Here is a 55,399-nt window from a genome sequence, read left to right on the forward strand (position 1 = left end):
GGCAGGGAGATGATCGCGATCGAAGGAGGGACCCAGGCCCTGCGTCGCACGGTCCTGGCGACGCTGCGGATCGGGGACGACGCCGCGACGACGATCAGCACCCCGTCGGTGTTCGGTGCGCTCGTGCTCAAGGCGGCCGCGTTCCGGACCGACTCGCGCGACCCGAAGCGGCACCTGCAGGACGCCGCGATCCTGCTCGCGTGCCTGAGCGACCCTTTCGAGGCGCGGGAGGCGTACGCAGGATCGGACCGCTCACGGATGCTGACGTCGGGACGCAGCCTGCCCGACGAGGCGCCGCAGTGGCGACTGCTGGGCGACAGGGCACCAGAGGGGCCAAGCGGCTCTGCGGGTCCTGGTCTCCCCTGACTGAGGGGAGCAGCCGAGGTCGACTGACCCTCAGGCCCCCTCGGAACGCCCCTCGCGCCAGTACCCCATGAACGCGACGGCCTTCCGGTCCACCCCGCAGGTCCCGACCAGGTGCCGCCGGAGCGTCTTGATCGCCCCGGCCTCCCCCGCGAGCCACGCGTAGAGCGCGGCCGACTGCCGCAGCGGCTCGCCGGTGGCGTGGTCCACGGGGACCTCCCACAGGATGCCGGCGTCGATGTCGACGTCCTCCAGCTCCATGCCCTCCGGCAGCGGCGCGTCGTGCGGCATCAGGCGCTTGCACGCGGCCTGGACCGCAGGGACGAGCAGCGAGCCGTGGGCGGCGCCGTCGCGCGGCAGCCAGCGGACCGTCACGCCGGCCGGGGCGTCGACGGGGATCGCGTCGCCGGTGACGGGCACCTCGATCAGGGCCTCGCCGCGGGCGTCGCGGGGCAGCCGCTCGAGGATGCCGGCGATGGCGGGGGCCGCGGTCTCGTCGCCTGCGAGCAGGAGCCGGTCCGCGTGCGCCGGCGGGACGAAGTCGATGCCGCCCGACGGACCGGTGTGCTCACGGTTCGGGCCGAGGATGACCAGGCTGTCGCCGACCTGCGCGCAGCCGGCCCAGGCCGAGGCGGGGCCGCCGTCGCCGTGCAGCACCATGTCGACGTCGAGCTCGCGGACGTCGTGGCGCGCGGTGCGCGCCGTGTAGGTGCGGATGGGGTGCCGCAGCTCGTCGGGCAGGTCGCGCCACTGCAGGTACCAGGACTCGCCCTGGGGGACGGTGTCGTAGCCGCAGGGCAGAGGGAGCAGCAGCTTGATGCGCTGGTCGAACCCGTTGTCGGCGAACTGGTCCAGGTCCTCGCCGGTGAACGTGAACCGGCGGAACGAGGGGCTGAGGTCCACGATCCGCGCCACGCGGACGTCGAAGAAGCGGAACGGCGTGGTGACGGCCGGCGCGGTGGTGGACGCTGTCATGCCGTCACCGTAACCCGAAGGCAAGGCTTACCTCACCCCCTCTGTGACACATCCCACAGGGCGGACACATCGCGGCGATCAGGCGGCGGTGGTGCCGAACAGCAGGCCGAGCAGGTAGGTCGCGGCGGCCGCCCCGAAGCCGATCGCCAGCTGGCGCAGAGCGCGCTTCGCGGGCGACGCCCCGGAGAGGACGCCGACCGTCGCCCCGGTGCCGAGCAGCGCCACGCCCACGAGCGCGCTCGCCAGCCCGACGGCCGGCCAGCCCTCCAGGCCGATCAGGTACGGCAGGACGGGGACGACGGCGCCGCCGGCGAAGAAGCAGAAGCTGGCCCCGGCCGCGCCGACCGCGCTGCCGACGGTCTCGTGCTCGTCGACCTCGGGCGCGGCCTCGTCCTCGGCCGCGACGGCCGATGCGGGTGCCACGCCGTCGAGCACGACGAGGTTCGCGAGGACGGTGTCGGCGCGCTCCCGGGCGTCCTCCGCGCTCATGCCCCGGGCCCGGTAGACGAGCTCGAGCTCGTTGGCGTCCAGGTCGAGGTGCGGGAGCGCCTCGCGCGCCTGCCGGCTGGGCCGGGACGCCTCGAGCAGCTCGCGCTGCGACCGGACCGACACGTACTCGCCGGCGCCCATCGAGAGCGCACCGGCCAGCAGGCCGGCCAGGCCGGTGAACAGGACGGTGGAGGTGGCGACGCCGCTGGCGCCGATGCCGAGCACCAGCGCGAGGTTGCTGACCAGGCCGTCGTTCGCGCCGAACACCGCGGCGCGGAAGGTGCCGGAGATCCGGTTGCGCCCGCGCATCGCGAGGCTGCGGACGACCTCCTCGTGGATCCGCTCGTCCGCCGCCATCGTCGGGGTGGCGTCGACGTCCTCGCCGTAGGCGGAGCGGGCCTCGGCCCGCTGCGCGAGGGCCAGCACGAACACGCCGCCGAACCGGCGGGCGAGCGCACCGAGCGCCCGGGACCGGTAGTCGCCGCGCAGCGGGCGGCCGACCCGGTCGCCGAGCAGGTCGAGCCAGTGCTGCTCGTGGCGCTTCTCGGCGTCGGCGAGCGCGAGCAGGATCGCGCGCTCCTCGCCGTCCCGACGGGAGGCGAGGTCGCGGTAGGCGGCGGCCTCGGCGCGCTCGTCGGCCAGGTAGCGGCGCCACCGGCGGATCTGGCGCGCTGTGGGGCCGGTGGGGCGGGTGGGGCTGTCGACGGGTGGCACGGTCGTCCATCGTGAGGCCCGGAACGGCGCGCGTCACGCGTTCCGGGCCGATTCGGGCGGCCGAATCGAGGTGTCGGGTCGACCGCTGCCGACCCGTGCGGGCGACCGGTCCGCGCGGTCAGTCCTCCCAGGGCGGGGTGTCGTCGAGCTTCGCGTAGTACTTCGCGAGGTGGCTCTTGACCCGGTCGACGTCCTTGGCGGGCAGGTCGATGCCCCCGCGCGAGCCCTGCATCACCGCGGCCGCGGCGAACACGCCTCGGGGCACGGCGATCAGCTTCCCGCCCACGACGTCCGCGATCAGGAGCTTGTAGGCGGTGAAGTTCTGCTTCGCGTCGGCGTCGTACCAGACGTGCGCGTCGCGGTACTTCTCGTTCGGGTCGTCCTCGGCGCCGGCCCAGGCGCGGACCCGCTTCTCGGCGGCGGCGCCGTCCCACTCCCGGTCGCGGTCGGCCAGGGGCAGGTCCTGGAACGCAGTGACGGCCATCTCAACCCTCCGGTTTGGCAAGTGTGGCGTTGGGCAACGGTGCGGCTCAGGACGACGGGGCAGCGGCGCGGAGCTTCTCCAGCAGCGGCGCCGCGGCCTCGTCCAGGAACCGCTGCTGCCCCTCGTCGCCGACCTGCACCAGCGCGATGTCGGTGAAGCCGGCCTCCCAGTACGCGGACACGGCCTCCACGACGGCGTCCAGGTCGGGACCGCAGGGGATCGTCTCGGCGACGTCGTCCGGGCGGACGTACTGGCTGGCGGCGGCGAACGCCTCGGTCGTCGGCAGGTCGGCGTTCACGTGCCAGCCACCGGCGAACCACCGGAACTGCTCGTGCGCGCGCTCCTTCGCCGTCTGCACGTCGGGGTCCCAGGAGATCGGGATCTGCCCGATCTTCCGCGACGGCGACGGGGTGCCCTCGCCGATCTCCTGGGCGGCCTGCGCCCGCGCCTCGTCCCAGCCCGACAGGAGCTCCGCGTCCGGCTCGGTGGTGATCAGGTGGTCGGCGAGCGGGGCGAACCGGGAGATCGACTGCGCGCCCGAGACGGCGACGCCGATCTCGACCGGCTGCTCCGGCCGGTCCCAGAGCTTCGCGGAGTCCGTCCGGAAGTGGACGCCGTCGTAGGTGAGGCGCTCGCCGTCCAGCAGGGCGGTGATGATCTCGACGGCCTCCTCGAGCATGTCGTGCCGCTCGCCGACCGCGGGCCAGCGCTCGCCGACCACGTGCTCGTTGAGGTTCTCGCCCGCACCGAGGCCCAGGGTGAACCGGCCGTCCGACAGCACGCCGAGGGTGGCGGCCTTCTGCGCGACGACCGCCGGGTGGTAGCGGACGATCGGGCAGGTCACGTACGTCATGAGGTCGACGCGGGAGGTCGCCTGCGCCACGGCACCCAGCAGCGACCACGCGTAGGAGGCGTGCCCCTGCTCGTCGACCCACGGGAAGTAGTGGTCGCTCGACACCTCGAAGTCGAAGCCGAGGCGCTCGGCCTGGACCGCGTACCCGACGAGCTGCTTCGGCCCGGACTGCTCGGTCATGAGGGTGTACCCGAATCGCGTCATGATCCGACTCTCCCCCGCCCGCCCCGCCACGGCATCTGGAGCGCCCGCCCGCCGGCGAGACCCCGCCGAGGTAGAGCATCCCGGCCGAGGTAGAGCGGTAGGGCGCTCTACCTCGGCGCGATCGCTCTACCTCGGCGAGCCGGCGGGCGGCGGGGCGTGCGTCAGGCGGTCGGCAGCGCCGCGCGGAGCGCCTCCGTCAGCGGCGTGGTGGGGCGGCCGGTCAGCCGGGACAGGTCGCCGGACGTGCCGGCGAGCAGGCCGTCGCGGGTGTTCTCCTCGAGCGCGACGACGAACCCGACCGTGCCCTCGTCCAGGCCGGCGGCGGTGAGGTCCGCGCGGCGCTGCTCGGACGACACGGCGCGGTAGGTCACGGGCCGGCCCAGCACCTCGGTCGCGGCGGCGGCGAGGTCCTCGAAGCCCCACGCCTCGTCGCCGGACAGCTCGTACACGGCGTCGTCGTGGCCCTCGGTCCGCAGCACGACGGCCGCGGCGGCGGCGAAGTCGTCCCGCGTCGCGCTGGCGACCCGGCCGTCGCCGAACGCGCCGACGATCTCGCCGGACTCCCGCGCCTGCTGCACGTCGCCGACGTAGTTCTCCGTGTACCAGCCGTTGCGCAGGATGGTGAAGACCAGGCCGGAGGCCCGCAGGATCTCCTCGGTGGCCTTGTGCTCGGGGGCGAGCACCAGCGGGGTGGTGTCGGCCTTCGGTGCGGAGGTGTAGACCACGCGGCGCACGCCGGCGCCCTTGGCGGCCTCGATCGCGGCGCGGTGCTGCTCGACCCGCTGCCCGACCTCGCTGCCCGAGACGAGCAGCACGACGTCGGCGCCCTCGAAGGCGGCGGTCAGCGTGTCGGGCTGCGCGAAGTCGGCGGTCGCGACGCGCACGCCGCGCTCCGCGAGGTCCGCGAGGCGCTCGGTGCGGCGGCCGGTGGCGACGACCTGGTCGGCGGGGACGCCGTCGGCCAGCAGGTGCTCGACGACGAGGCGGCCGAGGTGGCCGGTGGCACCGGTGACGACGATCGACATGGGAGGACTCCTTCTCGGTGGGGCGGCACCGGACCCGTGACGCGTCCGGCACCCCGCCCAACCCCGGGAGGTCGGCCACCCTTCCCGATCGCCGGTACCCACTTTCGCGTAAGGTACTGGCATGACGGTAAGCATCGAGGACAGCGCCCTGAACGGTCTCCTCACCGACGGGGTCCTGCCGTCCGCGTGCCCGAGCCGGGTCGTGCTCGACCACGTGACCAGCAAGTGGGGCGTGCTCGTGCTCGTCGCGCTGTCCGAGCGGACGCTGCGCTGGGGCGAGCTCCGCCGGGTCGTCGAGGGGATCAGCGAGAAGATGCTCGCCTCCACGCTGCGCACCCTGGAGGCCGACGGCCTCGTGCTGCGCGAGGCGACCCCGTCGATCCCGCCCCGCGTCGACTACTCGCTCACCCCGCTCGGCCGGGACCTGGCCGCGCACCTGCTGCCGCTCATGACCTGGATCGTCGGCCACGCCGAGGGCATGCTCGCCGGCCGCTGAGCCCCGGCGCCCCAGGGTCCCCCCAGGCGCGGCGCCTAGGATGGCCGCCCGCAAGCCGCCACCGACCGAAGGACGAGCACGTGCGCCGTACGGCCGCCACCCTCCTCGCCGCCTCCCTGCTCCTGCTCTCCGCGTGCAGCAGCGGCGACCCCGACGACTCCGCGTCGCCCTCGCCCTCGGCGAGCACCGCGGCGACCGCGAGCGCGGAGGACGTCGCCGCCCTCGAGGCCGTCACCGTGACCGGTGAGCCCGGCGCCGCGCCGACCTTCGACTTCGAGCAGCCGTTCACGGTGTCCGCCCCCGTCGCGCGGGTCGCGACCCCCGGCACCGGCGCCGAGGTCGTCGAGGGCGACCTCGTCACGATGAACATCGCCGCCGTGAGCGGCGCCGACGGCACCAGCCAGGGCGGCACCTACGGCGCCTCGCCCGAGTCGTACATCGCCGAGAGCCCGACCCTGCCGGACGTCCTGCTCGACCAGGTCATCGGCCAGCAGGTCGGCGCGCGGATCCTCTACGCCAACCCGGCGTCCGACCTCACGCTGATCCTGGCGGTCGAGATCATGAGCTCCGAGGCCGTGCCGACGCGCGCCGAGGGCACCCCGGTCACCCCGCTGCCCGAGGGCCTGCCGACCGTGACGCTCGCGGAGGACGGCCAGCCGTCCATCGAGACCGTCGACACGGACCCGCCCGCGGAGCTGGTCGTCCAGCCGCTGATCACCGGCACGGGCGCGACCGTCGAGGCCGGCCAGAACATCACCATCCAGTACAGCGGCTGGCTGTGGGACGGCACCGCCTTCGACTCCTCCTGGGAGAACGGCACCCCGCTGTCCACGTCGCTGAGCAACCTGATCCAGGGCTGGCAGCAGGGCCTGGTGGGCCAGACGGTCGGCAGCCAGGTGCTGCTGATCATCCCGCCGGACCTCGGGTACGGCGACGAGGACACCTCCTCGATCCCCGGCGGCTCGACGCTGATCTTCGTGGTGGACATCCTCACCGCGTCCTGACGCACCGCACGCGCACAGGGACCTCGGCCGCACCAGCGACCGAGGTCCCTGTCTTTCGTGCGAGGTCCGTGGTTAGCCTGGCGTCCCGGCACCCACCAGGAGACCTCGATGGACACGGCAACGACGCCGACGGTCCGGAACGTGGCGCTCGTCGGCCACGGCGGATCGGGCAAGACGACACTCGCTGAGGCCCTGCTCCTGCGCGCCGGGGCCGTCCCCCGGGCGGGGCGGGTCGAGGACGGCTCGACGGTCTGCGACCACGAGCCCGAGGAGGTGGCCCGCGGCTCCTCCGTGGCGCTCGGCGTGGCCGACCTCGACTGGACCTGCAGCCAGGGCTGCCCGCACCGCGTCACCCTGCTCGACACCCCGGGGTCGCCCGACTTCGCGGGGGCGGTCGACGCGGCCCTGTCCGTCGCGGACCTCGCGGTGGTGGTGGTGAGCGCCGTCGACGGGGTCCAGTCCGGGACCGAGGCGGCGTGGCGGCGGTGCGACGAGGCGGGGATCCCCCGCCTCGTCGTCGTCTCCCAGGAGGACCGGGCCCGCGCGGACTTCCACCGGGTGCTCGGCCAGGTGCGCGACCTCGCGGCCCGCACCGGCCACGACCCGGCCGGCGTGGTGCCGCTCGAGCTGCCGCTGGGCGAGGAGCAGGCGCTGCACGGCGTCGCCGACGTCCTGTCCGACCGGGGCCTCGACTACACGCCCGACGGCCGGCACCAGGACTGCGCCCTCCCCGACGACGTCGCCGACGAGGAGCACCGGCTGCACGACGAGGTGACGGAGGAGATCGTCGCCCACGACGACGACCAGCTGGAGCGCTACCTGGCGGGCGACGAGCCCGACGCCGCGGACCTGGAGCGGACCCTGGCCCGGGAGGTCACCGGCGGTGCGGCGGTGCCGGTGCTGGTCGTGTCCGCGGCCACCGGCGTGGGCGTCGACCGGCTGGCGGACCTGGTGTGCGAGATCGGGCCGTCGCCCGCGGACCGGCCGGCGCGGCTCCGGGTGGGCGGCGACCAGGGGCCCACCACCGAGCTGCCCGCGGACCCCGCCGGCGAGCCGGTGCTGCACGTGTTCCGCACGGTCGCCGACCCCTTCGTGGGGCAGGTGTCCGTGTTCAAGGTGCTGTCCGGCACGGTCCGGCCCGGCGACCGCCTCGTCAGCACGAGCACCGGCGCCGAGGAACGGCTGCACGGGCTGTTCCGGCTCCGCGGCCGGGAGCACCTGCCGGTGGACGTCGTCCCGGCCGGGGCCATCGCGGCCGTCGCCAAGCTGACTGCCACCTCGACCGGCACCCTGCTGGCCGCCCGCGCCCAGCCCGTGCGGCCGGCGGGCCTGCCCGAGCGGCTTCCGGTCCTCGGCGTCGCGCTGGTGCCGGTGAGCCAGGCCGACGACGACAAGCTGTCCGCGGCGCTGACCCGGCTCGCCGCGGAGGACCCCACCCTGCGGGTGGAGCGGACGGCGCACCAGGCGGTGCTGCGCGGGCTCGGCGACGCCCACCTCGCGGTCGCCGTCGAGCGGCTCGCCCGGGTGTTCGGCGTGCACGTCACCACCGAGCCGGTGCGGATCGCCTACCGGGAGACGCTCGCCGCGCCCGCCGAGGCCGAGGGTCGGCTGAAGAAGCAGTCGGGCGGGCACGGGCAGTTCGCCGTGGTGCAGCTGCGGCTGCGGCCGCGGCCGCCGGGGTCGGGCTTCGCGTTCGTCGACTCCGTGGTCGGGGGCGCCGTGCCGCGGTCGTACCTGCCGTCCGTCGAGCGCGGCGCGGTCGAGGCGCTCGCCGCCGGCGGTCCGCTCGGGCACCCGGTGGTCGACGTCGAGGTCGAGGTGCACGACGGCAAGGCGCACGCGGTCGACTCCTCCGACATGGCGTTCCGCACGGCGGCCGCCGCCGGCGTGCGGGCCGCGCTCGCCTCCGCCGGCACCGTGCTGCTCGAGCCGACGTTGCACGTGACCGTGGTGGTGCCGCCCGAGGCGCAGGGCGACGTGCTGGGCGACCTGTCCGGGCGGCGCGGGCGGATCACCGCCAGCAGCACCACCGACGACGGGCGGGTGCGGATCGAGGCCGTGGTGCCCGAGGCCGAGGTGGTCCGGTACGCGCTGGACCTGCGGGCGCTCGCCGGCGGGCGCGGCGAGGTGGTGCTCGCGCCCGGCGGCTACGACGTCCGCCCGGGCCACCTGGCCCGGGCGTGAGCACGCCGGCTCAGCCCGCGACCGCCTCCGGGACCGGGGTGCCGGTGCCGAGCCGCCCGGCGTAGACGTCGATCTTCATCTCGATCGCGGCCAGGTGCTCCGTCACCTCCGCGAGCTGCGCGCGCACCGCGTCCCGGTGCGCCTGCAGCATCGCCATCCGCTCCGGCTCCGTGCCGTCGCCCTGCCGCACCAGCTCCGCGTACGCCCGGATCTCCCGGATCGGCATGCCGGTCGAGCGCAGCCGGGTGAGCAGGTGCAGCCAGCCGAGGTCGCGCTCGGTGTACCGCCGGTGCCCCGACGACGCGCGTGCCACGTCGTCCAGCAGCAGGCCGTCGCGCTCGTAGTAGCGGAGCGTGTGCGGCGAGAGCCCGGTCGCCGCGGCGGCCTCGGCGATGGTGAGCGTGCGGTCGTCGGTCACGGTCACCAGCATGCGCCTCGTCACCGCCCGATGGTGCTCATGTCGGGGTACCGGTCGCCGGCGACGGCGTCCGGCGGCACGGCGTCCGCGAGCGCCGCGAGGTCGTCGCCGGTGAGCCGGAGCTCCGCGGCCCCGACGTTCTGCTCGAGGTAGCGCACCCGCCGCGTGCCGGGGATCGGCACGACGTCGTCGCCCTGCGCGAGCACCCAGGCGAGCGCGAGCTGCGCCGCCGTCGTCCCGCGGGCTGCCGCGAGCGCCTGCACCCGCTCCACCAGGGCGCGGTTCGCGTCGAACGCCGTGCCGGCGAACCGGGGGTTCGCCCGCCGGAAGTCGTCCGGCGCCAGGTCGGACGCCGTCGTGATCGCGCCGGTCAGCATGCCGCGGCCCAGCGGCGAGTACGGCACCAGCCCGATGCCGAGCTCGCGCAGCGTCGGCAGCACCTCGGCCTCGACGTCGCGCGTCCACAGCGAGTACTCGGTCTGCACCGCCGTCAGCGGGTGCACGGCGTGCGCGCGGCGGATCGTGGCCGCGCCGGCCTCGGACAGGCCGAGGTGCCGCACCTTGCCGGCCCGCACGGCCTCGGCCAGCGCGCCCATCGTGTCCTCGACCGGCACCCGCGGGTCCATCCGGTGCAGGTAGTACAGGTCGACGTGGTCGACGCCGAGCCGCTGCAGGCTGGCGTCCAGGGCGGCTCGCACGTACTCCGGGCGCCCGTCGACGGACCGCGTGGTGACCGAGGGGTCCGGGTCGCGGACGATGCCGAACTTGGTCGCCAGCACGACCTCGTCCCGGCGGCCGGCGATCGCCCGCCCGACCAGGCGCTCGTTGGTGTGCGGGCCGTAGATGTCCGCCGTGTCGAGCAGCGTCACGCCCAGGTCCAGCGCCCGGTGGATCGTCGCGACGGACTCCCGCTCCTGGTCGGAGCCGGGCGCGGACGTGGCGCCGTAGAACTCGGACATGCCCATGCAGCCGAGCCCGAGGGCGGAGACGGTGAGGGCGGTGCCGTGCGCGGCGCTGCCGAGGGTGCGGGTCGAGAGGCTCATGCGGTCGACCGTCCTCCTTGGAGCGCGCTCGAAGTCAACCCACCGCGCAGACCGGGGCGTCCGGCCGTAGCGTCGAGGCACACCCGCACTCTCCGAGGAGGACCCGTGAAGCTCCGCCATCTCCCGATCCGGCTCGGTGCCGGCGCGTACATCCTGAGCTCCGGCGTCGACAAGCTGGGCGCCGACGACGACACCGCGGGCGGCCTGCACGGCATGGCGGCCGGCGCGTACCCGTTCCTCGCCGACATCGACCCGAAGACGTTCACCAAGGCGCTCGCCGCCGCCGAGATCGGCCTGGGCGCCGCCCTGCTGGTGCCGGTGCTGCCCCGCGTGGTCGTCGCGACCGGGTTCACCGCGTTCTCCGCCGGGCTGGTCGGCATGTACGCCCGCACCCCGGGGCTGCGCCGCGGCGCGAGCGACCCCCGGCCCAGCGAGCAGGGCGTCGCCGTCGCCAAGGACGTCATCATCTTCGGTGCCGCCGCGTCGTACCTGATCGACGCCGTGACGTCCTCCGCCAAGAAGGCCGGCGTGAAGGCCGCGAAGAAGGCGAAGAAGGCCGTCACGCACTGACCCTCGGACGCATCGGCCCGGGACAGGACGCGGGCGGCACCTGACTAGGCTCGGTGCCGCCCGTCGTCGTCCCCGCCACCCTCAGGAGCGCCATGCGCCAGCCAACCCGCTGGGAGCAGATCGGCCAGCAGAACCCCGACCGGTCGGCCTGGTACGTCGAGCGGTTCCGGACGATGGCCGCCGAGGGGGCCGACCTGGCAGGCGAGGCCCGGATGGTCGACGCGATGCTCGCGCGCGGGTCGCGGGTGCTCGACGCCGGCAGCGGCCCCGGGCGCGTCGGCGGCGAGCTGCTCCGGCGCGGTCACACCGTCGTCGGGGTCGACGTGGACGCGCTGCTGGTCGAGGCCGCCCGCGCCGACCACCCCGACGGCGACTGGCACGTCGGCGACCTCGCCGAGCTCGACCTGCCCGCGGCGGGCGTGCCCGAGCCGTTCGACGTCGCGGTCATGGCCGGGAACGTGCTGACGTTCGTCGCGCCCGGCACCGAGGTCGCGGTGCTCCGGCGGATCCGCGCGCACCTGGTCCCCGGCGGGCGGCTGGTCATCGGGTTCGGCGCCGGGCGCGGGTACGCGTTCGAGGCGCTGGACCTCGACGCGCGGGAGGCGGGGCTCCGGGTGCAGCACCGGTTCTCGACCTGGGACCTGCGGCCCTTCGACGCGGACGCCGACTTCCTGGTCGCGGTGCTGGGCTGAGCCGCTACGGCACCCGGAGTACCCGCACCGGGTCGGACCGCGCGCCCGCGACCGCGGGAACCACGCAACCGGCGACGGTGCTGAGGACGGTCAGGACGAGCACCGCGGCGAGGAACCCGGCCCCCGGTGCTCGACCTGCCGCCTGCGCGGCGATGCCGGCTCCGGCAGCCACACCGATGGCCGCACCCCCGAGCGCCGCGAGGCCGGTGTGCAGCACGACGATCACGACGGCGGCAGACCGGGTCGAACCGAGCGCTCGCCGTCGGCCCAGATCGGTACGTCGAGCGAGCGTGCTCATCCACGTGACCACAAACGACACGACGACGCCGCAGGCGAGCACGGTCGCGAGCAGGACCAGAGCGTCCCGGTCGAGCCGCTCCGCCAGCGCTTCCCGCAGCGCCACGACGCCGGCCGACGTCTCCACGTCCAGGGCGTCGCCGTCGGCCCCGTCGGCCGGCAGCAGGCTCCGGACGGCTTCCGCTACGGCGGCCACCGACTCCGGGCCCTCGGCGCGGACGTAGACGTGCAGCAGCCGGGTACCCGCCGGGTCGCCCTCCGGCACGACCAGCGCGAGGTCCGCCAAGCGGTCCAGCGGCCCCGCAGCCGTGTAGCCCCCGACGACCGCCACCCGTGCGTCGGCCGTGGCGAGGCTCCCTGCCGGCACGGCCATCCGGAGCGCTGCCTGCGCCCGTTCCCCGACCCACGCCTCACCCGGCACGGGAAGCCGCCCGGCGCGCAGCTCCAGCTCGGCCGGAAGTCCGCCGACCACCGGACGCAGCGGCACGCCGACGGCACCCACCTGCAGCGCGGCGTTCGCGACGTCGACGACCGGACCGAGGCCGAACGCCCACGTGACTCCCTCCACCCCCTCGACCGCGGCGACGAACCGTCCGTCGAGCACCGGCTCGGCGCCGACGTCGCTCACGACCACCAGGGCGGACCCCAGTCCGTCGACGGTGTCGAGGACCGCTCGGCGGGAGGCGTCGGACCGCCCGGCGGTGGACGACGCCAGGAGCGCGACCGTCGCGGCGAGCACGGCGACGAGGACGCTCGTCACCCACTGCGCCCGCACGCTCCGCACCGCCTCGGCCGCGATCGTCGCCCCGGGTCGGGAGGGTCGCGCGACGCCCGTCACCGCAGCTCCACGCGGTGGTCGGCGCGCTCGACCAGGCGCGGGTCGTGCGTCGCCACCACCACCGTGGCACCCTCCGCCGCCGCATCGCTGAGCGCGGACCACACCACGTCCGCGTTCGCGGTGTCCAGGTTCCCCGTGGGCTCGTCCCCGAGCACGAGTCCCGGTGAGAGCAGCAGCGCCCGGCACAGCGCGACGCGCTGGGCCTGACCGCCGGACATCTGCCCGGGGCGGTGCGCGACGCGGTGCCCCACGCCCATCCGGTGCAGCAGCTGCACTGCCCGGGCCCGCGCCGCCGCTCGCGGGACGCCTGCGAAGACAGCGGGCTCGAGCACGTTGTCCAGTGCGGACCTCGACGGGTCGAGCAACGCGTCCTGGAACACGAATCCGACGCGGCGGCTCCGGATCGCGGACCGCTCGGGGTCGGGCAGCCCGCTCGCCGGCACACCGTCGACCAGCACCACGCCGCGATCTGGCTGCAGGAGGAGACCCAGCAGGTACAGCAGCGTCGACTTGCCCGAGCCCGACGGGCCGGTCACGACCGTGGTGGCGGCGTCCGGGAAGGTCGCCGTCAGCCCGTCGACCACAGGCCGACCGGCGGCGCGGTACCCGAAGGTCAGGTCCTCGACGTGCAGCCGCGTCACGGCTCCTCCGCGAACATCACCAGCACCTGACCGGCGGAGAGGCCCTCGACCACGGCAAGGCCGCCGTCCGCCGCGAGGACGCGCACGGCTGCCTCCGCACCCGAGGCGAGCTCGACGGACACCGCACCTCCCGGTCCGGTGCGCAGCGCAGCGACCGGGACCACCATGCCGGACGCCTCCGGGACGACGACGACCTCGGCGGTCAGCACCGCGACCCCCTCGGACAGCGGGACGAGCCCGCACGCGTCCGCGCACACGGGCCCACCGTCAGGCCCGGCCAGCGGTACGGTCAGGCGGCCGTCGGCGTCGGCGATGGCCGTACCCGTCGCCGCAGCCCACCGCGTCTCCCCGACGACGACGGTCACCGTCTCACCCGGCCCGGGCAGGCGGCGCTGTCCCTCCTCGGCGACGAGTGCGAACGCGGGGTCGCCGACCTGCGCGACGCCGAGGTCGGCACCCGCCTCCACCCGCGCGCCGATCCCCACGTCGTCACCGAGCTCGACCCACGCGGGAAGTGCTGAGGTGAAGACGACGTCCCCCGCTCGCACCACACCGTCGGGCGCGACCCCGAGCGAGCGCTGCCAGGCACGGACGGCGCGGACCGTCGACGGGCCCAGCACGCCGTCGGCCTGCGCGCGCAGGTGCCCGGCGTCGCGCAGGTAGGCCTGGAGCTGACGGACGTCCTCCCCTGCGTCGCCCTCCTGGAGGTCGCGGTACGAGGGCACGGCGCCCAGCAGAGCCACCACCGGACGCTCGTCCACGCGCAGCAGGACCGCACCGGGCTCCACGAGCTCGCCGCGTGCAGCACCGTGCCCGGTGATCACACCTCCGCCTGGCACGACCCCCAGCGGCACGCGTTCGCGCGCGGCGTGCGCGGTGTAGGAGGCCGTCCGACCGACGGATCCCTCCTGCACCGTGTACGTCAGGCGCTGGACCTCCCCGCCGCCGGCGGCGGGCGCCGGTCCGAGCAGCTGCCACCCAGCCGCCACCCCGGCGCACGCGCTGACGACGCAGGCCAGCAGCCACGCTGCCGCGGTGCGGCGCCGGTCCGTGCTCCTCAGTCGGCCCACCACGGCTCCGGGCACTCCTCGACCAGCTCGTTCATCTCCGCAGCCGGCAGCCGCCGGGGCAGATCGCCGTACGGCCCCCACTCCGTCGCCCCCGGTGCGCCCCGTTCCCCGGATCCCGTGAGCTCCTCGACGAACGCCTCCTCCGACGGTGGTGGCGGCACCTCGTGGCCCGCGTCGCGCACGCACCGCCAGGTGTCGACCTGGCGCTCGTAGACCAGGGCGGCGCGCTCACGGGTCAGCGCGCCCATCGCAGCACCGAGACCCAGCTCACCCCGGCACGCGTCCCTGTCCGCCTCCCAGAGCGGGTAGTCCGCGTCGTCGAACGGCTCGACGACGCCGCCCGCCCCGTCGACGGTGACGTTCCAACCCCTCGCGGTCACGCACGCCTGCAGACCCTCGCGGTACTCGGCCTGACGCTGTGCCTGCTCCGCCATCCACCCGGGACGCTCGAAGGGCACCTCGGGTGCCGCACCCCCGTCGGGCGCGCACCCGGCGGTCGCGACCGCCACACTCGCGACGACGAGGCCTCGACGCGCGGCGGTCGCGAGAGCGGTCACGAGCACCTGGTCCCCGCCGAGTAGATGCTCGTCGCCGCGGTGACGCTCGCCTGGACCACGTACTGCTGACCGGAGTACGTGGTCGCCCCGGCGTTCGACTTCACGCCCTTGTCCCACGACTTCCCGTCGGCGCGGTGGGTGGTCTGCCCCGTGGTCTGCGAGGCCACGATGACCTCACGGAGCACGCAACCCCGCTCGAACATGGTCTGCGTGGATGCTGCGTCGGAGGCCGCCGCACCCACGAGAGCCAGCGTCCCCGCCAGAAGAACGGTCGAGGCCGCCCGGGACGCACGTCGCCGGCTCAGAGGATGCTGCACGAGTCACCCCCCGTGCTGACCGTCCCCGAGACGATCTGCCACGTGTAGGCGGCCTCGGAGCCTGTTCGGGTGGTCTTGGTGACGTTGGTGCCGGTGCCCTTGTCCCAGGACCGGGCTCGTGTCACGTCGCGGTGCGTGGTCGCGCCGGTGGTCTTCGAGGTGATGACGTGCTGGCGCCCGCTGGGGCACCGAGCCGCATCTCCGCGCTTGTCGTCTGCCGCCGCAGGAAGAACCCCCACGGTGCCGAGGATGAGCAGGGACGCGAGGGCTCCCGCTGCGACGGAGTGTCGAGATCGCATGTCGAACCATTCCTTCGAGGTGGACGGTCGTCCCGGAAGGGACATGACGTGCGGCTGACCTGACGCTGCGGGCGGCTGCAGCAGCCGCACCTCACCAGGCACAAGAACGCTATCCACGGGTTTCAGGAATGGACAACCCCATCTTCTGGCGCACGCCATCCGGAACATTTCGGCATTTTCTGCGCGTCGTTCGGCGCCGGCCGACGTGAACGCGTGCGGGACCGCCGGCTCCCGTCGCAGCAGCGCGAGCCCTAGTCTCGACGGCATGGCCCGGTTCTTCGACGTCCACCCCCACGACCCGCAGGCCCGCTCGATCGGCCAGCTGGTCGCGCTGCTCCGCGACGACGCGCTGATCGCCTACCCCACCGACTCCGGGTACGCCCTCGGCTGCCGCATGGAGAGCCACACCGGCGCCGACCGGATCCGGTCCATCCGGCACCTGGACGACCGGCACCACTTCACGCTGATGTGCGCCGACTTCGCCCAGCTCGGGCAGCTCGTCCGCCTCGACAACGCGCCGTTCCGCGCGATCAAGGCGGCGACGCCCGGGCCGTACACGTTCATCCTCCCGGCGACCAAGGAGGTGCCGCGGCGGCTCGCGCACCCCAAGAAGAAGACCGTCGGCGTCCGCATCCCCGACAGCCGCGTCGTGCAGGCGCTGCTGCGGGAGCTCGGGGAGCCGCTGGTGTCCTCGACGCTGATCCTGCCGGGCGACTCGGAGCCGCAGACCGACGGCTGGACCGTCAAGGAGGAGCTCGACCACGTGGTCGACGCCGTGGTCGACGCCGGCGAGTGCGGCACCGAGCCGACCACGGTCGTCGACTGGTCGGAGGGCTACCCCGACGTGGTCCGCGTCGGCGCGGGCGACCCGGACCGCTTCGCCTGACGTGCCCGTGCCCGCGCTCGCCCTCGAGGTCGTCATCGGCGCACGAGGTCGTCGGTCCTGCGGGACGACCTCGTGCACGAGTGACGACCTCACGACGGGGCGGCACCGGTGAGCGGGCCCGACGACCCCGGGTTCCCCGCCGCCACGGCGCCGCGGGCCCGGGACCTCGCCGAGCTGGACGGCGCCCTCGTCGAGTGCCGGGCGTGCCCGCGGCTGGTGGCGTGGCGCGAGCACGTCGCCACCGTGAAGCGCGCCGCCTACCGGGACCAGGAGTACTGGGCCCGGCCCGCGCCGGGGTTCGGCGACCCCGACGCCGCCGTCCTGGTGGTCGGCCTGGCTCCCGCGGCGCACGGCGCGAACCGGACGGGCCGGATGTTCACCGGCGACCGGTCGGGCGACTTCCTGTTCGCCGCGATGCACCGCGTCGGGATGGCGTCGCAGCCGACCTCGACGCACGCCGGCGACGGCCTCACGCTGACCGGGGTCCGGATCACCGCGCCGGTGCACTGCGCGCCGCCGGACAACAAGCCGCTGCCCGAGGAGCGGCACCGGTGCGGCCCGTGGCTCGCCCGCGAGCTCGAGGTCGTCCGGCCGCGGGTCGCCGTGGTGCTGGGCGCGTTCGGCTGGGACGCGCTGCTGCGCACGCTCGCCGAGCAGGGGTGGGCGGTGCCGCGACCGCGACCGCGGTTCGGCCACGGTGCCGAGGCGGTGCTGGACCACCCCGGCACCGCGGACCGCCTCACGGTGCTCGGCTGCTTCCACGTCAGCCAGCAGAACACCTTCACGGGCCGCCTCACGCCGGAGATGCTCGACGCGGTGCTGCTCCGCGCGCGGGAGCTGGCGGCCTGACGACGCCTGCTCAGCTGAGCGGGCGGCCGCCGGTCACGCCGATGCGGTCGCCGGTGATGTAGCTCGACTCCTGGCTCGCGAAGAACACGTACGCCGGCGCGAGCTCGGCCGGCTGCCCGGCGCGGCCCAGCGGGGTGTCGGCGCCGAACTCCTGCACCTTCTCCTCCGGCATCGTCGCCGGGATCAGGGGGGTCCAGATGGGCCCCGGGGCGACGGCGTTGACCCGGATGCCCTGCTCGGCGACCTGCTGGGCGAGCGCCTTCGTGAAGTTGAGGATCGCCGCCTTGGTCGCCGCGTAGTCGATCAGCTGCGGGCTGGGCTGGAAGGCCTGCACCGAGGTGGTGTTGATGATGCTCGCGCCCGCTCGCAGGTGCGGGAGTGCTGCCTTGGTCACCCAGAACAGCGCGTAGACGTTGGTCTTCATCGTGCGGTCGAGCTGCTCGGTGGTGAGGTCGAGCAGGCCGTTGTCCTGGGACATCTGGTACGCCGCGTTGTTCACGAGGATGTCGAGGCCGCCCAGCTCGGAGACCGCGCGCTCGACCGCCTGCCGGCAGAACTGCTCGTCGCGGAGGTCGCCCGGGCAGGTGACGGCCTTGCGACCGGCGTCCTCGACCAGCCGCACGGTCTCCTGCGCGTCCTGCTCCTCCTCGGGCAGGTACACGATGGCGACGTCGGCGCCCTCGCGGGCGAAGGCCAGGGCGACGGCGCGGCCGATGCCGGAGTCGCCGCCGGTGATGAGCGCCCGCCGGCCCTCGAGCCGGCCGGAGCCGACGTACGAGTCCTCGCCGTGGTCGGGCTGCTGCTGCATGTCAGCCGTCAGGCCCGGGTGCTCGAGGTCCTGCGCGGGCTGCTCGGGCTGCGGGTGCTGGCTGGTCGGGTCCTGGGGAGTCGTCTGGTCGCTCATGCTCATCCATCGTCCGCACTCCCGGGCCGAGCGCCACCGGAGCGGGTGAACCGTCGGCGTGTCACCGGCCGGCGCGTCGTCCCGAGTTGCCGCGCGCCCCGGCTCCCGCGCACAGTGGCCCCGGCCGTCCGCACGCGTGCCCGGCACGTGCACGTGGCACGCACACCGGCCGCACAGGCTCCCCGCAGGCGGAGCCCTAGGGTGGCGGTCCGGACCGCGAGAGCAGGAGAGACGTGACCGAGGACGAGCAGTACGTCGAGATCTGGGGCGACCGCGTGTCGATGCGCGACCTCGTCGTGGCGCTGGCCGTGGTCGCGGCTGCGACGGTCGCGGCGGTGCTGATCGGGCGGGCCCTGGACGGGTCGGAGTTCTTCTGGGGCCTCGGCGGCTCGGTCGTCGGGTTCGGCGGCGCGGTGGCGCTGGTGCGCCCGAAGCGGGACGTGCGCATCGTGGCCGACGACGACGCGGAGGCCGGCCGGCCCGCCGACTGAGCCCGACCTCACACCCGGCGCACCCATCCGGGCCCGCGCCCCGCACCGAAAGACCTCTGTGGACCTCTCCCTGCTGCTGCCGATGGTCGGCGCCGTGCTGGCCGCCGTCGCGCTGTACACCCTGATCGGGTTCATCCCGGGGACCGACGAGACGTCGGTCCTGCTGCCGGTGACGCTGGCCCTCGTCCTCGCGGGCACCGACCCGCAGATCGTGCTGGCGTTCTTCATCGCCGCGGTCGTCACGCTGAACCTGACCAACTCGATCCCCACCGCGCTGGTCGGCCTGCCCGGGGGCGTGCTGTCCGCCCCGATGATCGACCACGCGCTGCAGCTCAAGCGGGAGGGCCGGTCCGCCGAGACGATCCGCAAGATGGCCGCGGGCTCCGTCGTCGGCACGCTCGTGGCGATCCCGCTGGCCCTGCTGATCGCCCGGGCCATCACGCCCCTCGCCGACCAGCTGCGGGAGTACGGGTCGCTGCTGTTCGTCGGCGGCGCCGTCGTCCTGGCGCTGCTCGGGCGGAACAAGGTGCTGTCGCTGCTCGCGATCATCCCGCTCGGCCTGCTGTTCCAGGGGGTCCAGGCGCTCTACCGGCAGACGGGCGTGCTGCCGGAGGACGGCACCATCACGGTGTCGTTCTTCCTGTCGATCACCGCCGGCCCGCTGCTGCTCAGCCTGACCACCCTGCTGAACCCCACGCTGCGGGCGGCGCTGCCCCGCGCCGGGCGGACCCCCGTGCGGATCACCCGGTCCGAGCTGAAGGGCGCCCCGCTGAGCCCGCGCCGGCTGCTGACCCGTGCCGAGCTCGGCACCAGCGCCGCCGTGTCCGCCGCGTCGACGCCGCTGTTCTTCCTCAGCCCCGTGGCGCTCACGCTGCTCATGGGCGAGGCCGCCGGCGGACGGGCGAAGCAGCCGGCCGAGCGGTCGTCCCGCGCGGTCACGGCGATGGCCGCGCTCGCGCACTCGACGTACCTGGCGGGCGTGATCATCCCGCTGCTCGCGATCGGCCTGCCCCTGTCCCCCGTGGCGGTCGGCCCCGCCAACGCGCTGTTCAACGCGCCCCCGGTGCTGACGCTCGACGACAACCTGCACCACATGCTGACCACCGGGCAGTTCGTGGTCGCGGTGCTGGTCGGCGGCGTGCTCGCGCTGGTGCTGTCGTACGTGCTGGCCGTGCGCTACTCGTTCCGGCTGACCGCCGTCGTCACCCGGTACGTGCCGCACGAGGCCGTGCTGGCGCTGTTCGTCGTCTTCGTCCTGCTCCTGGCCTACCTGGACGCAGGGATCGTGAACGTCTTCGCCGTGCTGCTCGTCGGGCTCACGTGCGGCACGCTGAACCGGTTGGGCGTCAACTTCGGGGTGCAGTTCATGTCGCTGTACGCGGCCCCGTGGTTCGTCGCCCACCTGATGTGAGGAGCAGGACCATCCCGAGCACGCACCCGCGCAGCACCGGCACCGGGCACACCCGCGCCAAGGCGATCCTGGTGGGCGAGCACGCCGTCGTCTACGGCGAGCCCGCCATCGCGCTGCCCCTGGCCAGCCTCCCGATGCGCGCCACCGCGCGCCGCGAGGACGGTCCCCTGACGCTCGAGTCGGTGCTGTACTCCGGCCCGCTCGCCGACGCGCCCGAGCAGCTCGCCGCCCCGCGCGCCGCCGTCGAGGCGACGCTGGACCACCTCGGGATGCCGCACACCGGCATCGTGCTGTCGACCGAGTCGACCATCCCCGCCGCCCGCGGCCTGGGGTCGAGCGCCGCCACCGCCGGGGCGCTCGCCCTCGCGCTGGCCGACCTGGCCGGCCGGGCGCTGACCAAGGCGGAGCACTTCGACCTCGTCCAGGTCGGCGAGCGCGTCGCCCACGGCAGCCCGAGCGGGCTCGACGCGTGCACCACCGCCTCGACGGAGCCGGTCTGGTTCCAGGCCGGTGAGATCCGGCCCCTCGACCTGCAGCTGCGCGCGCACCTCGTCGTCGCGGACACCGGCGTGCACGGCCGCACCCGGGTCGCCGTCGCCGACGTCCGCTCGTTCCGCGAGCGGCACCCCGCCCGCGGGGCGGAGCTGATCGCGGAGCTCGGCCAGATCACCCGGGACACCGTGGACGACCTCGCGCTCGACCGGCCGCGGGAGCTCGGCGCGCGGATGACCCGGGCGCACGGCGCGCTGGCCGAGCTCGGCGTCTCGTCCCCGGAGCTCGACCGGCTGGTCGGCGCGGCCCTCGCGGCCGGGGCGCTCGGCGCCAAGCTCACCGGCGGTGGCCAGGGCGGATGCCTCCTGGCGCTCGCGGCCGACACCGCCTCCGCTGGTAAGATCGCCGCTGCCCTGCGCCGCGCGGGCGCGGCGCGCACCTGGTTGCACCGGACCGACGCGCGGCATCCCGCCGCTCCCGCCCAGGTGTCCCTCGGATGACGAACTCCGCGACCGCCGTCGCGCACGCGAACATCGCCCTCGCCAAGTACTGGGGCAAGCGGGACGAGGTGCTGGCGCTCCCCGCGACGTCCAGCCTGTCGCTGACCCTGGACGCCTTCCACGCGACGACCACGGTCACCCTGGACCCGGACGCGGCCGAGGACACGGGCGTGCTCGACGGCCGTCCCATGTCCGACGGCGAGGTCGTGCGGGTGCGGCGGTTCCTCGACCTGGTCCGGTCGCTCGCGGGCTCCGCGGTGCACGCCTCCGTGACGTCGGCGTCCACCGTGCCCACCGGCGCCGGCCTGGCCTCGTCCGCGAGCGGGTTCGCGGCGCTCGCCGGTGCCGCGGCCACCGCCTACGGCCTGGACCTCGACCCGCGCGCGCTGTCCCGGCTGGCCCGGCGCGGCTCCGGCTCGGCCGCGCGGTCCGTCTTCGGCGGCCTGGTCGTCTGGCACGCGGGCACCGACGACGCGTCCTCGTTCGCCGAGCCCGTGCCCGGCGGCGAGGCCGGTGGCGCGCTCGACCCCGCGATGGCGGTCGTCGTGCTGGACGCGGGCCCCAAGTCCGTGTCGAGCCGGGTCGCGATGCGCCGGACCGTCGAGACCTCGCCGTTCTTCGGCGCCTGGACCGAGGCCACCGAGCGCGACGTCACGCTCATGCTCGACGCCGTCGCGGCGGGCGACCTCGCCACCCTCGGCGAGCTCGCGGAGTCGAACGCCCTGCGGATGCACGCGACGATGCTCGGCGCGCGGCCCCCGGTCCGGTACTGGACGGCGCACACCGTCGCCGTCCTCGACCAGGTGCTGGCGCTGCGCGCGGACGGCCTGCCCTGCTGGGCGACGATCGACGCCGGCCCGAACGTCAAGGTGCTGTGCGCCGGCGCCGACCTGCCCGCCGTGGCCGAGGCCCTGTCCGAGGGCGGCACCCGCCGCGTCGTCACCGCCCGGCCCGGGCCCGACCTGCGCGTGACCGCCGGAGGTGCCGCGTGATCGAGGTCTCCGCGTCCGGGAAGCTGTTCGTCGCCGGGGAGTACGCCGTCGTCGAGGCCGGGTACCCCGCGGTGCTCGTGGCCGTCGACCGGCACGTGACCGTCCGGCTCGCGCCCGCCGAGGGCGCCGGCTCCATCGCCTCCGACCAGTACGGCCGCCTGCCCGTGGTCTGGCGCCGCGACGGCCACCGCGTGGTGCTCGACCACGACAGCCGGCCGTTCGACTACGTCCTCGCCGCCATCGACGTCGTCGAGCGGTTCGCCGCCGAGCAGGGCCGCACGCTCGGGTTCTACGACATCACCATCTCCTCCGAGCTCGACGACCAGTCGGGCCGCAAGTTCGGCCTCGGCTCGTCGGCGGCCGTCACCGCGGCGACCGTGCGCGCGCTCGACCGGTTCTACGAGCTGGCGCTGCCGACCGAGCGGCTGCTGCGGCTCGCGCTGCTGGCGACCGTCGCGGTCAACCCGATGGGCTCCGGCGGCGACGTCGCGGCCAGCCTCTACGGCGGCTGGATCCGGTACGCCGCGCTCGACCGCGAGTGGCTGCGCTCCGCCCAGGCCGCCGCGCAGGACTCCGGGGCCGCCCGGCCGCTGAGCGCGCTGCTCGAGGCGGACTGGCCGGGTCTGTCCGTCCGCCGGCTGCCCACGCCGCGGTCGATGCGGCTCGTCGTCGGGTGGACCGGCGTCCCGGCGTCGACCACGCGCCTGGTCGAGGCGATGCAGTCCCGCAAGGGCGCCGCCGAGAGCCACTACCCCGACTTCCTCGCCGCCTCGCGCGCGTGCGTCGACGCGCTGGCCGACGCCATCGAGCGGGACGACGCCCCGGCCGCCAAGGAGCAGATCCGGCGGGCGCGCGGGCTGCTGACCTCCCTGGCCGGTGCCGCGGGGGTCGACATCGAGACGCCCGCGCTGCGCACCCTCTGCGAGACCGCGGAGAGCGTCGGCGCGGCCGCCAAGTCCTCTGGCGCCGGCGGTGGTGACTGCGGCATCGTGCTGGTGGACGCCGACACGGACCTCGAGCCGATGCTGCGCGACTGGGAGCTGTCCGACGTGCGGCACCTGTCGCTGCGGGTGCAGCCTCCGCGGGAGGAGGCCCGGTGACCACCGACGACACGCACCTGTCCGCGCAGGACGCCCGCCGCAAGGACGACCACGTCCGGCTGGCGATCGCGCAGCACGCCGAGCCCGGGGCCCACGACTTCGACCACGTCCGCCCGATGAACCACCCGCTCGCCGCCGGCGACCGGTCGCGGGTCTCGCTGCGCACCGAGGGCCGGGTCCTGGCCTGGGACGTGCCGCTCTACATCAACGGCATGACGGGCGGCACCGCCTACACCGAGACGATCAACCGCGCGCTGGCGCTCGCCGCCCGCGAGACCGGCGTCCCGATCGCCTCCGGGTCGACGGGCATCCTGCACCGCGAGCCCGCGGCGATCCCGTCCTTCCGGGTGCTGCGCGAGCTCAACCCCGACGGCTTCGTGCTGGCCAACGTCAACGCGAACCTCTCGCCGGCCCAGGCGCGGCGGTCCGTGGAGATCCTCGAGGCCGACGGCCTGCAGGTCCACGTGAACCCCGCGCAGGAGATCGTGATGCCGGAGGGCGACCGCGACTTCACGCGCTGGGCCGACCACATCGCCGCGATCGTCGACGGCGTCGGCGTCCCCGTCGTGGTCAAGGAGGTGGGCGCGGGCATGAGCCGCGGCACGGTCGCCCAGCTCCGCGACCTCGGCGTCGCGGCGGTCGACGTCTCCGGACGCGGCGGCACCGACTTCACGGCCATCGAGTCGGCGCGCCGCGACGACGGCGGCATGGACTACCTCGCGGCGTGGGGGCAGTCGGCGGTCGAGGGCCTGCTGGACGCGTCGTCGGTGCCGGGCGTCGACCTGCTCGCGTCCGGCGGCGTGCGGCACCCGCTGGACGTGGTCCGCGCGCTGGCGCTCGGCGCGACCGCCGTGGGCGTGGCGGGCGGCTTCCTGCGCGTGCTCCTCACCGACGGCGAGGCGGCGCTCGTGGAGCGGATCCGCACCTGGCTGACGCAGGTCGGCGACATCATGACGCTGCTCGGGGCGCACTCGGTGGCGGACCTGCGGCGGGTGGACCTGCTGATCACCGGTCCCGTGCGCGAGTTCTGCGAGCTGCGCGGGGTCGACGCGGCGGCGTACGCGCGGCGCAGCGGCCTCTGAGGGGACGCGCAGACCGGCGGTCACGCGGGGAAGACGCAGAACTCGTCACCCTCCGGGTCCGCCAGCACGGTCCAGCCGTCGTGCCGCGCGAGGACCGACGCGCCCCGCGCCACCAGGGCGTCGACGCCCGACGCGAGGTCCGGCACGGTCAGGTCGAGGTGCAGGCGGTTCTTGCCCGTCCTCGGCTCCGGCACGCGGGTGAACCACAGCCGCATGCCCGTGCCGGACACCGGCTCGACCAGGACCGACGGGTCGTCCTCCGGGTCGTCCACGCCCGCCGCGCGCAGGCGGTCGAGCTCCGCGTCGTCGTACGGGGCGACCCGGTAGCCGTCGAGCGTGGCCGCCCACCACCGTGCGAGCGGCGCGGGGTGCTGGCAGTCGACGACGACGTCGCGCAGTGCGGCCATGCGGTCGAGCGTACGTCTGCACGTCGTCGGCCCTTTCTGCTCAGCACCGCGCCCTCACGTGTCGATAGGTCTCCTGGGGTGAGGGAGATGGATCTGGGCACCGGCACCGACCGGACCGCGCGGCGCGCGCGCCGGCGGGCACTGCGACGCGGCGAGGCCGCGGAGCGCGGCGTGCCCTCGGCGCGCCCCGAGGTCGACCGCACCGACGACTGGTTCGACTCCTGGCTCCGGGGCAGCGCGGCCGAGGCGGCGGGCACCACCCGCGCGCTGGCGAGCGCCGCACCCGCGGGCTGGGTCGTCCTGCGCGACCTGCACCGTCCCGGTCGCACCCGCACGACCGTCGAGCACGTGGCCGTCGGACCGGGCGGCGTCGTCGTCGTCGAGACGCTGCGCTGGGGCGGCGAGGTCGCCGTCGTCGACGGCACCCTGCGGCACCAGGGCTACGGTCGCACCCCCGAGGTCAGCGCGGTGGCCGACGCCGCCGGCGCCGTCACCGCCCTGCTCGCACCCACGCACCGGCTGGCCGTGCACGCCGTGCTCTGCCTCGCCGGCCGGGACCTCGAGCCGGTGGCGGCCCGGGGCGGCGGGACCGTGGTCGGGGAGCCGCAGCTCGCCGCGCACCTCTCGGCCCTCCCCGAGCGGTTCACGCCGGAGGACGTCGCCCTCGTGTCCGACTACCTCGTCGCCGAGCTGGGCGGTGCGGCGAGTCCCGAGCAGCTGACGGTGGACGACGTGTTCCGCCCGTCCGCGGTCTGGCGGTCGCCGGACGTCGCGACCCGGCCCGCACCCGCGCGCGGCACGAGCCGGCCGTCCGACCGGGTCCCCCCGTACGTCCAGCCCCGCAACCACGCGGTCGCCGGCCTGCACGACCAGGCGGACGCCGCCGTCGACGGCCCGGAGTCCGCGCCCGCCACCCGCGCCGGCACCGGGGACGGGATGCTGCGGCTCGGCCTGGCGGTGCTCGGCCTGCTGACTGCGGGCAACTTCCTGCTGGCCTGGCTCGACGCCGCGGGCTGACCCCGGCCCCGCACGGGTCTAGCGTGGCGGCATGGGCGACCTCGTGACTCCCGAGCAGTTCCGCGCGGCCGACGGCGTCGACGACTGGCGGGTCGGACCCGGCGGCGCGACCGCGCGGTTCCGCACCGGGTCGTTCGCGGCCGGGGTCGAGCTGGTCGACGCCGTCGGGGAGCTCGCCGACGCGGCGGACCACCACCCGGACGTCGACCTGCGGTACCCCGCCGTCACCCTGCGCCTGGTCTCGCACGACGTCGGCGGGCTGAGCGCCCGCGACGTGGCCCTCGCCCGGCAGATCTCCGCCGCCGCGCGCGAGCTCGACATCACCGCCGACCCGCCCGTCGAGCCGGAGGTGGTGCTGGACGACCAGGGTCGCCCGGAGCCGGTGATCGACGGGGACGAGATGACGACGCTGCTCGGGTTCCTCGACTTCCACCGCGCCACGCTCGAGTGGAAGACGCGCGGGCTCGACGCCGCGGGTCTCGCCGCCGCCCTGCCGCCGACGACGATGACGCTCGGCGGCCTGCTCAAGCACCTCGCGTACGTCGAGGACGACTGGTTCTCCCGCACGCTGCACGACCGGGGGCGCGCCGAGCCGTGGCGGTCCGTCGACTGGTCCGCGGACCGGGACTGGGAGTGGCACTCGGCGGCGGACGACGACCCCGACGAGCTGCGGGCCCTGTGGCGGTCGTCGGTCGAGCGGTCCCGGGAGCTGCTCGCGTCGGCCCTCGCGGCGGGCGGGCCCGACGCCCCCGTCGCGCGGAGCTGGCCGGACGGCCGCGCGCCGAGCGTGCGCTGGGTCGTCACCCACATGGTCGAGGAGTACGCCCGGCACAACGGGCACGCGGACCTGCTCCGCGAGGCCGTCGACGGCGAGGTCGGCGAGTAACGGGTGTGACCTGCGTCACGACCGCTCCGTCGGCGGAATGACCACCGACCGCGGCGCCGTTCCGGTCTGGCGTGAGCCTCCTGATGTCTCCCCTGACCCTGCGCGGCACGACGTTCCGCAACCGTGCCTGGCTGGCGCCGATGTGCCAGTACTCCGCCGACGGCGACGGGGTGCCGACCGACTGGCACCTCGCCCACCTCGGCGCCCGCGCGGTCGGCGGGTTCGGCCTCGTGCTGACGGAGGCGACGGCCGTCGTCGCCGAGGGCCGGATCTCCCCGCAGGACGTCGGCCTCTGGAACGACGAGCAGGTCGCCGGGTGGCGCCGGATCACCGACCTCGTCCGCAGCCGGGGCGCCGTCGTCGGCGTCCAGCTCGCGCACGCCGGGCGCAAGGCGTCCACCTACCGCGGGTTCGGCGAGGGCCACGGCACCGTGCCGGCCGAGGCCGGTGGCTGGGAGACCGTCGGGCCGTCGGACCTCGCGTTCGCCGGCTACGCCGCCCCGCAGGCGATGACCACCGAGCAGGTCGAGGCCGTGCCGGGGCAGTTCGCCGCCGCGACCCGCCGCGCGCTCGACGCCGGGTTCGACCTGGTCGAGGTGCACGCGGCGCACGGCTACCTGCTGCACCAGTTCCTGTCGCCGCTGTCCAACGCGCGCACCGACCGGTGGGGCGGCACGCTCGCCGACCGCGCCCGGCTGCTGCTCGACACGGTCGACGCCGTCCGCGCGGTGCTGGGCGAGGACCGCCCGCTGCTGGTGCGCGTCTCGGCCACCGACTGGACCGAGGGCGGGCTGACCGTCGAGGACGTCGCGCAGGTGTCCGTCTGGCTGCGCGAGCACGGCGTGGACCTGGTCGACGTGTCGACCGGGGGCAACGTGCACGCGACGATCCCGGTCGGCCCCGGCTACCAGGTGCCCGCGGCGCGCGCGATCCGGGACACCGCCGGGGTCGCGACGTCGGCGGTCGGCCTCATCACCACCGCCGAGCAGGCCGAGCAGGTCCTGGCCGAGGGCTCCGCGGACGTCGTCATGCTGGGCCGGCCCGCGCTGTTCGACCCGCACTGGCCGCTGCGCGCCGCGCACGCGCTGGACGACAAGACGCCGGTGCTCGAGCACGCCGGCGACGCGGCCGCGACGGTCCTGCCGGACCAGCCGACGGGCTGGCCGGTCCAGTACGCGCGGGGCTCCTGGGCCTGACGCTGCGGCGCGCACCCCACATCCGCGAGTGAGCGCGGGACGCGGCGAGCGAGCATCCCGTGGGTGCCCGCTCACCGTGTCCCGGACCCGCTCGGCGTCTCAGCCGGTCAGCACCGCCGACCCGATCGCCAGCACCAGCGCGATCGTCGCCAGCACACCCACGACGATCGCGAACACCGCCCGGCCGCGGCCGTGCCCGCCGGCGTTCCCGCGGCGCATCGCCCACAGGCCGAGGCCGAGCGCGACGGGGCCGAGCGGCCACACCAGCAGGGCGAGCAGTGCGACGTAGCCGGCGACGATCGACTGCCAGGACCGGCCCGTGGGCACCAGCCAGTGCACCGGGTCGCGCGGGCTCTCGCCGACGCGCGGGGGCTCGGGGTACCAGGCGGTGGCGGGCGGCACCCAGCCCGGCGCGGCGGCGTGCGGCTGCCGCACGGGCGCCGGGGCCGGGCCCGGACGGCGTGCGTGCGCGGGCGCGACGACCCCCGCGGCGGTGTGCGCGCCGACGCGGGCGGGCAGGTCGGCGTCGGCGGCGGGTGCCGCGACAGGCACGGCTGCCGCGACGGGTGCCGCGGGAGCCGTCTGCTCCGTCCAGCCGGTGCCGTCGAACCAGCGCAGCACGCCCGACGTCACCCCGTCGGGGTACCACCCGGGCGGCGGGAGCGGCAGGGCCTCGGTCATGCCTCCCTCTCGGTACCCGGGCCGCCCGGCATGACCCCCGGACGACGGCTTCCCCCGTTCGGCGCAGCGCGCGATCTCGTAACCCGCCGGACACCTCCGGCGCGTACGTTCCCTCCACCGGTCGCGCCGCGGCGGCCGTCAGCCGGTCCGACGACCAGGAGGGGGCCCGCCGGTGTTCGAGCACGTCGATCCCTTCATCGGCACGGAGGCGACCGCCCTCCCGCCGCAGTCCGGCCTCGCCGCCACGTGGTGGTGGCCCAAGCCGCAGGTCGGGAACACCCACCCCGGTGCCACGTACCCGCTGGGCATGGTGAGCGCCTGCGCGTACTCGGGCGCGTACCCGACGGGCTACGGGCGGTACGACCTGTCGACCGAGGGGCTGCCGCCGGAGCTGCACGGCTCGCAGCGCGCGTCGGGCTTCACGCACTTCCAGCAGTCGGGGACGGGCGCGATCCGCAAGTACTACAACTACGTGCGCGTCACCCCGATGCTGCAGCCCCTGGACGACCTCGGGCAGCTCTGGGAGGTCACGGACGAGCGGGCCGAGCCGGGCTACTACGCGGCGACGCTGGACTCCGGCATCCGCTGCGAGATCACCGTCGGCCCCAAGTCCGCCGTGCACCGGTACACGTTCCCCGCGCACCGCGACGCGCGGCTGGTCATCGACCTGAGCCTCGGCGGCCTGGACATCCCCTACGGGCGCACCGTGCCGCTGCGGGCGCACCTGGAGTCGCTCGAGCCGGGCGTCGCCCAGGGCGAGATCACGGTGGAGGGCGCGCCGCTGGCCATCCACGTCGAGTGCGACACCCCGCACTGGCGGCAGCTGCTCTGGTACGACCGGCGGCTGATGCCCGGCGGCACCCGGCTGGACTTCGACCGGATCCGCCCGACCACCCTGCGGCCGTTCGGCCTGATGTGGGCGGGGCCGACGGAGCCGGGTCAGGTCGTCGAGCTGCGGTTCGGCTTCTCGCTGCGCGGGGTCGACCAGGCGCGGGCGAACCTGCAGCGCGAGTGCGGACCCGGGCCGTCGTCGTTCGCCGAGCGGCGGGCGCGCACGGCGCACACGTGGCGGCAGCACCTCGGCAAGGTGCAGGTCGACACCCCGGACGCCGGCAAGCAGACCGTGATGGCGACGGCGCTCTACCACTCGCTGATCAAGCCGTGCCTCGCCCCGGACGAGAGCCCGTTCTGGCCGACGGACACGCCGTTCGCGTACGACATCGCGACCATGTGGGACATCTACCGGACCCAGCTCCCGCTGCTGACGGCCCTGGTCCCCGACAAAGCGGTCGAGCTCGCGACAGCGATCCTGCACATCGCCGAGGAGGAGGGGAACTTCCCGATCGGCTACCGCATGGCACGCGGCGCGGACCGGTTCTCCCGGCAGGGCAGCGCGCTCGCGCACACCTTCCTGGCCGACCTCTGCGCGCTGGGCCTGCCGTTCGACTGGGACTGGGCGCTGGTGCACCTGCACAACGACCTGCGCCGCACGTACGGCGAGGAGTTCCTGCTGCACGGCCGCACGCACCCGATCAGCCACACCCTCGACCTCGCGTTCGGGTACTTCTGCACGTCGGTGATCGCGCGGCAGGTGGGCGACCGCACCCTGCTGGACCAGTTCGCGCCGCTCGCCGGGCGGTGGCGGAACGCCTTCGACCCCGGGACGGGGCTGCTCCGCGACTCCACGTTCTACGAAGGCGGCCGGTGGAACTACTCGTTCCGGCTGCTGCACGACATGGCGGCGCGGATCGACCTGGCCGGCGGCGACGACGCGTTCGTGGCGCTCCTGGACCGGTTCTTCGGCTTCGGCGCCGACCCCGTCACGCAGCCGGGGCTCGCGCCGAGCGAGGACGAGATGCTCGCGGGGTACGGGCTGCACCGGTTCGAGGGCCTGAACAACGAGCCGGACATGGAGGCGCCCTGGGCCTACCAGTACGCCGGCCGGCCGGACCGCACCGCCGAGGTCGTGCACGCGGTGGTGCAGCAGCAGTTCGGCACCGGCCGCGGCGGCCTGCCCGGCAACGACGACTCGGGCGGCCTGTCGTCCTGGTACGTCTGGGCGTCGCTGGGGCTGTTCCCGGTCGCCGGGCAGAATCTGTTCCTGCTCAACGCACCGGCGTGGCGCGAGGCCCGGATCGACGTCGGCGGCAAGGCGTTCACCGTCGAGACCTCGGGGTTCGTCGAACCCGAGCCGGACGGCCCGGCGCAGCACGTGCAGCGCATCCGCCTGGACGGCGTCGAGCTGGACCGCACCTGGCTGACCGGCACGGAGCTGCACGCCGGGGGTCGCCTGCAGGTCGACCTGGGCCCGGAGCCCGGGCCGTGGAACACTGCGGCCCGGCCGCCGTCGCACAGCACCACCCCCTCATCGACCGCCCGCACGACCCCTCCCGGAGGCACGCCGTGACCGACACGACGCTCATCACCCCGACCGACGGCGCACCGCCGCGCCGCGTCGACCGCCGCCTCGTCATCGTGGTCCGCGCGGACCCGGTGATCTGCGGGCACTCGGGCGAGGCCCGCAACCTGGCCGAGGCCGCGCTGGACCGCGGCTTCGACGAGGTCCGCATCGTGACCTGGCCCATCGACCGGCTGCAGGCGGCGGGGCTGCCGCTGAAGCCGCTCGACCGGGTCATGCCGTACCGGGAGGGCGTGATCGTCGAGCGGCCCGACCCCGTCGGCGACTACAAGGTGCCGGACGGGCGGTACGTCGCCGGCCTGATCGGCCGCCTGGTCGAGCTGTTCACGGACGGCGTGCCCACCGTCGCGCTGTCGCTGTACCTGAGCCCGCACGCGACCGCGGTCGCCGACGCCGTGCAGGTCGCCCGGCGCACCGGGCTGCCGGTGAACGTCACGACGGTCGCCGAGGCCGTCGGCTCCGACGTCACGAACGTGGTCCGCGCCGCGGTGGAGGCCGACCGGTTCGGCGCCGCCGCGCACGTGCTCGTCTCCTACCTGGAGCACGACGTGTGCCTCGCGGTGTCCGAGTACACCCGCGACCTCATCATCAGCGAGGCCGAGGCGGTCGACGCGAAGCACGGCACGACGTTCGCCGCGCAGTGCCGGGAACGGGTGCGCATCTCCTACCCGGCGGTCGACGTCGCGCAGTACCTCGCGCGGGACGACGCCGAGACCGACGCCCTGCTCGCGGCCCGGGGGCTCGACCGCGACGGCTACGTCCTCTACCTGTCGCGGCTCGCGGCGGCCAAGGGCGTCGACGACCTGATCGACGGCTACGCCGCCAGCGGCGCCCCCGGTACCCACCGGCTCGTCATCGCCGGCAACGGTCCCGAGGCCGCCCAGCTGCGCGCGCACGCCGCCGCGTCGCCGGTCGCGGACCGCGTGCTGTTCCTCGACGACGTGTCCGACGACGAGAAGCCGCACCTGATGGCCGGCGCTGCCGCCTACGTGCTGCCGAGCAAGCCGCGGCCCGAGTTCGTGGAGACGTTCGGCATCGCGCTGGTCGAGAAGATGCTGTCCGGCGGCGGACCGGTCATCACGACCGACACCGGCGGCATCCCCGAGGCCGTCGGCGACACGGCGATCATCGTGCCGGTCGACGACCCGGCGGCGATCGCGGCGGCCCTGGACCGGTCGCTCGGCCTGGCGCCGGAGGAGCGCGAGGAGTGGGCGACGGCCTCGCGGGAGTTCGCGCTGCAGTTCGACCGCACCGTGGTGCTGGACAAGATCCTCGAGGCCGTGGCGGAGGTGGTCCCCGCGGTGTGACCCGCCGTGCGCGCCGACGAGGCGCCGCGAACTGGGGCTGGACAGCGCAGAGCGCGGTGTGGCTAGCGTGTGCGGGGTCGATCCGCCGGCCGCCCCGAGGGATCGTCTGTGACGACCTGAGGAGTCGCCGTGCAATCCACCGTCAGGATCTGGACCCAGGAGGAGATCGCCGAGCGTCGCGTCACGCTCCTGGCTGAGTCAGGGCTCGACCTCGAGACGCTCCGGGAGCGGGGCGAGACCTATCAGCTCTCCCCCGAGCAGGACGCGATCCTGCGGGAGCTCAAGAAGCTCGATTGGCTCGCCGGTGAGTGACGCCCGGGGCGACTACCCCACGCTGCACGGGCTCGCCGCGTCGTTCGCCTCGGACCTGGACGCGACGCTCCGTGGGGTCCTCCCGGCCGACCCCGTGCCGCTGACCGTGGAACGGTCGGACGACCCCGATCCATCGGTCCTGATCGAGCAGGCGCCGACCGCGGGCATCCCGCTGAGCGTCGACGGCGAGGTGGTGCTGCGGCTCCAGACGATCTTCCGGTGCGCCTGGGACCGCAGCCGGCGGTTCGCCGCCGTCCGGCAGTCCTCCGTCTCCGTCCTGGTGGACGGCACCCGGGAGCCCCTGTTCCGCTAGGACTACGACGCCGCGAGCGACGGGAAGGTCCCGGCCGCCCACCTGAACGTGCACGGACACCGCGACGAGCTCGTCTTCGCGATGATGGCTGCCGGTCCCCGGCACCGGGGCAGGGCCCGCGCCTCGGCCACGCGCGGTGGGCGCGTGCCGCGGGTGTCGACCCTGCACTTCCCGCTCGGCGGGCACCGGTTCCGCCCGGCGTTCGAGGACGTGCTCGAGATGCTCGTCCGCGAGTTCGGGCTGGACACCCGCGACGGCTGGGAGGACGCCGTCCGCACAGGACGGGAGCGATGGCGCGGCACCCAGCTGCGCGCAGCCGTCCGCGACGACCCGGCGTCGGCCGCGGCCGCGCTGGGCGACCTCGGCTACGCGGTCACCGCCCCGGCAGCCGCGCCGCCGGGGGACCAGCGAGATCGGCTGGTCGCGCTCTGACCCCGGCGTCGAGCCGGGCCGGGCCCGCGTCGGCCCGGCGTCAGGCGCAGTAGTCGCAGATGCCCGTCGCGGGCAGCGCCATCGAGCACGTCGGGCAGAGCGTGATGACCTCCTCGCGCTGCACGGTGCGCGGCTTCGCGGGCGCCGTCGACCGGGCACGAGGGGTGGCGGCGGCCCGCGAGCGCCGGGGTGCCGCGGCGGGGGCGGTCGCCGGCTCGGGGAGGTCGAACCCGCGCCGCCGCAGCAGCGCCTCGACCGCGGCGTCGCCGCCGTGGAACTCGTCGACGGACGCCAGCCGGCCGGTCGCGAACCGGTGCGCGACCCCGACGATCGCGAGGCTGGGGTACCGCTGCCCCTCGTGGTCGAAGGTGCTGCCGGTTGCCTGGGAGTAGCCGTAGACGCCCAGGAAGTCCTCGGCACCGCGGGTGTCGTGCTCGGCCATGGCCTGGAGGATGTGCTGTCGCGTCACGGCGGAGAAGGTCGCCACCCCACGACCCTACGTCGTCCGGGCGACCCTCCCCGCACGACGCCGCCCGCACGGCGCCCGCACGCCGCCCGCACGGCGCCCGCACCGGCGGGCGCGCGAGGCGTCCGGCCGGTGCGGGCAGGTGCCGGGACCGGTGCTGCCACCGGCTCAGGGCTCAGCAGCCGGACGGCATCTCCGGGAACTCGTCGGCCGGGACCTCGAAGTTCGCCTCGTACACCTCGGCCAGGCCGCCACCGGTCTGCTGCGAGCAGAGGAACTCGTCGAGCGCCGCGACCAGCCCGGTGTTGCCCTTCTGGACGGCCCACGAGCCGTAGCCGATGGCGAGCGGCTCGGGCAGGTCCGCCTTCTGGACCTGGCCGGGGTTGGCCTTCATGTACTGGGCGAGGATGTAGTCCTCGAGCACCGACGCCTGGGCGCGGCCGGTGGCGACCTCGAGCAGGGCCGCGTTCTGGTCGGGGAACCCGGAGACGGTCGCACTGCCGAACGTGTCCTCGGCGAGCTGCTGGCCGGAGCTGCCCTGCAGCGCGGTGATGACGGTGCCGCTCGTGTCGTACGCCTCGATCGTCGGGTCCGTCGTGTCCCCGTCGGCGACCGCGAGCACGCTGGTGTACGGCACGTAGGCGCGGGAGAAGTCGACGACCTGCTGCCGCTCCTCGGTGGCCGTCAGCCCGACCGAGACCAGGTCGAACTGCTTGCTCTGCAGGCCGGGGATGAGGCCGTTGAAGTCGAGGTTCTGGATCTCCAGCTCCACCCCGAGGTCGTCGGCGAGGGCGTTGAGCAGGTCCACGTCGTAGCCGGCGGGCTCGTTGTTCTCGTCGAGGTACATCTCCGGCGGGAACTGCAGGTTCATGCCGACGACGAGGGTGCCGGGGGTCAGGAGCCCGAGGTCGTCGCCGGCGGCGGTGGAGCCGTCGGCCGAGCCGGCGTCCGCGCTGCCGCCGCACGCGGCGAGCAGCCCGGCCAGAGCGAGAGCGGCACCGACGAGACCGGCACGTCGGGCGGGGCGTGAGTTCAGTCGCACAGGGGTGGTCCCTTCTCGGCCCGGCGCCGGGGGGTCGGCGCCGGCGTGGTCACACCGCAGCGGGCTCGCGGCGGTCGGTGGTGGTGGCGATGAGCTCGTCGATCCGCGCGCGCCGGCGGGCGCGCAGCGCGCGGGCCATCCGGCCCTGCGGCGGGCTGGACAGCAGCTTCTCGACCAGGCGGAACAGGAAGTCGACGGCGAACGCCGCGACGACGTAGATCCCGGCCGCGGCCGTGTAGAGCACGAACGGCTGGAAGGTGGTGCTCACCAGGTTCTGGGTGACGCGGACGACCTCGAGCAGGCCGATCACCGTGAAGGTGGAGGTGTCCTTGACCATGCCGATGAACATGCTGCCGACGTTCGGCAGCGCGATCTTGGCGGCCTGCGGCAGCGTGACGGAGAAGAAGATCCGGCCGGGCCGCAGCCCGAGCGCCTGGCCGGCCTCTTTCATGCCCGGCGGCACGGCCGTCAGCGCGGACCGGAAGATCTCGGCGAGGAACGCGCTGTACAGCAGGGACAGTGCGATGACGCCGGCCTGGAACACGGTGAACGAGATCCCGAAGGCCAGCGAGATGCCGAAGTAGACCCAGATGACGCTGACCAGGGCCGGGATGCCCCGGAAGACGTTGATGTACGTCGCGGCGATCCAGGAGAACGGCGCGCGCGCCATCCGCAGGAGCGCGAGCCCCATGCCGAGGACGACCGAGACGACGAGCGCCGTGGCGGACACCCGCACCGCGACGAGCAGCCCGTCGACCAGCTCCTGCCGGTGGGTCCAGATCAGGGACCAGTCCATCACTTCACCGCCTGGAGGAAGTCACGTGCGCGCTGGCTGCGGCACTCGGTGTAGAACTCGCGGCCGCCGGTCTCCACGACCTGCCCGTGCTCGAGGAAGACGGTGAGGTCGCCGACCTCGCGTGCGAAGCCGATCTCGTGGGTGACGACGACCATCGTCATGCCCGACTCCGCGACCTCGCGGATGGTGCGCAGCACCTCGCCGACCAGCTCGGGGTCGAGGGCCGAGGTCGGCTCGTCGAAGAGCATCACCTGGGGGTCCAGGGCCAGGGCGCGGGCGATCGCGACCCGCTGCTGCTGGCCGCCGGACAGCTGCGCGGGGTAGTGGCCGGCCCGCGCGAGCAGCCCGACGCGGTCGAGGTCGTGCGCGGCGCGCTCCTCGGCCTCCCGCCGCTTCATCCCGCGCACCGAGCGCAGCGGGAGCGTCACGTTGTCCAGCGCGGTCAGGTGCGGGAACAGGTTGAACTGCTGGAACACCATCCCGACGGTCCGCCGCAGCTGCACCGCCGTCCCGCGCGGGTGGGTCGCGCCAGGCAGCCCCGCGGCGTACTCGTGCCCGTCGACGACGAGCGAGCCCGCCGTCGGCCGCTCCAGCAGGTTGATGCTGCGCAGCAGGGTGGACTTGCCGGAGCCCGACGGCCCGAGCAGCACGACGTGCTCGCCGGGGTGCACGTCCAGGTCGATGCCGCCGAGCACCTCGAGCGTCCCGAACGACTTGCGCAGGCCGCGCAGCGAGATGACGGGCCGGCGGTCGGCGGCGGCCGGCCCGTGGGCGGGGGCGGTGCGGGTCTCGGTCACGATGTCTCCCGGGTGGACGCTCATCGGGCACCTCCGTCGGTCGCCACGTACCAGGCGGTGAACCGGTCGACGCCGGTGGTCAGGTCCTCGGCCGACGACGCGAGCGACAGCCGCAGGTGGCTGCGGGCCGTCTGCCCGAACGCGGTGCCGGGTGCGAGCGCGACCCCGTGGCCGACCAGGTCGAGCGCCGCGGTCCGGGAGTCGACGCCCTCGGCCAGCGGCAGCATCAGGTAGAACGCGCCGGCCGGCGGGTCGACGGGGATGCCGGCGGCGGCGAGGCGCCCGACGACCAGGTCACGGCGCCCGCGGTAGGTCTCGACCATGGCCGCGACCTCGTCCTGCGGACCCTGCAGCGCGGCGAGGGCGGAGGCCTGGGACGCGGCGGACACGGACGACAGGAGCGGCTCCTGCACCCGCGCCAGGGTCGGCGCCAGCCAGGCCGGCGCGGTGAGGTAGCCCACCCGCGAGCCGGTCATCGCGTAGGTCTTGGAGAAGCTGAAGACGCTCACCACGTCGTCGGGGGCGATCGCCGCGGCGTTCGCGTGGGTGCCCTCGAACACGATCTCGTCGTAGACCTCGTCGGCGATCACGGTGACGCCGTGCGTGACGGCGGTCTCGACGAGCGCCCGGACCAGCTCCGGCTCGAGCACCGCACCGGTCGGGTTGGACGGCGTGTTCAGCACCAGGGCGCGGGTCCGCGGGGTGATCAGGCCGGCGACCTCGGCCGGGTCGGGCCGGAAGCCGCGCCGGGGGTCCAGCGGGTAGTGCACCGGGACGCCGCCGAGCAGCAGGGTCTGCATCTCGTAGTTGGGCCAGGCCGGGTCCGGGACCAGCACCTCGTCGCCGGGCTCCACCAGGACGGCCAGCACGGCCGCCAGACCCTGCACCGCTCCCTGGCTGACGATCACGCGCTCCGGGTCCTCGACCAGCCCGTACCGGGCGTGCAGCCGCTCGGCGATCGCCGCCCGGAGCGCCGGCACACCCGCGCTCGGCGTGTAGCGGTTCGCGGTGGCGAGGGCGGCGTCACCGGCCGCGACCACGTGCGCGGGCGTGGCGAAGTCGGGCTCACCGATCTCCAGGTGCACGACGTCCGTCCGCCCGTAGGCGAGCATCACGATCTCGCGGATGCCCGACCCGGGGACCGCGGCGGCCGTGCTCGCGAGGCGTCGCGCGCGGTCGAGCGGCGGGGGCGTCGGCGTTCGGGGCGCGGTGACGACCGCGGTCCGGGGCACGTTCATCATCTCTCTCTCCTCGGCGGCATCCGGCCTCCCGTCCGGGAGACCTCGTGCGGAGCCGATGCGGACGAACGTAGCCAGCGCGTGTTACATCGGAAGTCCCGCCGGGTAACGGACCTGCTAAGTGCTAGCCGTCGGACCACGAGACCTGCCGATCGCAAGTTAGGCTGCCGCCATGATCTTGCACACCCCAGATCCGGTCGTGGGGCTCTGGAGCAGCCTCGCCGACGCCGCGACGCTGCGGCTGCTGGCGGCGGCCCGGCCCGGCTGGCTGGTCCTCGACGCCCAGCACGGCACCTGGTCCGACGGCGACCTCGCCGCGGTGCTGCCGGTGCTCGACGCCCCCGCCCCGGTCTGGGTGCGGCTGGCGGACGACCGGCCCGCCGGGATCGGCCGCGCGCTCGACGCCGGCGCGGACGGCGTGATCGTGCCGATGGTGGACTCGGCCGACCAGGCCGCGGCGGCGGTGCGCGCGTGCCGCTACCCGCCGCAGGGCCACCGGAGCTGGGGCCCCGCCGCGCCGCTCGTGGGCCGCCCTGCCGTGCCGCCCGCGGCCGCGAACGACGCGGTCCGCTGCGCCGTGATGGTCGAGACCGCCGCTGCCCTCGCGGTCGTCGACGCGATCGCCGCGACGCCCGGGCTCGACATGGTCTTCGTCGGCCCGTTCGACCTGGCCCTCGCCCTCGGGCGCACCGTGGACGACCTGCTCGCGGATGCCGCCCCGGGGGCGCCGCTGCCCGGCGTGGTCGCGGCGTGCGCCGCCGCGGGCGTCCGGGCCGGTGCGTTCGCCGGCGACCACGACCGGGCCGGGCGCCTGGTCGAGCTCGGCTTCACGGACGTCGTGGTCGGCACGGACGCCGGGCTGCTCGCCGCCGCCGCGCAGGACGCGGTGGCCCGCTGGGCCACGGACGGGCCCGGGACGCCGAGCGCGCGCGGCGGCTACTGAGCCGCCCGTCGGCGGTCAGGCCGCCGCACGCAGCAGCGCGACGTCCGCGCCCGGGTCGCCCGCCGGGTCGGTGTCGACCACGACCTCGTGCACACCGGCGGCCATCAGGTCGGGCACCCGGGCCGCGACCTCGCCGCACCGGCCGAGCGAGTCGGCCACCCGGAGCACCACCCGGAGCGCGTCCGGGTCGCGCCCCGCCGCCGTGGCGTGGGCACGCACCTGCGTGACCTCGTCGGCCAGCCGGACGGGATCGAGGTCGGTCGCGGACTGCTGCGCGAGCCAGCCGTCCCCGAGCCCCCCGGCCCGGCGCAGCGCCGCGGGCGAGTGGCCGCCGACCAGCAGCGGGATCGGCCGCTCCGGCGCCGGCAGCACGAGCAGGCCGCCCGGCAGCAGGTGCTCGCCGTGGGCCCGCCCGGGCGGGGAGCCGGTCCAGCAGTCCCGGAGCAGGCCGATCGCGGACGACATCAGGCGCCCGCGCCGCTCGAAGGGCACGCCCAGCGCGTCGAACTCCTCGCGCAGCCAGCCGGTCCCGACGCCGAGCTCCAGGCGGCCGCCGGAGAGCACGTCGAGGCTCGCGGCCTGCTTGGCGAGCAGCACCGGCTGGCGCAGGGGCAGCACCAGCACCGCCGTCCCCAGGCGCACGCGGCTGGTCACCGCGGCGGCCGTCGTCAACGTCACCAGGGCCTCCAGGTACGCGACGTCCGTCGGCCACCGCGCGACGCCGTCGGCCGCGAACGGGTACGTCGAGGCGACCGTGCCCGGCAGCACCACGTGGTCGCTGACCCACAGCGAGTCGAAGCCGGCGTCCTCCAGGGCGACCGCCGCGGCGCGCACCGCGGCCCCGGTGGCCGCAGCACCGGTGTGCGGGAGCTTGGCGCCCACGGCCAGGGACGGACTCATCCCGCCGCCAGCCAGCCGCCGTCGACCGGCAGGCAGATGCCGGTGACGTAGCCGGTCTCCGGCGCGGACAGGAAGGCGACCGCCTCGGCGACGTCCTCGGGCCGGGCCGGGCGGCGCATCGGCACCCGGGAGAGCAGCGCGTCGCGCCGGGCCGGGTCGCCGAGCGAGCCCGCGGACATCGCCGTGTCCGTCACCCCGGGCGCGACGACGTTGACCGTGATGCCGTCCAGCGCCCAGTCGACGGCGAGCGCCCGGGCCAGCATCAGGACCGCGCCCTTGGACGTGGCGTAGGCAGCCTGCCCGGGCAGGGCGCGCAGCGAGTTCACGGAGCCCACCAGGACGACGCGGCCGCCGTCGCCCTGGGCCTGGAACCGGCGGCCCGCGGCCGTCGCGACGTCGTACGAGCCGAGCACGTTCACGGCGAGGGACTCTCGGACGGTGTCGGTCGGCAGCGAGGACGCCGGGCCCGTCCGCTCGATCCCGGCGCTGGTGACCACGGCGTCGAGCCGGCCGTACCGCTGCACGGCGCGCGCGACCAGGTCGTCCCCCACCCCGGCGGCGGTGACGTCCGCGGCGACCGCGAGCCCGTCGACCTCGCGGGCGACGGACTCCGCCGCGCCCGCGTCCCGGTCGACGCACACCACCCGGTCCCCGCGTGCGGCGAGGCGGCGGGCGACCGCCGCGCCGATCCCGGCCCCGGCCCCGGTGACGAGCGCGACCCGGGCCGGCCCGCCGTCCGCGGCGGTCACGCCAGCCACCCCCCGTCCACGACGAGCATCTGCCCGGTCAGGTACGACGCGCCCGGCGACGAGACGAACGCCACCGCCTCGGCGACCTCCTCCGGCAGGCCCAGCCGCCCCAGCGGGATGCGGGCCGCGGCGAGCGTGGCCAGACCCGCGTCGTCCGCGCCGAGCCCGCGCATCAGCGGGGTGTCCATCGTCCCGGGGGCGACGCCGTTGACCCGCACCCCGTGCGGCCCGAGCTCCCGGGCCGCGGCCTGCGTCAGCATCCGCACCGCCGCCTTCGACATGTCGTAGGCGAGCATCGGCGTCGAGGAGGCGGTGAACGACGAGGTGGAGCCGATCGTCACGATGCTGCCGGAGCGGCGCGGCACCATCGCGGCGGCCGCGGCCTGCACCACGGCGTAGGCGCCGCGGACGTTGACGGCCATCGTCGCGTCGAGCGCCGCGAGGTCCCGGTCGAGCACCGAGGTGGGCCGCGCGATGCCGGCGCACGCGACCGCGGTGGTCAGCGGTGCAGCGGCGTCGGCCTCCACCACGGCCGCCCGGACGGCCTCCGCGTCGGTGACGTCCAGCACGACGCCCTCGGCCCGGCCGCCCGCGGCGCGCACCAGGGCGACGGTCGCGGCCACGCCGTCGCCGTCGCGGTCGGCGACCGTCACCCGGTCGCCGCGCGCGGCCAGCCGCAGGCAGACCGCCCGGCCCAGACCGCTGGCGCCGCCGGTGACGAATGAGGCATCGATCGGAGTCGGAGATATCACGTGGTCATAGAAGCATCTGCACGCTACGCAGATGTAAAGCGAATGGGCCACGATGACTCACAGATGAAACATCGCGCTCGTACGCTGAGCGCCGGATCGACACCCACCGGCACACCCAGGAGGCGGCATCGTGAAGTTCGGCGTGGGGCTCTACTGCCTGCAGGCCACCGCGAGCACACCCCGGCACCCCACGACCCCCTACCGCGACCTCCTCGAGGACGCGCGCCTGCTGGAGGACTGGGGCTACGACGGGATGTGGCTCTCGGAGCACCACTTCTTCTACGACGGCTACTGCCCGGCGCTGCTGCCGGTGGCCGCCGGCCTGCTCGCCGCCACCAGCCGGCTGCGTGTCGGCACCGGGATGATGCTGCTGCCGCTGCAGGACGCCGGCCGGGCCGCCCGCCTGTCCGCGGACGTCGCGCGGCGCTCCGGCGGCCGCCTCGACGTCGGCGTCGGGCTGGGTTACCGCGACGTGGAGTTCGACGGCAAGGGCGTGCGCCGCCAGGACCGGGTCGCCGCGCACCGCGAGGGTCTGGCCGAGCTGCAGCGGCTGGCCGTGCCGGCCGGTGCCACGATCTGGAACGGGTCGGCCACCCCGAAGGGCGTCGCCCGGGCCGGCGCACGCGGCCAGGGGATCCTGCTGTCCGGTGCCAACCCGCTGTCGCTGGTCGCGGAGCTCGCCGCCGCGCACCGCGAGGGGTGGGAGCGGGCCGGCCGCCCCGGCGGGACCCGGCCCCGCGTGTCGGCGCTGCGCAACGTCTGGCTCACCGACGACCGGCACGAGGCCGAGGCCGTCCTGGACTGGCAGCGCGCGAGCTACGTCCTGTACGCCGGGCTCGGCTGGAGCGTCGCGCAGCAGGAGTCCACCGAGGCGATGGACTTCCGCGCCGACCTGGACAAGGCGGTCGCCCAGGCGGTCGCGACGTCGATCGTCGGCCCCGCGGGCATGGTCGCCGACGGTCTGCGGGAGGTGCACGCCGCCGGGGTCGACGACGTCGTCCTCCGGGTCATCATCGAGGGCGCGCCCGCGCCCGCGGTGCGCCACATGCTCGGCCGGATGGCCGACGAGGTGCTGCCGCAGCTGGAGCACGTGGAGGCAGCATGAGGATCGGCGCCCTGCTCACCGAGCCCGGGGACGTCGTCCCCGCGGCCAGCGCCGGCCTGTTCGGCGTCCTGCTGGAGGACGCCGACGGCCCGTCCGACGTCGGCTCCGGCGCGGCGGCCGCGGTCGCCGCGCTGACGCGGGACACCCGCGTGCTGGTCCGCGTCGTGCTCGGCACGGAGCACCCGGTCACGCTCGCGGAGGAGGTCGCCGTCCTGGACCACCTCAGCGCGGGCCGCGTGGTGGTGCTGGTCGACCCCGGCACGCTGGACGACTCCGCCGCCGCGGAGGACCTGGCGCTGCTGCGCGCCTGCTGGTCCGGCCGCCCCGTGCAGCACCGCGGCGCCCGGTGGACCGTCCCCAGCGGCGTGATGGGCCCGGGGATGCCCGACCGCATCGCCGTCACGCCCGTCCCGGCGCAGGTCGACGTGCCCGTGTGGCTGACGCGCGCGGTCCCGGGTGCCGCGCTGCCCGTGCTGGCCACCGACCCGGCCGAGGTCCGCACCGACGTCCAGGTGCAGCCGGGGGTCGCCGACCTCACCGGCGACCTGGAGCACGACCGCGCCCTCGTGACCGCCTGGTCCGACGCCGGTGCGACCCACCTGCTGGTCCGTCCGCCGGGCACGGCGGGTCGGGATGCGTCGGGTGTCGCACCTGGAGCATTCTTCGGGCTGTACGTCGCCCGCTACCTGCAACCGGAGGTGTCGATGCCCGGGTTCCCGCGCATCATGGCCGAGGCCGAGCTGCCCGCGTCGTGGACCCCGTGACCCCGGACGAGCCCACGACCCCCGCCGTGCCCCCGACGCCGCGCCGCGCCGGGACGGGCCGCCGTACCCCGCGACCCGCACCCGCCCGGCGCGGCTCGATGTCGGGCCTGGCGGGGTTCATCGAGCGGCAGGGCCCCGCGGTCCCGCTCGACGACATCGACCGCGAGCTGGTGCGCCGCCTCGCTGCCGACCCGCGCGCGTCGCAGCGCCAGCTCGCGCGCGAGATCAAGATGTCCGGCCCCGCAGTCGGCGAGCGCATCGCCCGCCTGGAGCGGGCCGGCGTGATCCGCGGCTACACGGTGTCGGTGGACTGGGCCGCGCTCGGCTTCCCGGTGCTGGCCTACATCCCGATCAGCATCGCGCCGGGTGCGGACCTCGCGCAGATCCTCGCGGACCTCCGGGAGGTCCCGGAGCTCGAGGAGCTGGTCGCGGTGACCGGCGCCTACGACCTCATCGCCCGGCTGCGGCTGCGGGACCACGCCCACCTGCAGGAGGTGCTGCTGGAGTCGCTCTGGCAGATCGACGGCCTGCAGCGCATCGAGACCTTCCTCAGCCTGGGCGAGGTCCGCGGCGAGAGCCTGCTCCAGCGGCTGCTGGCCGACGGCGAGGACGACGCGGTCGACTGACGCTCGCCGCGCGGACCCGCCCCGGAGCCGGTAGGAACGTCGGCATGACCCGTGTCGGCTTCCACAACTCGCACGAGCAGGTCCACCCCAGCGCGCTCCTCGCCGCGACCCAGCACGCGGAGGAGGCGGGCTTCGACGCCGCGATGTGCTCCGACCACTGGGCACCGTGGAGCACCAACCAGGGCCACTCCGGCTTCGCCTGGACGTGGCTGGGCTCGGCCATGGCCACGACCCGGCTGCCGTTCGGGGTGGTGAACGCGCCCGGGCAGCGGTACCACCCGGCGGTGGTCGCCCAGGCGGCGGCGACGCTGGCGTCGATGTACCCGGGCCGGTTCTGGGTCGCGCTCGGCTCGGGCGAGAACATGAACGAGCACATCACGGGCGACCCGTGGCCGCCCAAGCCGGAGCGGGACGCCCGGCTGCGGGAGTGCGTGCAGGTGATCCGGGCGCTGCTGGCCGGCGAGGAGGTCACGCACCACGGGCTGGTGACCGTCGACCACGCCCAGCTGTGGACGCTGCCCGACGTGCCGCCGCGCCTGATCGGCCCCGCGGTGACGGCCGAGACCGCCCGTGCCCACGCGGACTGGGCGGACGGCCTGGTGACGGTGAACCAGGCACCCGAGAAGCTCCGCCGCGTGGTCGGCGAGTACCGCGACGCCGGGGGCCGCGGCCCGATCTCCCTGCAGGTGCACGTCTCCTACGCGACCGACCCGGCGGAGGCGTGGCGCCTCGCCCGGGAGCAGTGGGCGGGGAACGCGGCGGGCCCGCCGGCCGCGTGGGACCTCGCGAGCCCGGAGGCGTTCGACGAGCTCGCGAGGACCGTCGATGACGACACCCTCGGCACCGCGGTGGTGATCGAGCACGACCCGGCGCGCCTGCGGGACCGCCTGGTCGAGCTGGCCGGGATCGGGTTCGACGAGGTCTACCTGCACCAGGTCGCGACCGACGTCAGCCCGGACCACGGCAAGCACGACGACGCGACGCCGACGGTCACGCACCCGCCGTCGTCGCTGGACTCCTTCATCGACCTGGCCGCCGAGCACCTGCTCCCCGCCCTGCAGGGCCTGGAGTCGGGCACCGGGGAGGTCGACGCGTGAGGATCCGCGACACCGGTGACCTGTGGTGGAAGAACGCCGTCGTCTACTGCTTGGACGTCGAGACGTTCATGGACTGGAACGACGACGGCATCGGCGACCTCCCCGGCCTGGTGCAGCGCCTGGACCACCTGGCCGACCTGGGGATCACCTGCCTGTGGCTGATGCCGTTCTACCCGACGGCCGACCGGGACGACGGCTACGACATCACCGACTTCTACGGCGTGGACCCGCGCCTGGGCGACGCCGGTGACCTGGTCGAGCTCATCCGGACGGCCCGGGACCGCGGCATCCGCGTGATCGTCGACCTGGTCGTCAACCACACCTCCGACCGGCACCCGTGGTTCCGGTCCGCGCGCAGCAGCCCGGACAGCCCGTTCCGGGACTTCTACGTCTGGCGGACGGACGCCCCGCCCCCGACCAAGGACCAGGTGATCTTCCCGGACCAGGAGGAGGGCATCTGGACCTGGGACGACAAGGCCGGGGCCTGGTACCGGCACCGGTTCTACCGGCACCAGCCCGACCTGAACACCGCGAACCCGCAGGTCCGCGACGCGATCGCCAAGGTGGTCGGCTACTGGGCCGAGCTCGGGCTGGCCGGGTTCCGGGTGGACGCGGTGCCGTTCATGCTGTCGGACGCGGCGAACGCCCCCGCCGACGACATCGAGCACCCGCACGAGTTCCTCCAGGCGCTGCGGGCGTTCCTGTCCCGCCGCACGGGCGACTCCATCCTGATGGGCGAGGTGAACCTGCCGTACGAGGAGCAGCGGCTGTTCTTCGGCGACCACGACGGCGACGGGTCCGCCGACGGGGACGAGCTCACGCTGCAGTTCGACTTCATCGCGATGCAGCGGATGTACCTGTCCCTGGCGCGGGCCGACGCCGGCCCGCTGGCCCAGGCCCTGCGCGACCGGCCGGAGATCCCGCACGACGCGCAGTGGGCGACGTTCGTCCGGAACCACGACGAGCTGACCCTGGACAAGCTGGCCGACGACGAGCGGGCCGAGGTGTTCGCCGCGTTCGGGCCGGAGGAGGACATGCAGCTGTACGGCCGCGGCCTGCGCCGGCGGCTGCCGCCGATGCTGGGCGGGGACCCGCGGCGGGTCCGGATGGTCTACTCGCTGCTCTTCACGCTGCCGGGCACGCCGGTGCTGTTCTACGGCGAGGAGATCGGCATGGGCGAGAACCTCGCCGCCGACGGCCGCCTCGCGGTGCGCACGCCGATGCAGTGGACGTCGGGCACCAACGGCGGGTTCTCGGCGGCGCCCGCGCGCACGCTGTCGGGCCCGGTGGTCGACGACGGGTACGCACCGCAGCACGTCAACGTCGCCGACCAGCGGCGCGACCCGGACTCGCTGCTCGCGTTCGTCCAGACGCTGATCCGCCGGTACCGGGAGTGCCCGGAGCTGGGCTGGGCGACGCGGGCCGAGATCCTCGACCAGCCGCACGCGTCGGTGCTGGCGCACCGGTCGACCTGGCAGGACGCGTCGATGATCGCGTTGCACAACCTCGGGCCGGACGCGCTGACCGTGCCGCTGCACCTGCCCGACGCCGAGCGCGCACCCGGCGAGGCGGGGCCGGCCGACGGCACCGCGACGGCGGCGAGCGACGCCCGCGACGACGAGCCCGTGCGGCTGGTCGATCTGCTCGAGGACGCGTCGTGCGAGGTCGGGCCGGACGGCCGGCTGGAGGTGGAGCTGCCGGCCTACGGGTACCGCTGGATGCGCGTCGTGCGTCCGGGCTCGCGCCGGCTGCTCTGAGCCCGCGCCCCGGCCCGGTGCCGGTGCCGGTGCCGAGGGTGCAGCAACCCCCGGACATTCCGGGCAGGTCGCCGCAGCTTATGCACCCTCGGCGGGCGCGGGCGCGCAGGGCGCGGGCGCGCAGGGCGCGGGCGCGCAGGGCGCGGGTCAGGGCCGGGTGACCGTCCAGCGGCCGGCCGCGAGGTCCGTGAGCCGGGGCAGGATGACGTCGCCCGCGGCCCGCAGGCCGTCGTGCAGGTACTCGTTGGTGACCCACACCTGCGCGTTGCCGACGGCGTCCGCCGTGCCGAGCGCGAGGTCCAGGTCCACGTAGGGGTCGTCCGCGTACTGCACGGCCGCGACGGGCACCTCGTTGGCGGCCAGCCGCTCGGGGTCGTACAGCGCGGGCCACGAGGTCCGGGCGGCGAGCGCCTCGGCCGCCTCCCGGAAGGGGCGCAGCGCCCGCACGTCGGCGAACATCCACGGGAACACGGCCTCGCCCGTCAGCCCGAGCGGCCGGGCGGCGGGGTCGAGCTCCGGGCGGCGGTCGAGCTCGGCCTGCGCCGCCCAGCCGCCCTCGCGGTCGCCCTGGTGGTAGATGACCTCCTGCAGCACGGCGTAGAGCGGGTTGGCGTCGAACCCGGTCTGCGTCTGCACCGCGAGCGCGAACGCGTCGTCGGGCACGCCGTCGCCGTCCAGGTCGACGGTGTCGAGCAGCCAGTGCAGGGCGTCGACGCCCGTGCTCATCCCGAGCGGCATCCCCAGGGTCTGCAGCCGCTGCACGGTGAACGGGTCGCCGTCGGGGAGCCGCACGTCGCCGGCCGCCAGCCGGTCGGCGAGCGCGCCGAGCAGGGCGACGTCCTCGGGGTGGCGGCGCGCGAACGCGGCGTTCCGCGCGGCCTGCCGCGAGAAGGTGCGGGCGTAGACGTCCTCGGCGGTCGCGGCGATGCCGGGCAGGCCGCCGGTGACGTAGCAGGCGGTCAGCGCCTCGGGGTGCCGGGACAGGTAGGTCAGCGTGAGGAACCCGCCGTAGGACTGCCCGAGGGTGGCCCACCGCCGCCCGCCGTAGATGCCGCGGCGGACGGCCTCGGCGTCCTCGACGACCGCGTCCGCCCGGAAGCACGCCAGGTAGTCCGCGGCCTCCTCCGCGGTCTCGAACCGGTCGAGCGTGCGCCAGTCGACGCGGGACGACCGGCCGGTGCCGCGCTGGTCGAGCAGCACGACGCGGTGCGTCCGCAGCGCCGTCGTCCACCACCCGCCGCCGAGCGGCCGCGGACCCATGCCGCCGGGCCCACCCTGCAGGAACAGGAGCAGCGGGAGGTCCTCGGCGTCCCGGGTGGGGTCGACGAGCTCGCGGGCGAACACCTCGAGGTGGGGGTACCGGTTGGGGTGCTCCCGGTCGACGGGGACCCGCACCCGGTGGTCCCGCACGAGCACCGGCGGGATCAGGCGCGCGGCCGAGGTGCGGGTCGCGGAGGTGCGGGTGCGGCGTCGGGCGTCCGAGGAGGCGGGGGTCACGCCAGCACCCTAGGCTCTCCGGGACCTCGGCCCGGGCCGTGGCGGGGCGACGGCGAGCGGAGGACGCGTGACCGGGCGGACGATCGTGATCACGGGTGCGAGCGACGGGATCGGCGCCGCGTCGGCCCGGCAGCTCGCGGCCGCGGGCGAGCGGGTGGTCCTGGTCGGCCGCTCACCGGAGCGCACCGCGGCGCTGGCGGCGGACCTCGGGGCGCCGCACCACCTGGCGGACTTCGCCGACCTGGGCCAGGTCCGCCGGCTCGCGGGCGAGCTGCAGGACGCGTACCCGCGGATCGACGTCCTGGCCAACAACGCGGGCGGCATCATGGGCCGCCGCGAGGAGACCGCCGACGGGTTCGAGCGCACGCTGCAGGTGAACCACCTGGCGCCGTTCCTGCTCACGCACCTGCTGCTGCCGACCCTGGTCGCGAGCCGGGCGTCCGTCATCCAGACGTCGAGCGTCGCGGCCCGGGCCTGGGGCGCCCTGGACACCGGCGACCTCGGCAACAGCCGCGCGTACACGCCGCAGAAGGCCTACGGGGACGCGAAGCTCGCGAACGTGCTGCACACGGTGGAGCTGGACCGGCGGTACGGCGACCAGGGCCTCGCGGCCGTCGCGTTCCACCCCGGCGTCGTCGCGACCAGCTTCGCGCGCGAGACGACGCACCTCATGCGGTTCGTCTACCACACGCCGCTGCGCCGGCTGCTGACGATCACGCCCGAGGAGGGCGGCGCGCACCTCACGTGGCTCGCCCGGGGCACCCCCGGCGCCGACTGGCAGCCCGGCGGCTACTACGAGGAGGACCGGCTGGCCGTGCCGCCGCCGCAGGCCGCCGACGCGGACCTCGCCCGGCGGCTGTGGGACGTCAGCGCGGCGCTCGTCGGGCTCTGACCGCTCCGGGGCCGGCCGGCGGCGGCGCGGTCGACCGGCGGGCCACCAGCGTGGTCGGCAGCCGCAGGTGGTGCCCGTCGGCGGGCTCCCCCTCGACGAGCCGGACGAGCAGGTCGACCGCGCGCGCGCCCATCTCCTGGATCTCCTGCCGCACGGTGGTCAGGGCGGGCGTGGTGGACGCCGACTCCGGGATGTCGTCGAAGCCGACGACCGACAGGTCCTCCGGGACCCGGAGCCCGAGGGCCGCCGCCGTGTCCAGGATGCCCATCGCCGACAGGTCGTTGGCCGCGAACACGGCGGTCGGCGGGTCGTCGAGCGCGAGCATCGCCGCGACCGGCCCCGCCGCGGCGGCGCGCTGGTACTCCGCGACCTGCACCAGCCGCGGGTCCACCTCGACGCCCGCCTCCGCGAGCGCCTGCCGGTAGCCGGCCTCGCGCAGCCGGGACGACTCGAGGTCGGGCCGGCCGCCGAGCAGACCGATCCGCCGGTGCCCGAGCGCGAGCAGGTGCCGGACGGCCAGCACCGCACCGTGCTGGTTGTCGGAGTCGACCGTGGGCAGCCCGCCCGGGCCGGCGTGCGGGTCGACGGCGACCACGGGGACGCCGGCGTCCACCGCGACGACGGTCGGCGTGACCAGCACCGCGCCGTCGATGAGCGTGCCGCTCAGCCGGGAGAGGTACCGCTGCTCCCACCCGGGCGTCCCGGCGCGGCCGCCGCCGCCCGTGTAGGCGAGCAGGGCGTAGGGCGTGCCGGCGAGCGCGGCCCCCGCGCCCTTGAGGATCTCGGTGCTGAACGGCTCGAACTCGGCCACGAGGATGCCCAGGACGTGCGTGCGGTGCGACCGCAGGCTCCGGGCGACGAGGCTGGACTCGTAGCCGAGGTCGGCGACGACCTGCTGGACGTGCTCGGCGGTGGTGCGGGCGATGCCGTCCCGCCCGTTGATCACCTTCGACACCGTGGCCACCGACACCCCGGCCTCGCGGGCGACGTCGGTGATCGTGACCCGGTTCCTCATCTGCCGATCGTAGCGGTTGCGAAACCGTTATCGACATCGGTTGACACGCCGGTCGGACGGCTGCCAGAGTCGGCCCTGCAACCCCAGTCAGCGACGACGAGGAGCCCCGCCATGGACCGCCACGACCACGTGCGTCACCGGTCCGGCAGTCGGTCGGGCCGCACGCGACGCCACTGAGCGCGCTCGGCGCACGGCGTCGTCCGGCCCCCCGGCCGACACCCGCGCCCGTACCTCCGACGTCCCTCCCGGGACGCCCGGACGACTCTGTTCAACTCAACGAAGAGGGCAGATCCATGAAGGCAAGGAAGACCTTGGCGGTCCCGGCCGTCCTCCTCCTGGGCGCACTGGGCCTGAGTGCCTGCGGCTCCGGCGGCGACGACTCCGGCTCGGGTGGTGACGGGGACGTCGAGATGACGTTCTGGCACAACTCGACCACCGGCGACGGCAAGGCGTACTGGGAGGACACGGTCGCCGACTTCGAGGAGGCCAACCCCGGCGTCACGATCACGGTCCAGTCCATCCAGAACGAGGACATGGACGGCAAGCTGCAGACCGCCCTGAACTCGGGCGACGCCCCGGACATCTTCATGGCGCGCGGCGGCGGCAAGCTCGCCGACGTGGTCGAGGCCGGCCAGGCGATGGACATCACCGACCTGATCGACGACGCCACCCGCGAGGCGGTCGGCGACGCGGCCCTCAACGCCTTCTCCGTCGACGGCAAGGTGTACGGCATGCCCACCGCCGTGCTGCCGGGCGGCATCTACTACAGCAAGGACCTGTTCGCGCAGGCCGGCATCACCGGCACGCCGACGACGTTCGCCGAGCTGGACGACGCCGTCACCCAGCTCAAGGCGGCGGGGATCTCCCCGATCGCGCTGGGCGCCAAGGACGCGTGGCCCGCGGCGCACTGGTACTACTTCTTCGCCCTGCGCGAGTGCTCGCAGGAGACGATGGACACCGCCGCCAAGGAGATGTCCTTCGACGACCCGTGCTGGACCGCGGCCGGTGAGGACCTGGAGGAGTTCGCCGGGACCGAGCCGTTCAACGAGGGCTACCTGACGACCACCGCCCAGCAGGGCGCCGGCTCGTCGGCGGGCCTCGTCGCCAACCACCAGGCCGCCATGGAGCTCATGGGCGCCTGGGACCCGGGCGTCATCGCCTCGCTCACGCCGGACCAGCAGCCGCTGGCCGACCTCGGCTGGTTCCCGTTCCCGGCAGTCGACGGCGGCGACGGCGACCCCACCGCCATGATGGGCGGCGTCGACGGCTTCACCTGCTCGGCGGAGGCCCCGCCGGAGTGCGCCGACTTCCTCAACTTCTTCATGCAGAAGGAGTACCAGGAGGGCTACGCGGAGGCGTTCGTGACGCTGCCCGCCAGCAAGGAGGCGCAGGGCGTCGTCACGGACCCGGCCCTCACGGACGTGCTCGCGTCCTACAACGACGCCGCCTACGTCACGGTGTGGCTCGACACGATGTTCGGCCAGAACGTCGGCAACGCGCTGAACGCGGGCGTCGTCGAGATGCTCGCCGGCAACGGTGACGCCGCCGGGATCGTGGACGCCGTCAACGCGGCCGCAGCCAAGGAGTAGCCAGCACCATGAGCGACACGCAGGGCGAGGGCCCGCTGGTCATGACGTCGCCCGCGGTTCGCTCCGCGGCCGGGGACGGTGCCACCACGGCACCGGCCCCGGCCCGCCGGCCGCGGCGACGCGGAGGGGACTGGCGGCAGCGCCTGGAGATCACCCTCCTGTCCGGCCCGGCCATCCTGATCTTCCTGGCCTTCGTCATCTTCCCCGTCGTCATGGCGGCCTACTACGGGTTCTTCAAGTGGAAGGGCTTCGGCCCCCCCACCGACTTCGTCGGCCTGGAGAACTACGTCACGATCCTGAAGGACCCGACGTTCCACGACGCGCTGCGGCACAACGCGGTGATCGTGATCCTGTCCCTGCTCCTGCAGGGCCCGGCGGCGGTGGTCCTCGCGCTGCTGCTGAACCGCCGGATGCGCGGCCGCTCCGTCATCCGCGTCCTGATCTTCGTGCCCTACGTGATCTCCGAGGTCATCGTCGGCACGGGCTGGAGCCTCATGCTCCAGACGACCGGGGCGGTGAACGACCTGCTCGGCAAGATCGGGCTGGAGGGGTGGGCGGTCGACTGGCTGTCCGACCCGGACGTCGCGATCTGGTCCCTCATGCTGATCATCACGTGGAAGTACATCGGCTTCGCGGTGATCCTGTTCCTCGCGGGCCTGCAGTCCATCCCCGAGGAGCTGCACGAGGCCGCCGCCATCGACGGCGCCTCCTACTGGCAGGCCCAGCGGAGCATCACGCTGCCGCTGCTCGGGCCCACCCTGCGGATCTGGGCGTTCCTGTCGATCATCGGCTCGCTGCAGCTGTTCGACCTCGTCTACATCATCTGGGGGCAGTACGTCGCCGCCACGGCGGGCACCTCCACCATGGCGACCTACATGGTCGTGAACGGCCGCAACGCCGGGAACTACGGCTTCGGCAACGCCGTCGCCGTGCTCCTGTTCCTCATCTCGCTGGTCATCGCGCTGACCTACCAGCGGTTCGTGCTGCGGCGGGACACCGAGGGCGCGCTCACCGAGAGGACGAAGTGATGGCCGCCACCGCCGTGCAGGCAACCCCGCTGCCCAGCCCGACCGCCCGCCGCCCCCGCCGCTCGTCCCGCCTGGGCCGGGTGAACCCGCTGGTCTACGTGCTGGCGTGGCTGCTGGTCGGCGTGTGCATCGGCCCCGTCGCGTACATCGTGCTCGGCGGCCTGCGCACCAACTCCCAGATCACGCAGGACCCCTCCGGCTTCCCGACCACGTGGGAGTTCGGGAACTACGGCGACGTGCTCACCAGCTCGCTGTTCTGGCGGCAGTTCGGCAACTCGGTGATCTGCGGCGTCGCGACCACCGTCGGGGTCGTGGTCCTGGGCGTGATGGCGAGCTTCGTCCTCGCCCGGTACCGGTTCCGGGGCCGCACCGCGATGTACTCGCTGTTCGCCGCCGGCCTGATGTTCCCGATGACGGTCGCGATCACGCCGCTGTACATCATGATCCGCAACCTGGGGCTGATGAACACCCTCGGCGGCATCATCCTGCCGCAGATCGCCTTCGCGCTGCCGACCACGATCATCATCCTGGTGCCGTTCCTGCGGGCCATCCCCCGGGAGCTCGAGGAGGCCGCCTCGATCGACGGGGCGAGCCGGCTCGGGTTCTTCTTCCGGATGGTCGTGCCGCTGTCGGTGCCCGGCGTGGTGACCGTGGGCATCCTCGCCTTCGTCGCCAGCTGGAACAGCTACATGCTCCCGCTGTTCGTGCTGAACGACGAGTCCGCGTACACGCTGCCGCTCGGCGTGCAGTCGTTCGCCTCGCAGTACTCCGTGGACACCGCCCGCGTGCTCGCGTTCACGTCGCTGTCGATGATCCCGGCGCTGGTGTTCTTCTCGCTCTTCGAGCGGCGGATCGTCGGCGGCCTCACGGGAGCCGTGAAGGGCTGACGCCCGACCGCCTCCGCACAGCCCTCCCCGCGGGGCGTCCCCGACGCGGACGCCCCGCACCCGATCGAAGGAGAAGGACCGCGTGTCCGAGATCCCCGCCCTGCCCACCGTCTCCGAGCGGGTCCGCGCCCTGCACGCGCGGATGACGCTGGAGGAGAAGCTCGCCCAGCTCGTGGGCTACTGGCTGGACCAGAACGGGACCGTGGCCCCGATGCAGTCCGAGATGGCCGCGGGGCAGAAGGACGCCGGGCTGCTGCCCGAGGTCACCCGCCACGGTCTCGGGCACTACACCCGCGTCTACGGCACCCGCCCGGTGGAGCCGGCCGAGCGCGCCGCCTGGCTGTGGGCCGAGCAGCGCCGCCTGAAGCGGGAGACGCGGCTGGGGATCCCGGCGCTGGTGCACGAGGAGTGCCTCACCGGGCTCGCCGCGTGGCAGGCCGCCACGTTCCCGACGCCGCTGGCCTGGGGCGCGGCGTTCGACCCCGACCTGGTGCACGAGGTCGGCCGCGCCGTCGGCGACTCGATGCGCGAGCTGGGCGTCCACCAGGGCCTGGCCCCCGTGCTCGACGTGGTCCGGGACCCGCGCTGGGGCCGGGTCGACGAGTGCATCGGCGAGGACCCGTACCTGGTCGGCACCGTCGGCACCGCGTACGTGCGCGGCATGCAGGAGGCCGGGGTGCACGCCACCCTCAAGCACTTCGTCGGGTACTCGGCGTCGCGCGCCGGGCGCAACCACGCACCCGTCTCCGCCGGGCCCCGCGAGGTCGCGGACGTCTTCCTGCCGCCGTTCGAGATGGCGGTCCGCGACGGCGGCGCGCGGTCGGTGATGAACGCCTACACCGAGATCGACGGCGTCCCGCTCGCCGCCGACCCCACGTACCTGACCGACGTGCTCCGGGAGCAGTGGGGCTTCGACGGCGTGGTGGTCGCGGACTACTTCGCGGTGGCGTTCCTCGAGGTCATGCAGCAGGTGGCCGCCGACCGCGGCGAGGCGGCCGCCCTGGCCCTCACCGCCGGCATCGACGTCGAGCTGCCCACCGGCGACGCCTACCTCGAGCCGCTGGCCGAGCGGGTCCGGTCCGGGCTGCTCGACGAGGGCTGGGTGGACCGGTCGGTGCTGCGCGCGCTCGCGCAGAAGGAGGAGCTCGGCCTGCTCGACCCCGGCGCGTACGAGGACGAGCCGCCGACCACCGTGGACCTCGACCCGCCCCGGCACCGTGCGCTCGCGCTGCGGCTCGCCGAGGAGTCGGTCGTGCTGCTGGCCAACGACGGGCTCCTGCCGCTGGGCGCGGGCGGCTCCGGGCTGCCGGCGCGGGTCGCGGTGGTCGGGCCGAACGCCGACCGCCCCGAGGCGCTGATGGGCTGCTACTCCTTCGTCAACCACGTGCTCGCGCACCACCCCGGCGTCCCGACGGGCTTCGAGATCCGGAGCGTGCTCGACGCGCTCGGCCCGGCCCTCGCGCAGGCGGCCGCCCCCGGCACCCCCGCACCCGAGGTCGTGCACGCGCCCGGGTGCGCCGTCGAGGGCGACGACACCTCCGGGTTCGCCGCCGCGCTGGACGCGGTCGCGGGCGCCGACGTGGCGGTCGTCGTGGTCGGCGACGACGCCGGCCTGTTCGGCCGCGGGACCGTGGGCGAGGGCAACGACGCGGAGTCCCTGGAGCTGCCCGGGGTGCAGCGGCAGCTGGTCGCCGAGCTGCTGACCACCGGGACGCCCGTCGTCCTGGTGCTGCTGACGGGCCGGCCCTACGCGCTCGGCTGGGCGCTCGACGGCGAGGGGCCGCGGCCTGCCGCCGTCCTGCAGGCCTTCTTCCCCGGTGAGCGGGGCGGCGACGCGATCGCCGGCCTGCTGACCGGGGCCGTGCAGCCGTCGGGCCGGCTGCCGGTGTCCCTGCCGCGCTCCGCGGGGGCGCAGCCGTACGGCTACCTGCCCCCGCCGCTCGGCGGGTCGTCGGACGTCACGTCCGCCGACTCGACCCCCGTGCGTCCCTTCGGGTTCGGGCTGTCCTACACGACGTTCGCGTACGACGACCTGGTCGTCGACGACGCGGTGGCCGCCGGCGGCACCTTCACCGCCGCCGTCACGGTCGAGAACACGGGCGACCTGCCGGGCGCCGAGGTCGTGCAGCTCTACGCGCACGACGTGGTCGCCACGGTGACGCGTCCCGTGGTCCAGCTGCTGGGCTACGCGCGGGTCGAGCTCGAGCCGGGCGAGCGGCGCCGGGTCACGTTCAGCGTCCCGACGACCC

Annotated in this window: 59 protein-coding genes (2 of these 59 cut by a window edge); 33 read left to right on the forward strand and 26 right to left on the reverse strand. The window is 75.0% G+C overall.

What is annotated here, in order from left to right:
• Positions 1-366, forward strand: partial view of a hypothetical protein gene (locus ACWPWW_RS10780; protein ID WP_454050295.1) — the 3' portion only. The gene continues 303 nt to the left of window position 1, outside the view; only the last 366 of its 669 coding nucleotides appear in the window; the start codon falls outside the window, past its left edge; the stop codon is at positions 364-366.
• A 30-nt stretch (positions 367-396) separates the two neighbouring features.
• On the opposite strand, the gene ACWPWW_RS10785 is transcribed toward ACWPWW_RS10780, so the two are convergent.
• From ACWPWW_RS10785 to ACWPWW_RS10805, 5 genes are all read right to left on the reverse strand, one after another.
• Entirely contained in the window at positions 397-1,338 is a 942-nt protein-coding gene (locus ACWPWW_RS10785; protein WP_454050296.1) for a siderophore-interacting protein, read from the reverse strand.
• A 78-nt stretch (positions 1,339-1,416) separates the two neighbouring features.
• On the reverse strand, positions 1,417-2,541 hold the full coding sequence (locus ACWPWW_RS10790) for a VIT1/CCC1 transporter family protein (RefSeq protein WP_454050297.1): 1,125 nt from the start codon (positions 2,539-2,541) through the stop codon (positions 1,417-1,419).
• Positions 2,542-2,659: 118 nt separating this feature from the next.
• Positions 2,660-3,025 (reverse strand): hypothetical protein, encoded by a 366-nt coding sequence (locus ACWPWW_RS10795; protein ID WP_454050298.1) that lies wholly within the window; start codon positions 3,023-3,025, stop codon positions 2,660-2,662.
• A 46-nt stretch (positions 3,026-3,071) separates the two neighbouring features.
• Positions 3,072-4,082: a TIGR03557 family F420-dependent LLM class oxidoreductase gene (locus tag ACWPWW_RS10800; protein ID WP_454050299.1), complete on the reverse strand. Its 1,011-nt coding sequence runs from the start codon at positions 4,080-4,082 to the stop codon at positions 3,072-3,074.
• A gap of 161 nt (positions 4,083-4,243) precedes the next feature.
• Complete coding sequence (locus ACWPWW_RS10805) at positions 4,244-5,107, reverse strand: SDR family oxidoreductase (protein ID WP_454050300.1); 864 nt, start codon at positions 5,105-5,107, stop codon at positions 4,244-4,246.
• 121 nt (positions 5,108-5,228) lie between these two features.
• On the opposite strand from ACWPWW_RS10805, the gene ACWPWW_RS10810 reads away from it, so the two are divergent.
• The 3 genes from ACWPWW_RS10810 (at position 5,229) to ACWPWW_RS10820 (ending at position 8,791) form a co-directional block, all read left to right on the forward strand.
• Positions 5,229-5,603 carry a winged helix-turn-helix transcriptional regulator gene (locus ACWPWW_RS10810; protein ID WP_454050301.1) on the forward strand — a complete coding sequence of 125 codons (375 nt, stop codon included), beginning with the start codon at positions 5,229-5,231 and terminating at the stop codon, positions 5,601-5,603.
• Between the two features lie 80 nt (positions 5,604-5,683).
• The gene (locus ACWPWW_RS10815) at positions 5,684-6,607 is read left to right on the forward strand and encodes an FKBP-type peptidyl-prolyl cis-trans isomerase (protein WP_454050302.1); all 924 of its coding nucleotides are present in this window, start codon (positions 5,684-5,686) and stop codon (positions 6,605-6,607) included.
• A gap of 108 nt (positions 6,608-6,715) precedes the next feature.
• Positions 6,716-8,791 (forward strand): elongation factor G, encoded by a 2,076-nt coding sequence (locus tag ACWPWW_RS10820; RefSeq protein ID WP_454050303.1) that lies wholly within the window; start codon positions 6,716-6,718, stop codon positions 8,789-8,791.
• Positions 8,792-8,801: 10 nt separating this feature from the next.
• Here the strand turns inward: ACWPWW_RS10820 and ACWPWW_RS10825 are convergent, their stop codons facing one another.
• Together ACWPWW_RS10825 and ACWPWW_RS10830 are read right to left on the reverse strand one after the other, a co-directional pair.
• A complete protein-coding gene (locus tag ACWPWW_RS10825) occupies positions 8,802-9,233 on the reverse strand; it encodes a MerR family transcriptional regulator (protein ID WP_454050304.1) in 432 nt (143 codons plus the stop codon).
• Positions 9,230-10,252, reverse strand: a complete 1,023-nt coding sequence (locus ACWPWW_RS10830) for an aldo/keto reductase (RefSeq protein ID WP_454050305.1) — start codon at positions 10,250-10,252, stop codon at positions 9,230-9,232. The genes ACWPWW_RS10825 and ACWPWW_RS10830 overlap by 4 nt, the downstream gene beginning before the upstream one ends.
• A gap of 105 nt (positions 10,253-10,357) precedes the next feature.
• Here ACWPWW_RS10830 and ACWPWW_RS10835 point away from each other — a divergent pair, with 105 nt between their 5' ends.
• Both ACWPWW_RS10835 and ACWPWW_RS10840 read left to right on the forward strand, forming a co-directional pair.
• Positions 10,358-10,822 carry a hypothetical protein gene (locus ACWPWW_RS10835; RefSeq protein ID WP_454050306.1) on the forward strand — a complete coding sequence of 155 codons (465 nt, stop codon included), beginning with the start codon at positions 10,358-10,360 and terminating at the stop codon, positions 10,820-10,822.
• A 92-nt stretch (positions 10,823-10,914) separates the two neighbouring features.
• The gene (locus tag ACWPWW_RS10840; RefSeq protein WP_454050307.1) at positions 10,915-11,514 is read left to right on the forward strand and encodes a class I SAM-dependent methyltransferase; all 600 of its coding nucleotides are present in this window, start codon (positions 10,915-10,917) and stop codon (positions 11,512-11,514) included.
• Positions 11,515-11,518: 4 nt separating this feature from the next.
• On the opposite strand, the gene ACWPWW_RS10845 is transcribed toward ACWPWW_RS10840, so the two are convergent.
• The 6 genes from ACWPWW_RS10845 to ACWPWW_RS10870 form a co-directional block, all read right to left on the reverse strand.
• Positions 11,519-12,571, reverse strand: coding sequence for an FtsX-like permease family protein (locus tag ACWPWW_RS10845; RefSeq protein WP_454050308.1), 1,053 nt, complete (start codon positions 12,569-12,571; stop codon positions 11,519-11,521).
• A gap of 74 nt (positions 12,572-12,645) precedes the next feature.
• On the reverse strand, positions 12,646-13,290 hold the full coding sequence (locus tag ACWPWW_RS10850; protein WP_454050309.1) for an ABC transporter ATP-binding protein: 645 nt from the start codon (positions 13,288-13,290) through the stop codon (positions 12,646-12,648).
• A complete protein-coding gene (locus tag ACWPWW_RS10855) occupies positions 13,287-14,363 on the reverse strand; it encodes a peptidoglycan-binding domain-containing protein (protein ID WP_454050310.1) in 1,077 nt (358 codons plus the stop codon). Before ACWPWW_RS10855 ends, ACWPWW_RS10850 begins: the two co-directional genes overlap by 4 nt.
• A complete protein-coding gene (locus ACWPWW_RS10860) occupies positions 14,348-14,794 on the reverse strand; it encodes a hypothetical protein (protein ID WP_454050311.1) in 447 nt (148 codons plus the stop codon). Before ACWPWW_RS10860 ends, ACWPWW_RS10855 begins: the two co-directional genes overlap by 16 nt.
• 119 nt (positions 14,795-14,913) lie before the next feature.
• Positions 14,914-15,102, reverse strand: coding sequence for a hypothetical protein (locus tag ACWPWW_RS10865; RefSeq protein ID WP_454050312.1), 189 nt, complete (start codon positions 15,100-15,102; stop codon positions 14,914-14,916).
• Between the two features lie 116 nt (positions 15,103-15,218).
• Entirely contained in the window at positions 15,219-15,359 is a 141-nt protein-coding gene (locus ACWPWW_RS10870; RefSeq protein ID WP_454050313.1) for a hypothetical protein, read from the reverse strand.
• 439 nt (positions 15,360-15,798) lie between these two features.
• Between ACWPWW_RS10870 and ACWPWW_RS10875 the strand changes: the two genes are divergently transcribed.
• Positions 15,799-16,419 carry an L-threonylcarbamoyladenylate synthase gene (locus tag ACWPWW_RS10875; RefSeq protein ID WP_454050314.1) on the forward strand — a complete coding sequence of 207 codons (621 nt, stop codon included), beginning with the start codon at positions 15,799-15,801 and terminating at the stop codon, positions 16,417-16,419.
• 108 nt (positions 16,420-16,527) lie between these two features.
• The gene (locus ACWPWW_RS10880) at positions 16,528-17,268 is read left to right on the forward strand and encodes a uracil-DNA glycosylase (RefSeq protein WP_454050315.1); all 741 of its coding nucleotides are present in this window, start codon (positions 16,528-16,530) and stop codon (positions 17,266-17,268) included.
• Between the two features lie 10 nt (positions 17,269-17,278).
• Here the strand turns inward: ACWPWW_RS10880 and ACWPWW_RS10885 are convergent, their stop codons facing one another.
• Positions 17,279-18,172: an SDR family oxidoreductase gene (locus ACWPWW_RS10885; RefSeq protein ID WP_454050316.1), complete on the reverse strand. Its 894-nt coding sequence runs from the start codon at positions 18,170-18,172 to the stop codon at positions 17,279-17,281.
• 233 nt (positions 18,173-18,405) lie between these two features.
• On the opposite strand from ACWPWW_RS10885, the gene ACWPWW_RS10890 reads away from it, so the two are divergent.
• The 6 genes from ACWPWW_RS10890 to fni are packed head-to-tail and all read left to right on the forward strand — an operon-like array spanning position 18,406 to position 24,240.
• Entirely contained in the window at positions 18,406-18,663 is a 258-nt protein-coding gene (locus ACWPWW_RS10890; RefSeq protein ID WP_454050317.1) for a hypothetical protein, read from the forward strand.
• Between the two features lie 58 nt (positions 18,664-18,721).
• A complete protein-coding gene (locus tag ACWPWW_RS10895; protein ID WP_454050318.1) occupies positions 18,722-20,074 on the forward strand; it encodes a tripartite tricarboxylate transporter permease in 1,353 nt (450 codons plus the stop codon).
• Positions 20,071-21,066, forward strand: coding sequence for a mevalonate kinase (gene mvk / locus ACWPWW_RS10900; protein ID WP_454050319.1), 996 nt, complete (start codon positions 20,071-20,073; stop codon positions 21,064-21,066). The genes ACWPWW_RS10895 and mvk overlap by 4 nt, the downstream gene beginning before the upstream one ends.
• Complete coding sequence (gene mvaD, locus ACWPWW_RS10905) at positions 21,063-22,058, forward strand: diphosphomevalonate decarboxylase (protein ID WP_454050320.1); 996 nt, start codon at positions 21,063-21,065, stop codon at positions 22,056-22,058. Before mvk ends, mvaD begins: the two co-directional genes overlap by 4 nt.
• Entirely contained in the window at positions 22,055-23,158 is a 1,104-nt protein-coding gene (locus ACWPWW_RS10910; RefSeq protein WP_454050321.1) for a phosphomevalonate kinase, read from the forward strand. Before mvaD ends, ACWPWW_RS10910 begins: the two co-directional genes overlap by 4 nt.
• A complete protein-coding gene (gene fni, locus ACWPWW_RS10915) occupies positions 23,155-24,240 on the forward strand; it encodes a type 2 isopentenyl-diphosphate Delta-isomerase (protein ID WP_454050322.1) in 1,086 nt (361 codons plus the stop codon). The genes ACWPWW_RS10910 and fni overlap by 4 nt, the downstream gene beginning before the upstream one ends.
• Positions 24,241-24,260: 20 nt before the next feature.
• Here the strand turns inward: fni and ACWPWW_RS10920 are convergent, their stop codons facing one another.
• A complete protein-coding gene (locus ACWPWW_RS10920) occupies positions 24,261-24,647 on the reverse strand; it encodes a VOC family protein (protein WP_454050323.1) in 387 nt (128 codons plus the stop codon).
• Between the two features lie 87 nt (positions 24,648-24,734).
• On the opposite strand from ACWPWW_RS10920, the gene ACWPWW_RS10925 reads away from it, so the two are divergent.
• The 3 genes from ACWPWW_RS10925 to ACWPWW_RS10935 all read left to right on the forward strand — a co-directional run bounded on the left by ACWPWW_RS10925 (position 24,735) and on the right by ACWPWW_RS10935 (position 27,746).
• On the forward strand, positions 24,735-25,664 hold the full coding sequence (locus tag ACWPWW_RS10925) for an NERD domain-containing protein (RefSeq protein WP_454050324.1): 930 nt from the start codon (positions 24,735-24,737) through the stop codon (positions 25,662-25,664).
• Between the two features lie 31 nt (positions 25,665-25,695).
• A complete protein-coding gene (locus ACWPWW_RS10930; RefSeq protein ID WP_454050325.1) occupies positions 25,696-26,550 on the forward strand; it encodes a mycothiol transferase in 855 nt (284 codons plus the stop codon).
• A gap of 83 nt (positions 26,551-26,633) precedes the next feature.
• A complete protein-coding gene (locus tag ACWPWW_RS10935) occupies positions 26,634-27,746 on the forward strand; it encodes an NADH:flavin oxidoreductase/NADH oxidase (RefSeq protein WP_454050326.1) in 1,113 nt (370 codons plus the stop codon).
• A 99-nt stretch (positions 27,747-27,845) separates the two neighbouring features.
• On the opposite strand, the gene ACWPWW_RS10940 is transcribed toward ACWPWW_RS10935, so the two are convergent.
• Positions 27,846-28,427, reverse strand: a complete 582-nt coding sequence (locus ACWPWW_RS10940; RefSeq protein ID WP_454050327.1) for a DUF2510 domain-containing protein — start codon at positions 28,425-28,427, stop codon at positions 27,846-27,848.
• Positions 28,428-28,599: 172 nt separating this feature from the next.
• On the opposite strand from ACWPWW_RS10940, the gene ACWPWW_RS10945 reads away from it, so the two are divergent.
• From ACWPWW_RS10945 to ACWPWW_RS10965, 5 genes are all read left to right on the forward strand, one after another.
• Positions 28,600-30,834 (forward strand): glycoside hydrolase domain-containing protein, encoded by a 2,235-nt coding sequence (locus ACWPWW_RS10945; RefSeq protein ID WP_454050328.1) that lies wholly within the window; start codon positions 28,600-28,602, stop codon positions 30,832-30,834.
• On the forward strand, positions 30,831-32,153 hold the full coding sequence (locus tag ACWPWW_RS10950) for a glycosyltransferase (protein WP_454050329.1): 1,323 nt from the start codon (positions 30,831-30,833) through the stop codon (positions 32,151-32,153). Before ACWPWW_RS10945 ends, ACWPWW_RS10950 begins: the two co-directional genes overlap by 4 nt.
• A gap of 129 nt (positions 32,154-32,282) precedes the next feature.
• Positions 32,283-32,465 carry a hypothetical protein gene (locus ACWPWW_RS10955; RefSeq protein ID WP_454050330.1) on the forward strand — a complete coding sequence of 61 codons (183 nt, stop codon included), beginning with the start codon at positions 32,283-32,285 and terminating at the stop codon, positions 32,463-32,465.
• Entirely contained in the window at positions 32,458-32,778 is a 321-nt protein-coding gene (locus ACWPWW_RS10960) for a hypothetical protein (protein WP_454050331.1), read from the forward strand. The genes ACWPWW_RS10955 and ACWPWW_RS10960 overlap by 8 nt, the downstream gene beginning before the upstream one ends.
• 153 nt (positions 32,779-32,931) lie before the next feature.
• Entirely contained in the window at positions 32,932-33,210 is a 279-nt protein-coding gene (locus ACWPWW_RS10965; RefSeq protein ID WP_454050332.1) for a hypothetical protein, read from the forward strand.
• A gap of 40 nt (positions 33,211-33,250) precedes the next feature.
• Here the strand turns inward: ACWPWW_RS10965 and ACWPWW_RS10970 are convergent, their stop codons facing one another.
• The 5 genes from ACWPWW_RS10970 to ACWPWW_RS10990 form a co-directional block, all read right to left on the reverse strand.
• Positions 33,251-33,679 (reverse strand): hypothetical protein, encoded by a 429-nt coding sequence (locus tag ACWPWW_RS10970; RefSeq protein ID WP_454050333.1) that lies wholly within the window; start codon positions 33,677-33,679, stop codon positions 33,251-33,253.
• A 172-nt stretch (positions 33,680-33,851) separates the two neighbouring features.
• Positions 33,852-34,718, reverse strand: coding sequence for an ABC transporter substrate-binding protein (locus ACWPWW_RS10975; RefSeq protein ID WP_454050334.1), 867 nt, complete (start codon positions 34,716-34,718; stop codon positions 33,852-33,854).
• 49 nt (positions 34,719-34,767) lie between these two features.
• Positions 34,768-35,514 carry an amino acid ABC transporter permease gene (locus ACWPWW_RS10980; protein WP_454050335.1) on the reverse strand — a complete coding sequence of 249 codons (747 nt, stop codon included), beginning with the start codon at positions 35,512-35,514 and terminating at the stop codon, positions 34,768-34,770.
• Complete coding sequence (locus ACWPWW_RS10985; RefSeq protein WP_454050336.1) at positions 35,514-36,335, reverse strand: amino acid ABC transporter ATP-binding protein; 822 nt, start codon at positions 36,333-36,335, stop codon at positions 35,514-35,516. The genes ACWPWW_RS10980 and ACWPWW_RS10985 overlap by 1 nt, the downstream gene beginning before the upstream one ends.
• Positions 36,332-37,552, reverse strand: a complete 1,221-nt coding sequence (locus tag ACWPWW_RS10990; RefSeq protein ID WP_454050337.1) for a pyridoxal phosphate-dependent aminotransferase — start codon at positions 37,550-37,552, stop codon at positions 36,332-36,334. Before ACWPWW_RS10990 ends, ACWPWW_RS10985 begins: the two co-directional genes overlap by 4 nt.
• A 169-nt stretch (positions 37,553-37,721) precedes the next feature.
• On the opposite strand from ACWPWW_RS10990, the gene ACWPWW_RS10995 reads away from it, so the two are divergent.
• The gene (locus tag ACWPWW_RS10995) at positions 37,722-38,492 is read left to right on the forward strand and encodes an aldolase/citrate lyase family protein (RefSeq protein ID WP_454050338.1); all 771 of its coding nucleotides are present in this window, start codon (positions 37,722-37,724) and stop codon (positions 38,490-38,492) included.
• A 15-nt stretch (positions 38,493-38,507) separates the two neighbouring features.
• Here ACWPWW_RS10995 and ACWPWW_RS11000 read toward each other — a convergent pair whose 3' ends face one another.
• From ACWPWW_RS11000 to ACWPWW_RS11010, 3 genes are read right to left on the reverse strand one after another with little or no spacing between them, the layout of a single operon-like run.
• The gene (locus ACWPWW_RS11000; protein WP_454050339.1) at positions 38,508-39,392 is read right to left on the reverse strand and encodes a TIGR03619 family F420-dependent LLM class oxidoreductase; all 885 of its coding nucleotides are present in this window, start codon (positions 39,390-39,392) and stop codon (positions 38,508-38,510) included.
• On the reverse strand, positions 39,389-40,141 hold the full coding sequence (locus ACWPWW_RS11005; protein WP_454050340.1) for an SDR family NAD(P)-dependent oxidoreductase: 753 nt from the start codon (positions 40,139-40,141) through the stop codon (positions 39,389-39,391). Before ACWPWW_RS11005 ends, ACWPWW_RS11000 begins: the two co-directional genes overlap by 4 nt.
• Positions 40,138-40,893, reverse strand: coding sequence for an SDR family NAD(P)-dependent oxidoreductase (locus ACWPWW_RS11010; RefSeq protein ID WP_454050341.1), 756 nt, complete (start codon positions 40,891-40,893; stop codon positions 40,138-40,140). Before ACWPWW_RS11010 ends, ACWPWW_RS11005 begins: the two co-directional genes overlap by 4 nt.
• 130 nt (positions 40,894-41,023) lie before the next feature.
• Here ACWPWW_RS11010 and ACWPWW_RS11015 point away from each other — a divergent pair, with 130 nt between their 5' ends.
• The 5 genes from ACWPWW_RS11015 to ACWPWW_RS11035 are packed head-to-tail and all read left to right on the forward strand — an operon-like array spanning position 41,024 to position 46,242.
• Positions 41,024-41,998 (forward strand): LLM class flavin-dependent oxidoreductase, encoded by a 975-nt coding sequence (locus ACWPWW_RS11015; protein WP_454050342.1) that lies wholly within the window; start codon positions 41,024-41,026, stop codon positions 41,996-41,998.
• A complete protein-coding gene (locus ACWPWW_RS11020) occupies positions 41,995-42,762 on the forward strand; it encodes an LLM class flavin-dependent oxidoreductase (RefSeq protein WP_454050343.1) in 768 nt (255 codons plus the stop codon). Before ACWPWW_RS11015 ends, ACWPWW_RS11020 begins: the two co-directional genes overlap by 4 nt.
• Positions 42,750-43,388, forward strand: a complete 639-nt coding sequence (locus ACWPWW_RS11025) for an Lrp/AsnC family transcriptional regulator (protein WP_454050344.1) — start codon at positions 42,750-42,752, stop codon at positions 43,386-43,388. Before ACWPWW_RS11020 ends, ACWPWW_RS11025 begins: the two co-directional genes overlap by 13 nt.
• A gap of 44 nt (positions 43,389-43,432) precedes the next feature.
• Positions 43,433-44,485, forward strand: coding sequence for a TIGR03885 family FMN-dependent LLM class oxidoreductase (locus ACWPWW_RS11030; RefSeq protein ID WP_454050345.1), 1,053 nt, complete (start codon positions 43,433-43,435; stop codon positions 44,483-44,485).
• On the forward strand, positions 44,482-46,242 hold the full coding sequence (locus ACWPWW_RS11035) for an alpha-amylase family protein (protein WP_454050346.1): 1,761 nt from the start codon (positions 44,482-44,484) through the stop codon (positions 46,240-46,242). Before ACWPWW_RS11030 ends, ACWPWW_RS11035 begins: the two co-directional genes overlap by 4 nt.
• A 147-nt stretch (positions 46,243-46,389) precedes the next feature.
• On the opposite strand, the gene ACWPWW_RS11040 is transcribed toward ACWPWW_RS11035, so the two are convergent.
• Positions 46,390-47,670: an alpha/beta fold hydrolase gene (locus ACWPWW_RS11040; protein ID WP_454050440.1), complete on the reverse strand. Its 1,281-nt coding sequence runs from the start codon at positions 47,668-47,670 to the stop codon at positions 46,390-46,392.
• 136 nt (positions 47,671-47,806) lie between these two features.
• Between ACWPWW_RS11040 and ACWPWW_RS11045 the strand changes: the two genes are divergently transcribed.
• Positions 47,807-48,631 (forward strand): SDR family NAD(P)-dependent oxidoreductase, encoded by an 825-nt coding sequence (locus ACWPWW_RS11045; protein ID WP_454050347.1) that lies wholly within the window; start codon positions 47,807-47,809, stop codon positions 48,629-48,631.
• Here the strand turns inward: ACWPWW_RS11045 and ACWPWW_RS11050 are convergent.
• On the reverse strand, positions 48,606-49,646 hold the full coding sequence (locus ACWPWW_RS11050; RefSeq protein WP_454050348.1) for a LacI family DNA-binding transcriptional regulator: 1,041 nt from the start codon (positions 49,644-49,646) through the stop codon (positions 48,606-48,608). The genes ACWPWW_RS11045 and ACWPWW_RS11050 overlap by 26 nt on opposite strands.
• A gap of 293 nt (positions 49,647-49,939) precedes the next feature.
• On the opposite strand from ACWPWW_RS11050, the gene ACWPWW_RS11055 reads away from it, so the two are divergent.
• The 4 genes from ACWPWW_RS11055 to ACWPWW_RS11070 all read left to right on the forward strand — a co-directional run.
• Positions 49,940-51,235, forward strand: a complete 1,296-nt coding sequence (locus ACWPWW_RS11055) for an extracellular solute-binding protein (protein ID WP_454050349.1) — start codon at positions 49,940-49,942, stop codon at positions 51,233-51,235.
• An 8-nt stretch (positions 51,236-51,243) separates the two neighbouring features.
• The gene (locus tag ACWPWW_RS11060; protein ID WP_454050350.1) at positions 51,244-52,263 is read left to right on the forward strand and encodes a carbohydrate ABC transporter permease; all 1,020 of its coding nucleotides are present in this window, start codon (positions 51,244-51,246) and stop codon (positions 52,261-52,263) included.
• Positions 52,263-53,150, forward strand: coding sequence for a carbohydrate ABC transporter permease (locus tag ACWPWW_RS11065; protein WP_454050351.1), 888 nt, complete (start codon positions 52,263-52,265; stop codon positions 53,148-53,150). The genes ACWPWW_RS11060 and ACWPWW_RS11065 overlap by 1 nt, the downstream gene beginning before the upstream one ends.
• 142 nt (positions 53,151-53,292) lie before the next feature.
• A protein-coding gene (locus ACWPWW_RS11070; RefSeq protein ID WP_454050441.1) for a beta-xylosidase/alpha-l-arabinosidase crosses the window boundary here: on the forward strand, positions 53,293-55,399 show its 5' portion. It continues 266 nt past the right edge of the window; the window shows 2,107 of its 2,373 coding nt (coding positions 1-2,107); it begins with the start codon at positions 53,293-53,295; its stop codon lies beyond the right edge, outside the window.

The organism is Cellulomonas sp. Marseille-Q8402 (assembly GCF_965119525.1).

Coding starts and splice junctions, on each gene's coding strand:
- ACWPWW_RS10785 (WP_454050296.1), bottom strand. CDS start 1,338: ATGACAGCGTCCACCACCGCGCCGGCCGTCACCACGCCGTTCCGCTTC.
- ACWPWW_RS10795 (WP_454050298.1), bottom strand. CDS start 3,025: ATGGCCGTCACTGCGTTCCAGGACCTGCCCCTGGCCGACCGCGACCGG.
- ACWPWW_RS10800 (WP_454050299.1), bottom strand. CDS start 4,082: ATGACGCGATTCGGGTACACCCTCATGACCGAGCAGTCCGGGCCGAAG.
- ACWPWW_RS10805 (WP_454050300.1), bottom strand. CDS start 5,107: ATGTCGATCGTCGTCACCGGTGCCACCGGCCACCTCGGCCGCCTCGTC.
- ACWPWW_RS10810 (WP_454050301.1), top strand. CDS start 5,229: ATGACGGTAAGCATCGAGGACAGCGCCCTGAACGGTCTCCTCACCGAC.
- ACWPWW_RS10820 (WP_454050303.1), top strand. CDS start 6,716: ATGGACACGGCAACGACGCCGACGGTCCGGAACGTGGCGCTCGTCGGC.
- ACWPWW_RS10830 (WP_454050305.1), bottom strand. CDS start 10,252: ATGAGCCTCTCGACCCGCACCCTCGGCAGCGCCGCGCACGGCACCGCC.
- ACWPWW_RS10840 (WP_454050307.1), top strand. CDS start 10,915: ATGCGCCAGCCAACCCGCTGGGAGCAGATCGGCCAGCAGAACCCCGAC.
- ACWPWW_RS10860 (WP_454050311.1), bottom strand. CDS start 14,794: ATGGCGGAGCAGGCACAGCGTCAGGCCGAGTACCGCGAGGGTCTGCAG.
- ACWPWW_RS10875 (WP_454050314.1), top strand. CDS start 15,799: ATGGCCCGGTTCTTCGACGTCCACCCCCACGACCCGCAGGCCCGCTCG.
- ACWPWW_RS10885 (WP_454050316.1), bottom strand. CDS start 18,172: ATGAGCGACCAGACGACTCCCCAGGACCCGACCAGCCAGCACCCGCAG.
- mvaD (WP_454050320.1), top strand. CDS start 21,063: ATGACGAACTCCGCGACCGCCGTCGCGCACGCGAACATCGCCCTCGCC.
- ACWPWW_RS10920 (WP_454050323.1), bottom strand. CDS start 24,647: ATGGCCGCACTGCGCGACGTCGTCGTCGACTGCCAGCACCCCGCGCCG.
- ACWPWW_RS10925 (WP_454050324.1), top strand. CDS start 24,735: ATGGATCTGGGCACCGGCACCGACCGGACCGCGCGGCGCGCGCGCCGG.
- ACWPWW_RS10930 (WP_454050325.1), top strand. CDS start 25,696: ATGGGCGACCTCGTGACTCCCGAGCAGTTCCGCGCGGCCGACGGCGTC.
- ACWPWW_RS10935 (WP_454050326.1), top strand. CDS start 26,634: ATGTCTCCCCTGACCCTGCGCGGCACGACGTTCCGCAACCGTGCCTGG.
- ACWPWW_RS10940 (WP_454050327.1), bottom strand. CDS start 28,427: ATGACCGAGGCCCTGCCGCTCCCGCCGCCCGGGTGGTACCCCGACGGG.
- ACWPWW_RS10980 (WP_454050335.1), bottom strand. CDS start 35,514: ATGGACTGGTCCCTGATCTGGACCCACCGGCAGGAGCTGGTCGACGGG.
- ACWPWW_RS10985 (WP_454050336.1), bottom strand. CDS start 36,335: ATGAGCGTCCACCCGGGAGACATCGTGACCGAGACCCGCACCGCCCCC.
- ACWPWW_RS10990 (WP_454050337.1), bottom strand. CDS start 37,552: ATGATGAACGTGCCCCGGACCGCGGTCGTCACCGCGCCCCGAACGCCG.
- ACWPWW_RS10995 (WP_454050338.1), top strand. CDS start 37,722: ATGATCTTGCACACCCCAGATCCGGTCGTGGGGCTCTGGAGCAGCCTC.
- ACWPWW_RS11000 (WP_454050339.1), bottom strand. CDS start 39,392: ATGAGTCCGTCCCTGGCCGTGGGCGCCAAGCTCCCGCACACCGGTGCT.
- ACWPWW_RS11020 (WP_454050343.1), top strand. CDS start 41,995: ATGAGGATCGGCGCCCTGCTCACCGAGCCCGGGGACGTCGTCCCCGCG.
- ACWPWW_RS11030 (WP_454050345.1), top strand. CDS start 43,433: ATGACCCGTGTCGGCTTCCACAACTCGCACGAGCAGGTCCACCCCAGC.
- ACWPWW_RS11050 (WP_454050348.1), bottom strand. CDS start 49,646: ATGAGGAACCGGGTCACGATCACCGACGTCGCCCGCGAGGCCGGGGTG.
- ACWPWW_RS11055 (WP_454050349.1), top strand. CDS start 49,940: ATGAAGGCAAGGAAGACCTTGGCGGTCCCGGCCGTCCTCCTCCTGGGC.
- ACWPWW_RS11060 (WP_454050350.1), top strand. CDS start 51,244: ATGAGCGACACGCAGGGCGAGGGCCCGCTGGTCATGACGTCGCCCGCG.
- ACWPWW_RS11065 (WP_454050351.1), top strand. CDS start 52,263: ATGGCCGCCACCGCCGTGCAGGCAACCCCGCTGCCCAGCCCGACCGCC.